Raw genomic sequence first — 56,770 nt, forward strand, 5'->3', positions numbered from 1 at the left:
AGCTGGTATTATGGCAGCTTGTACTGTTGATGGTGTACTTGAAATTAGTGCAGGTAACTTCGACGGTAAGTTAGGTGCTTACATCATGAAATTACACGACTTATTCGAATAAGTCTGTAGCTTATTAAATTTAATTTAATTAGTACATTAGTTTAAGATGGTGTATTAATATTTTGAGATAATTTCATTATCTCACTCTTTTTCTTTTTTTATTATTATCTATTTATATCTATTTTTAACAAATTTTTTTTTGCATTGCATTTTAATTTTTTAGTTGGGGGAATGGTCGAATGAATGAATATTTGATTGAGACAAAAAGCATTGATTATATGAATCCACATATTCAAGAAAAGGTTCAGAAATTAAAAGATCAATCATGTGATGATGCAGATTATATTAAAAGAGCTTATATCTTTGTCAGAGATGAAATTCCACACTCCTGGGATATACAAACAAGTATAGTTTCAAGGACAGCCAGTGATGTATTAATAAATAAGACTGGGATATGCTGGACAAAATCATGTCTTCTTGCAGCACTTCTTAGAGCAAATGGAATTCCATCTGGAATCAGCTATCAACTCCTTACATTAGCTGAAGATGATAGTTTAGGTCATATGGTCCATGCATTGAATACAGTCTATATTGAAGATTTAAATAAGTGGATTAGACTTGATGCTCGTGGAAATGTCGGAAATGCTAATGATGAGTTTAGTTTAGAAAAAGATTGCTTGGCTTTCTCACCACGAAAGGAATTTGGAGAAATCGATTATAATGACAACAATCCTGATTTAGAGGAAAGACTAGTTAATAAACTTGAAGAAACTGAGAATCTAATGGAAATGAAAATAGATTTTGAGTTTTAATTCCTTGAGATTATAAAAAAAGAGTTAAGAGTTTACTCTTTAAATTGTTTAGTAAACTCATTTATTTCATCCTTGAGATTATTAAAAAAGAGTTAAGAGTTTACTCTTTAAATTGTTTAGTAAACTCATTTATTTCATCAAAGCTTAAATTAACTCCCAAAACAATTCCTTCTTTTTTAAGCTCTTCAATAGCCTTATCTAAATAGGATTTATCTGGACCTGATAGCCAATGGGAATGAACTTCGTTTACAGTGCTGTAAATGGTTTCCAATGATTCCCTAACATTCTTATTGGTATTGATTTTTTCAATGAAACTGTCCTCTTCGCTTTCATCCATAACTCCAATGGTTCTTGAAACAGGAGTTTTGATACCATGGAAATGATATTCTATATTCTCAAGATGGCAATTGTATTTTCTAAGAATTTCCATTTCCTTTCCAATGTAATCCACACCATGCTTTTCGGTGATGTGGACTAAATTAGGCTCTACAGCAGCGAAGTAAATATCTGTTCCACCACTTGCTTCAGGGGAAATTACCTTATTTGCACCTGCATGCTTTAATCTGTTAACGTTTTCCTTTTTGCTTGCCCTTGAAATAATCCAAGAATCATTATACAATTCCCTTGTTGTAAGGACAATGAATAAGTTGTCAACATCACTTCCAGTTGTTACAATCACTCCTAAGGACTTGTCAATATTGAGCTTTTTAAGGGTTTTGTCCTCTGTTGCATTTCTATGAAGTGCAATTACATTGCCATTATCTTCAATATCCTCTAGTTTCTCTTCGTTTTTTTCAATGATAATTACCTTTTGGTTTCTTTTCATTAATTCTTCGTAAACTGCGACACCTACTCTTCCAAAACCGCATAATATATAATGATTTTCCATTTCAGCTAATTTCCTTTCCATAATTCTTCCACTCCTAATGTCCTGTAGGTTTTCTGTAACTGAACTAATGATGTATGTAAAAATATATGCTATGATTCCTACTCCAGAGAGGGCAACTGTTACACTAAAAATCTTTTGTAATGGAGTAATAGGAATAATGTCTCCGTATCCTACAGTAGCAATAGTAATTATGGTGTAATATATTGAATCGTATATGTTCAGCTTCATGATATAAATGGATCCTAAAATACCATATAATAAAAATATAACAATTATGAGGACGCCAATAATTCCTCTTTTGTCTTTTTTAATACTCTTCAATAAGATTTCCAGGTATTTCATTTTATGCCTCATTGGAGTTTAATTTCCCTTTTTCTCAAATTTAAATTTTTAAAAATTTTCTCATCTTCAGTTTTATTGTCCTTATATTTAATTATTAGTATGATTATATAATATAATGTTTATTATTAATTTAATTCATTTTTAAGAATGTAATTTTTTAAATGTTTATTATTAATTTAATTCATTTTTAAGAATGTAATTTTTTAAAAATAGTCATTTCAATAATTTAATTCGAAGGTGTAATAATGGATCCAATAGATATGATGACAACAGATTATAATTGTGAGTATTTAGGCCTTTCTCGATTGTGTTTGATGGAGAATGCAGGTAAATCATTATCAGATGAGGTAGCAACCCTTTCAACTTTCAAGTTTTCAAAGCCTGTAAAAATCCTGATCTTTACAGGTTCTGGTGGAAATGGTGGAGATGGTTTTGTTGCAGCAAGACATTTATTGAATAGAGGCTTTGAAGTGGAAGTTTATTACTTGAATTCCTTAGATGAGATCAAGTCTGATGATGCATTGGTAAATCTTGAAATATTGATGAATATGGAACCAAGAATTTCACGTTTGTCTGTTGATTTCATTAAGGATTCATCTGATTTGGACAAGCTTGATTTTGATTCCAATAGCGAATATATTGTCCTTGACTGCTTGCTTGGAACTGGAATTAAGGGAAGGCTAAGGACTAAGGTCAGAAAAACAGTGGAATTGATTAATGAGATAGAAGGTATAAAGATAGCGGTGGATGCTCCTTCAGGTTTGGATCCATTAACTGGGGAAATATCAGACATTGCTGTAGATGCAGATTACACTGTAAGCTTTCACAAAATCAAAACTGGTGTCAAATTGGCTGGTGAGGAAAAGACTGGAGGAGTAATCACCTGTGATATTGGAATTCCTCTTGAAGCTGAATTGTTTGTTGAAGGTGGAGATTTACTCAGATTAAAGAATAGAAAAAATGATTCTCACAAAGGAAACAATGGCAAAGTCTTGATTGTTGGAGGAAGCAAGGATTATTATGGTGCACCAGCTATTTCTGCAAAGGCAGCTATTGCAACTGGTGTTGACTTGACTTACATTTACACTCCAAAGAATGCAGCTATTCCTATCAAGTCATTTTCTGAAGACTTTATTGTAACTGAAGCAAAAGGAGATTATCTATCTCTTGAGGATTTAGAAGATATTTTAGAACTTGCATCTAAGGTTGATGCCGTTTTATTAGGTCCGGGTTCCAGTCAAATGGAAGAAACAGCTAAATTATTCAATGTTTTGGCAATGAAAATTGACAAGCCATTGGTTTTAGATGCTGATGCCTTAAAATTAGTGGATTTATCCCTTGTTTCCAAAAGGGAAGATTTGATTATCACACCACATGCCTCTGAATTCAAGTCCTTCTTTAAATCACTTATTTCAAATGAGGATATGGATGATTTTGAAAAGGCATTGAATTTAAATGACAAAGAACATTTGGACTTTAGAAAAGTCAATGACAAGATTGATGCAATCCATAAAATTACAAAAAACATCAATGGTTCTGTCATCTTAAAGGGAAAATACGATTTTGTATTTAATGGAAATAGGTTGAAGATTAACAGAACTGGAAATCCTGGAATGACTGTCGGAGGTACAGGAGATGCATTGGCAGGAATTTGCTTAAGTTTGCTCTCTCAAGGATTAAATAGTTTTGATGCAGCATTGCTTGCCCCTTATCTCAATGGCAGAGCAGGGGATTTAGCTTATGAATCTCAAGGATATGGATTTGGGGCACAGGACTTGACCCAGTACTTAGGTGCAGTGATGAGTGGTTTGATTGATTAATTTATTTAAAAGAAATTATTATTTTTGATATTTGAGTGATTTAATTGACTGATTTGGTTAAGGCAATATTTAGGAATAGGGCAAATCGATTTATTGCAGAAGTGGAAATTGATGGAGAGATAGTAAAGGCACACTTGCCAAATACTGGCAGATGCAAAGAGCTGTTAATTGATGGAACAACAGTTTATCTTAAGCCAAGCGATAATCCTAATAGGAAAACCAAATATTCCTTGTATTTGGTTGAGAATAAAGGGGCGCTTGTAGCTATGTTTTCCCAACAGGCAAATAAGATTGTCTTTGATGCAATTAAAAAAGGAAAGATAAAAGAGCTTTCAGGATATTCCATTTTAGAATCTGAAAAGACAATAGGCAATTCAAGAATTGACATTTATTTAGCTAATTCTGACCATGATGCTCCTATTGATGAAACATATGTTGAAGTAAAGTCCGTTACTTTAATCAAGGATGGAATTGCACAATTTCCAGATGCTCCTACTGAAAGGGGCAGAAAACATTTGGAAGAGCTTATTTCTCTAAAAAAGCAAGGAATCAGATCAGTGGTATTCTTCTTGATTGAGCACCCAAATGGAAATAGTTTTAGACCTAATTGGGAAAATGATCCTAAATTTTCCGAGACTTTAAAAAAAGCATATTCTGAAGGTGTGGAAATACTTGTCTATAAAACAGAAAACACATTGGAACATATTGAATTGGTTGGAAGTTCTTTAGACTTTGATTTAGAAAAGTAGTTTTTTTTTTTAAATTTTAATATTTCCCATATCTTATTTTTAAATTATTATTTTATTCCCATGTCTTTTTTTTAAATTTTTATGTTTATTCAAAAATTTTTTTAATTTTTTTATCAATCGTTTTTTCATTCCTAATTTTGCGAACAAAATATTAATTAAGTTAAGTATAACTTTTTAAAAAAGATTTAAATAGTAAATAAACTCTTAAAATTAAAATTAATCAAAAATAGTTTAAAGAAAGCGAGAATAATATGCAAAGGTTTAATTTTTAAAAAAAACATATGTAAAGGGGTGATATGTAATTGAGTACATATTATTCTCGGATTATATTATATTTTTTCATATTAATAAAGTTTTTGTCTATACATACTATTTTTTTAGCTTTAATGAATTTTTTCATAATAAATATTTTTAAATTTATTTAATTAAGATTTAAACTAGTTATTAGAAATAAGTTAAATTTTTTGTATTTTTATAATTTTTTTAATTAAGTTTAAAACTAGTTATTAGAGTTAATTTAATTTTTTTTATAATTTTTTTAATTAAGTTTAAAACTAGTTACAGAAAAAAGTTAAAATCTCATTTATAATTGGAAAAATTATAATAAATGATAAAATTTGATAAAAAAAGAAATAAAAATAGATAAAATTAATTATCTATTTAATTTTTGATAGTTAGCAGCTTGGAGACCGTGGTATTTAATCATACCTTCGATTTCACTTTGATCGGTTTCTTTGTCTTCAAAGGTGATTTGTTCAATGCTGTGTAAGCTGAAAGGTGATTTTCTGCTTAATGGTTGAATGGAACCTTTGAATAATTTCATTACAACTTCTCCGCTAACTCTTCTTTGCATATGGTCGAAAGCTTGGTCTAAGTCTTCTCTTAAAGGTTCTTGCCATAATGCTTCGTAAACTAAATCCGCATATAAAGTGCTCATGTAATCTGCAAATCTTAATTCATCTACAGTTAAGACCAATTGTTCTAATGCCTTGTGGGCTGCAATCAATAATTTAGCACCTGGCACTTCATAGGTTTCTCTGCTTTTAAGACCAATCATTCTGTTTTCAATGATGTCCACTCTACCGACACCATTTTCACCAGCAATTTCATTTGCCTTGTTGATTAAGTCTACAAGTCCCATCATTTCTCCATCGATAGCTACTGGAACTCCTTCTTCAAATTCAATTCTTACTTTAGTAGGAGTGTCTTTTGCATCTTCAGCAGATTTGGTCCATTCGTAGATTTCTTCAGGTGGCTCATTAGCAGGGTCTTCAAGCACATCCCCTTCAATAGCTCTTCCCCAAAGGTTTTCATCTATACTGTAAATTTTATCATAAGCTAAATTAAGTCCATGCTCTTTTGCATAAGCAACTTCTTCAGTTCTTGTAATGTTCATTTCTCTGATAGGTGCAATGATTTTATAGTCAGACATGGATCTTATGATTGCTTCAAATCTGAATTGGTCGTTTCCTTTACCTGTACATCCGTGTGCAATTGCAGTTGCTCCTTCCTTATCTGCAATTTCAATGATTTTCATTGCAATTAAAGGTCTTGCAAGTGCAGTGCTTAATGGGTAACCTTCATATTCTGCATTTGCTTTGATTCCTCTTGCAATGTATTCATTTGCAAATTCATCTTTAGCATCAATAATGTAGTGTTTTCCAGCATTGATTTTATCTGCAGAATTTTGGGATTTTTGCAATTCTTCTGGTGGTTGACCAACGTCAACACATGCAGTAACGACTTCATAATTATATTTTTCTTCTAATAATTTGACACATACAGTGGTGTCTAACCCTCCACTGAATGCAAGAACGACTTTTTCCATAATATCACTTTTTATATTTTTATAATCAATAAAGTTTATTTAAAATGTCTTTGTTAATTAGTATAACATTATAAGTTATGTTCTTTATTATATATAATTTTAAGTTTAAATAAAAGAAACTATAAAATTATTACTGTAATCTTTATTTTTACATGATTTAAATTATAAGAAACTTATTAAGGTTCTTTATTAATTTGGTATGATTTAAATTATTAGAAACTTTTTTAGGTTTTTTATTAATAATCTGATTAAATTATTAGAAACTTATCAGTGACCTTATTTATTGATATGATTTAAATTATTAGAAACCTATTAGAGTCCTTTAAAGGTGATTTGATGGATGAATTAAACAAGAACAATTTGGAATTGGAATTAATTTCTTATGATGCAGGAGGATTTATCGCTGCAAATAGGAATATCTTTAATAATATTGACTTATCAGACAATTCTAAATTCATTATAAATCAAGCCCTTAAAGGAACTCCAATGATTAAAATGGGAAATGGCTATCCTCAAGTCATGATGGTTGCAGGAGTTCACGGCAATGAATTGGCTCCTCAAATTGCAGCCTTAAGGTTAATTGACAAGCTTTTCCACATGGAATTAAATGGAACTCTATATATAATTCCATTTGCATCTCCAAAAAGCACTATGGATAATTCAAGATACTTTGATGGGATAGACTTAAACAGGTCTTCACATTTGCCTAATACTGTAACAAATCTTATTTTAAACAAGGCAATGGAATTGAATGTTTCTGCCATAGGCGATTTTCATTCATCTGCCCCTAATTCAAATCCTGGAAAAGAAGGTGTATTCTGTACTCAAAATCCATGCAATGCAAGCTTTTACATTGCAGACTTTATTTCAAAAAAGGTAGGTTCTGAAAAGATTATTTATCCTGTTGCAGGAATTCCATTTAAGGGGGCTCTTGAAGATGAATCCAACTTGAAACAGATTCCTTCTGTAACCTGTGAGGTTTTATCTGCAGTTGGATATTCAAATGAGAAAATCTGCAAAAGGTCTTATCTGCAAATGATTGCATTTTTAGAGTATTTTGGCATAATTGATTGATTATGAGTTAATCATCTATTTTTTAGTTTATTTATTATAATTAACTGTTTTATTATGAGTTAATCCTCATTTTTTTATTATAATTTAACAGTTTGATTATGAGCCAATCCTCATTTTTTTATTATAATCGAACTATTTTTATCTATTTTTCTAATATTTTTCATTGTCTCTTTATCGATTTGTCTTTTTTATTGTCTCATTTCAATCTCATTCATTGCTATTTATATATAGTGAACTTTCTATGAATATTAGTTCTCAAATGCTCTCATTTAGTTTATATTGGCAAAAAATAAAATATTAATAAACATATTTTAACTAATCAAATCACACATTTTACATTAGCTTCATTATCGTTTTTTTGAATTTTTTAAAATATGTTTATAAAATAGGATGTGTTAGTATTTCCTCTTATAAAGGCCATACAATATTTGCATTTATTCTTTCTTTAATAATGTTTTATGATCCTTTGGCTATTGCATTAGCGGTAATCTCTGCAAACATTCCCGATTTCGACCATGAGTTTAAAAGAAATCATGTCATAACAATCATTGCTCTTGGAGCAATAGTTTCTCTGTTTCTTTATTGCATGGGATTGCCATATTACTTAGGTTTGGTCATAATTTTTTTAGGAGGCATATTTCTGCTTTCTAACCATAGGGGATTTACTCATTCTATTTTAGGAGCATTTCTAATAACTCTTTTCCTATCACTATTCTTATTCTTTGGAATAGGATTGTCCTCTTATGATTTGGATTTCAACAATCCAAGAAACATGATGATTCTATTGATATTGATTATAACTTTGGGTTTATTGTTTCTTAATAAAAGATTATATCCGATTTTCTTAGTGGCAATTGCCTTGATTGTTGTATCTGTCCATATGGGATTCATTTCCCCATTGAAAATAAATTTGACTCTTCTTGTATTTTCAATCTTTTTTGGATTGGCCAGCCACATATCATTAGATTCCTTCACTCCTGCTGGAGTTAAGGCATTCAGTTCCTTTAGCGATAGGGAATATCATAAGAAATTTGGCATTTCATTGCTTATTGCATTGTTTGTGATGTTTGTTTTATTGTTTCCAAACAAACTCTTGTTTTACTTTTATTTTTTAGCTAATCTCCTCTAATTTTTACTAATTTTTTAATATTTTTCATAAATTTAGTATTACATTTGATTTATATAGTGTCAATTTCATGTAAAATATAAAAAGATTTATAATAAATAATCATGATAAATAATAGTGTTTATAATATAATAAAAAATTGGATTTTTTACTATATTTATATATAAATATATGTGCTCTTTTTCAATATTTTTTAAAGAGGATTTTGTAAAAAGGAGTATTATGAATATTTATGATAATTTATCATGATTTGTTATGGTCTGTAGAAATTTTTTCATTGATTTTTTTTTAGATTATCATTCAGTTTTTCTAAAGTTTATCAATGATTTTATTGTTCTATCTGACTAATTAGAATTCTTTATTATTATAAATATGTAATTTAAAACATTATGGGGTTATTTTAATGTTTTTAAGTAGAATTTATTATGCGATTGCTTATTTGGTGGTTCTTATTTTAGAAATTATCAAATCCACAATAGACATGTGCTTAAGAATAGTCAAAGCTAATTCTTTTGATCCTATTGTGATTGATATTGATACTGAATTGAAAAGACCAATATCCCAAACAATATTGGCTAACAGTATTACTTTAACTCCAGGAACTTTATCTGTAGACTTGGATAGTGAAAATCAAGTCATTAAGGTTGCAGTTATTGCTCCAAGAGATGTTAAAGACATCATTCCTTTTGAACCTTACATAAAAGGAATGCTAGAATAATTTTCTTTAATTTTAATCTTAATTTATAAGCGATTGATTAATTTCATAATTTAATGATTTCAACATTTTGTATACAATTTGTATTTATGTTTATTGGTGATTTAATATATCATAGAATGTGATGATAATGGATATTTTATTGTTTGGTGAGTATTTTTTAATAATTGCATTGATTGTATTTTCATTTGCAACTTTGAGGATTATTACATATAAATCTACATCCATGGGACTTATAGGTACTTCTTCATTTACTTTAGCACTTACTTTACTACTCCTTACAGTAGGCACAATCCATAATATCGGATTTTTTAAGGATATTGCTTTAGCATTGCTTTTATTAGGTATTGTTGGAACAATAGCTTATGCAGCAGTTATGAGGAGGGCTAAATGATGTTTGGGATTGATAGTGGTATAATCATTTTAATTCAATCAATTTTACTGATCATTTCTGCGCTTTTAATAATAATTGCATCAGTAGGTGTTTTAAGAATTGATGGAAACTTAGATAATGTAGTCTATGCTAGAATTCATATTTTAGGGATTGTTGATGTAGCAGGCATTATTGCATTCCTTGCTTTAGGACAGCCTTTATTTGCTCTTATTTATTTATTCTTAGCTCCATTATTAGCTCATGCATTAGCTAATGCTTATTTCCATGGAGAAGATACTCATAATAATCCTGTACTTAATCCAAATATTGAAGAGACCATTCTTGAAGATGCTTTAGATGAGGATGAAGCATTTGAACTGATCTCTGAAGAAGTTCCTATTGGGGATGAAGCTGATTCTCAAGAGGATTTGGATTCAAGTGAAGATTCAAGTATTGATGAAAGTTTAGAGGAAAGTGGGGATGATGGCAATGATTGAATTGGTAATAATTATTGTTGCAGTTGTAAGCGCTATTATCGCACTTTTACAAAATGATTTGCTTAAAGCAGCTATTTTAACTGGTATTTCTGGATTTTGTATAGCGATTTTATTCCAGTTTTTGCTTGCTCCAGATGTAGCTTTGACTCAAGCTATTGTAGAAGGGGCCATTGTACCGGTATTTATCGCATTGGCTGTTTTAAAAACTAGAAGGGAGGGAGCATAGTATGGATCTTCAAATGGCTTCTTTATTCGCTTCTGGTGCTTTTATAATTATTGGACTATTTGCAGCGATTTTCATTGATAATCTAATTAAGAAGATTATCGGTATTGCTTTTATTGAGGAAGGAGTAAACCTATTCCTAATCTGCTTAGGATATAAGGCAGGTGGCGTAGTGCCTATCTTCTTGCCTGGCATGACTGCTGATTGGTTTGCAGCAAATTCAGCTTATCCTTTGCCTCAAGCATTAGTTCTTACAAGTATTGTAATTGGTGCAAGTACTTTAGCAGTGATGTTGGCTTTAGCTATGGTTTTATATAGAAAGCATGGAACCTTAAGCGTATCTGAAATGATGGGGGATAAAAAATGAATTATCTAATTCCTTTAATGGTCGTTATTCCAATTTTAGCTGCTTTGATTGTTAATATTTTTGGCGGAAAGGACAAGGCTGTAAAGGCAATATCCATAGTGGTGGCTATTGTCATTCCACTGATTGCCATTCTTGCAGCTGTCGGTGTCCAATATTTCGGTGGACATAACCCATCACTATTGGCAAGCTCACTTCCATCCAATTTGCTAGGCACTCTTGCAGCAAGCTACAATACAGGTATTGTTTATATATTTGGAAACATTGAAAGAATCTTAATATTCCTGATGGGCATTGTTGCATTCTTAGCTGTGCTTGCATACTTCGGTGAGAAAAAGAACGTATCTGGACCATACTTATATCTAATATTCATGGGTATTGCCTCTGTTACTGCATTGATGCTTTCAAACGATATTTTCAATATGTATGTTTTCTTTGAAATCACTGCTTTGACTCAAGTAGGTATCATTGTAGCTTCAAGCACTGAAGATAATTATGAAATTGCAATGAAGTACATGATTTTAGGTGCTATTGGAGGACCAATGCTCCTATTAGGTATTGGATTCATCCTTGGTACAATCGGTTCAGTAAACATCAATGATATAATTTATGCAATAAGCAATAATTTCGTAAATCCATATTCTCCAAGCTTGGTGATTGGTTTTGCATTGATATTGTTTGGATGGCTATATTCAGCAGGATTGCCTCCATTCCATACCATCAAATCTGCAGTTTACTCAAAAGCAAGACCAAATGGATCTGCGATATTGCAAGGTTTCTCAGTTTTATGCATGCTTGCCTTTGGACTTGCAATGTATAAGATATTTGCTTATATCCCTTATTTCAATACAGCTTTAATCGTCTTTGCTATTCTTGCGATGGTTTTAAGCATAGCAATGTCTGCAATGGAGGTAGACTTTAGACGAATGATAGCATTTTTAGCTGTAGGCGAATTAGGTTTCATTGCTTTAGGTTTTGGTATAGGCACACAGAATTCCATTGCAGCAGCATTGTTCCAAGCAACAAATGAGATTGTGATAACTGCTTTGCTATTCATAGGTTTTGGTACTGTATACTACCTTACAAAAACTTCCGATACAAGAAAATTAGGCGGTTTGATTGCTGTAGATTCAAAGATGGCAGTAATGGTATTGCTTGGCGGATTTGCATTGGCAGGTGTTCCTCCATTTAATGGATTCCAAAGCAAATTGATGCTTGTGCAGGCAGCATTGGATGCAGGATATGTTGAACTTGCAATCTTGGCTATTATTGTAAGTGTTGTAATATTCTTCACCTTTGTAAAGGCTTTCCATACAGTATTCTTGCAGCCAAAACCAAAAGAATTGAAATTTGCTCATGATAAATTTCCAAAGGTTACTGTATTTTCTGTTGCAGTATTGCTTTTAATCTGCCTAATCTTAGGTATTTTCCCAAATATAGTAACTGATGTATTCATTCCATTTGCAGGAGGATTGATCTAATGGCTTTATATGAAAAATTCTTAGATTCAATTAAAGGCTTAAAATCCAGTCTTTCTAAAGACCCTACAACTATGGACAATGTTTCAGGTGCATTAGCTGCTGAATTCCTGATATTTGTTTCATTAATTCTTGCAGCATTATTCCTGATGCATATCAGCGTAATCGCATCTGTTGTTGTAGTGATTCTTGTTGCAGTTTTATTCTTTACTAACATGCCTCTTGCAGGTAAAATTAAAACCGAACAGTCAGATTCCTTGGAGAAAATGACATTCTATGTTATTGTAACTCTTGGAATTCTAATTGCAGTAATCTATTGGGGGTTAAAATATGTCTGATAAAATTGCTAGTGTCAGATCTTTAATCATGCTTTTTGCAGCAATTATCTTTGCATCCACATTATTTGATGCAATTTACGGATTCAAGAATCTGATACAACCTGGAATAAGTTTAGTTTATAATGCTATTGGAACTCAGCTAGCTCCAAACATGGTTACATTAGTGGTTTTTGATTGGAGAGGTTTTGATACATTGGGAGAATCTTTAATTCTTGTTACTGCAGTACTTGTTGTATTGCTTATCTTTGGAAAAGGAAAGATTTTAGATAAGAACATTAATGCAGACATTGATTCTGTCAATGATAATGAAGGAGATGATGAATAATGGCAGAAGGTAAAAAATCTCCAAACTGGAATAAGGATGACAGCAGCCCTATATTGAAAATCATGACTCTCCCTATAGCATTCATTATGATTGCTTTAGGAATCATGACCATTTTAGGAGGTCACATAACTCCTGGTGGAGGTTTCCAAGGTGGAGCTATGATTGCGGGAGGAATCATATTCTGTGTTATAGTTTATGGCGTTGATGACACTCCATTGAAATTGTCTCATAGATTTATTTCCACTTTAGAATCTCTTGTTGCTTTAGCTTATGTATTGCTCGGTTTGGCAGGGCTTGCATTAACCGGTTCATTCCTATACAATATCGGTGGAAATCTTTATGGTGCAGTTCCTCAAGCTATTGCAGCAATATTTTCATATCCTGATGTAACTCATGCAGGTATTGTTCCTTATTTGAACATTGCAGTTGGACTTAAGGTTCTTGTAGGATTAAGTGCTATCGTTATTGCATTTTCCAAATTCAAGAAATTAGCGGAGGAGGAATAATGGTGGCTTTAGTGTTAGGTCCAATAGTTATTGCTGTCATATTTGGATTTATTGTAGGTACTAGAATCCATTTAAACTTAGAAAATAGCTTTAAGTTTACAATAAGCGGAATAATTGCTCTTATCATTGGCGCTATTCTAATGGCATATGGCATAGGCCAATTCCCTGTTTATAATGATTTGGCAATAGCCGCCACATTCTTAGGAGCGATATTCGGTCTTTTGATTGGTAGTGCATTGTTAGGAGGACGAGCGAAAGGAGATCATTAATAATCCTGGGATTGATTGATTATTATTGATACTTATAATTAAGGAGAAGAATCATGTATTTAACAACTAATAAGTGTGATGGACAAGGAGATTGTATAAGGAATTGTCCTAGTGAAGCAATACGCTTTGTTGATAACAAGGCTTTTAGCTGTATGTGTTGTGGTGCTTGCTTCGAAGCTTGTCCAAATCATGCGATATTTGAAAATAAATACGGAGGATATGTTGTAGATAGGGCAAAATGTAATGGTTGTGGAGTTTGTGAATTCACTTGCCCTATAGAAAGCATTCATCTTGACAATGGAATTGTAAAGGGTATCTGTTCACGTTGTGGAGTTTGTGAAGATGTTTGTACTAAAAAGGCAAGGGTCGATACAGACCATATGGTTTTAGACAAGCAAATGATATTGCTCAATTCATTGAAAATGGTTGCAAATACAGTAGGATATCGTGCTGGAGTTAAAAAGATAGAAACCATGAAGCTTCCTGTAAAATCTGATAAGGTAGAAAGGATTTGTGTAGCGACAGATGCAGAAAAATGTGTAAAATGTGGAAGATGTGCATATTACTGTCCTACAAGAGCGATAGAAGTGATCATTCAGGATGATGGATACTGTGTAGGATGTAAGGTATGTGAAGATGTCTGCCCTACAGGTGCTCTAAAAGATGGCCTCTATGACAAAAGCCTTTGTACATTATGTTTAGCTTGTGTTGAGAATTGTGTAAATGAAGCATTGTCTGTTGAAGACTTTAAGATCATACGCAGCACAAAAGGTGACACATTATATTCAAATGAAGATGGAACAATTGTCTGCTGTCTAAACTGTGGATTATGTAAGGAAACATTTGACAGCAAGGCATTGATAAGGCAGGAAAATGCTTTAAGATATGACCCATCACTTGATGAGGACACTGAAGAGAATAAGGAGAAACGTCTTGAAGCAATATACAAATGTCCAGTTTCAACTTTAACCGAAAGTGAAGACAATAAATTATTTGGATACTGTGTATCTTGTGGAAAATGTGTAAACGTTTGTAAAGAGGATGCAAGAAACTTCCAGCCAATCTCTTGGGATGGTGAAGTCAGTGATGACTGCATTTCCTGTGGAGTCTGTGTTGAACTGTGTCCTGTAGATGCAATCAGTCTTAAAAGAGGTTCAATCAATGTTGACTTGGATAAGTGTATCATGTGTGAGACTTGTGGAATGCACTGTCCTAAAGATGCAATACCTAAGACATCAAGCGTAAAGTATGAGATTTCTGGCGGATTCAATTACATTGATGAAAACTTATGTGTAAAATGTGGATTATGTAAGGATATCTGTCCGGAAGAAGCAATCTATACAGTTGACATTTCAAATGAAGAAATAAATCTCGGAACAAAGAATAAGAATCTGAGATTTGTTGTCGATGATGATAAATGTATTTATTGTGGAGCATGTATGAACGTTTGCCCTTCCAAATCATTTATTTTCGAAAGAGAATTTAATAGGGTGAATTAGGAGTTTGATATAAATGAAAGATGTATTGAAAATAATGCTTAATGGAGCTTATACAAATTTTAAAAGAATTCTTTTCGCATCTGATAGAGTAACAGATATGGAACTCCGTAATGCAATCTTGACTGGAACTGTTGAGCCAGACAAAAAGGTGGATGAGGCTGCTTGCATAGGCTGTGGAGGTTGTGCAAATGTTTGTCCAACTGGTGCAGTTACAATGAAGCCTTTGAAAAGTCCTGTTAAAATCAAGGAAGGATGGGTTAAAACCGAAGTTCCAGAATTAGACCCTTTAAAATGTGTTGTATGTTACTGGTGTCATGATTTCTGTCCGATTTACTCATTCTTTGAAGAGGCTGGAACCATTCACCCTGGAAATGTCGGTGAAATCCATATTGACACTGTTGAATTATTCGAAGAGCCTATTAAAATATCTCAAGATAAGATATCCTTCATTGCCCAATACCTGCAGGACAAATCACTATTGTCTGAAAATATTGTGCATGATGCAGATGAAATTGAAAATGTTGGAGTAGCTCTTGAAAGGGTATCTAAGATTAAGGACATACAGGATAATATAAATGAAAAGTATGAGAAAGATGCTAAAAGAAGTGCTGAAATTAATGAGAATGCTTCAGTTGAAGCTGATTCAACCGCTGAAGAAAGTTCAGATGAGGGGGATGAATAAATGAGTTTAAAAACACTTGCAAGATCAAAGGCCATTCACATCATGCTGGTTTATACTGGAGGATGCAATGGCTGTGATATTGAAATCGTAAATGCTGTTTTATCTCCTAAGTTTGATATGGAACAATATGGTGTTTTCTTGACATGGAACCCTCGTGAAGCGGATATTCTTGTTGTTACAGGACCTGTTACCCATGACAATAAAAAGCCATTGGAAGACATTTACAATGCCATTCCAAATTCAAAGCTTGTTGTTGCAGCAGGTGCATGTGCAGTGATGGGTGGTGTTTATAAGAATTGTTATGGTGACATTCCTTCAGAAGAGATTGAAGGCCCAGTTGATAATGTCATACCTGTTGATGCAAAAGTCCCAGGTTGTGCTGTAAGGCCTCAAGATGTTTTAGCAGGAGTAGTTGCAGCTTTGCCACATTTGTTAAATGCTGATTAATCATTATATTAAAGAGAGGATAGAATGGAAGAGAAAAAAGCTAAAAAGCAGGAAATTATAGAAACTGAAATCCAGATGGGTACAGTTCACCCTGCTGCTTTAGAACCTTATAGGGTTAGATTTTTCGTAGAAGATGAAATCATTAAGGATGCGGAAATCACAATAGGTGTAAACCACAGAGGTATTGAACGTATCATGGAAGGTCTTCCAGTGGAAAAAGCCAATATGCTTACAGAAAAGATTTGTGGTATCTGTTCCAATTCACATACATGGAATTCTGTAAGAACTGCTGAGAAAGGCCTTGGAGTTGAAGTCCCTGATAGAGCTGTTTACATTCGTGTAATCGTTGGTGAACTGGAAAGGTTGCACAGTCACTTATTGTATTTAGGCCACGGTTGTGAAACTTTAGCTCATGAAACATTCTCCATGAGAGTGTTCTTCATTAGGGAAACCATAATGGGCCTTTTAGGAATGATTGGAGGAAACCGTGTTCAATACGGCTGTTCCATTATTGGCGGTGTAAGGCCAAGATGTGAATTGGATGACAATAGAATCCGCAGAATATTAGATGGTATGGATTTGGTTGAAAAGAATGTTGCAGACTTTGCAGACAGATTCGTTCATGATTCAATAGTTTTATCAAGGATTACCGGAACTGGTATCATTCCACAGGAACAGGCTCTTAAATTGGCTGTTAGTGGTCCTACATTACGTGCTACTGGTGTAAAAAGAGATTTAAGAACTGACATGTATGAATATGATAACTTTGATTATGATATCATCACTCAAGACACCTGTGATGTAAAGGCACAGCTTCTTATGAGGGTATTTGAAATATTTGAAGCTATCAAGATTGTTCGCCAAGCCATAAGAGACTTGCCTGAAGGCAAAATCACTGACAGGTCTTGGGAAATGGTTGACACTGGCATGATTGAAAGCTATATTGAAGTTCCAAGAGGAACATTGTATCATTCCTATGCAATTGAAGATGGAAGGGTTCGCCACTCAATCATTAGAACTCCTTCAATGACTAATATTGGAGCTATGCAATATGCAGCTATTGGCAATCACATCACTGATGGTCAATTATGCATTGTGCAATGCGATCCATGCTTTACCTGTTCAGACAGGGCAATAGAGGTTTATGATACAAACAATAACAAATTGGATAAATCAATTTTAAAGTCTAATATTCATTAGATAAAATGATTTGAATTTTTTACTTTTCAAATCTTTTTATTCATTAAATTTGTTTGATTTGAATTTTTTACTTTTCAAATCTTTTATTCATTAAATGGAAATATTTAATTAATTCATTATGTTTATATTATAATAAAAAATATTTATGAGGAAGGAAAATGGCTTATGAAATATCACTTATTTCAATTTTAGAAGTTATATTAACACTTATAATAGCATTATTTATAGGTGTTTTAATTCCTGGAATTGAGAGAAAATATGTTCATGCAAGGATTCAGCAAAGAATCGGGCCTCCAGTTACAAGTCCGGGGCTATGGGCATCTATAAAATTCCTATATAAGGAGAATGTCAGCCCAAACTCTCCAGCTCCTGGATTATACAAGGCAATGCCTATTCTTTGTTTTATTGTAGTATTAGCTGTATTCTTAGCTTTAATGCCACAAAACTATCAGTTCATGGCATTAGCTAGTTTAATAGCTATTGTTGGATTTTTAAAAGTTGAAGAAATTGCTTATGTTTTAATGGGTTCCTTATCAAAATCAGTTATGAGTATTAACTTAAGATTCCCAGACCATGCAAAAGGTGCTGCAAGAACAGATTTGCTTGTATCCTCTATAGAGGATATCAGTTCAAACAGATCCCTTAGGATGATTATATTTGGTTCATTCCCATTGTATTTGGCTTTATTCATACCTGCTGCCTTATCCAAAAGCATTTACTTATCTGAAATTGTTGCATATCAACATGCTCACGGACCAGTATTGTTTACTTTAGCAGGTATTATAGGAACATTGGTGTTCTTTATTGGATATATGATTTTATTAAACGAATATCCATTTTCATATATCAAAGCCAAATCTGATGTAATTGAAGGACCATATATGGAAATTGCTTCTAAATATCGTACCTTTGTTTATGTGACCAGAGGATTTTTAATATTTACTTTAGGTTTAATGTACTGTGTACTATTCTTGGGAGTTGCCCCAGAATTGTTCTCACTTAAATTCATTGTATGTATTATTGTATCCTTATTGCTTCCAGTTATCATGGCAATAGTAAGTGCATTCTCCCCAATATTCACTAACAAGCAGTTATATCCTACTGTCTTAATCAGTTCTGCACTTGGAGTTTTAGCTATTGTTATTGCATTGTTCTAATATAAGTTCAGTGTATTTATGGCTATGCATTTATATTAAATCTATTGCTATTATTGCATTCTGGAATTAAAATTATAAAATTTGATTTGGTAGTTTATTGAACTCTATTAATTTAAGTGGTGATTTGATGAAATTTGTAATCAGACCTTACCATATGATGAGTCTTGGAGGATATATTGTAGAATATGATTTCCCTTATAGGGATTTAATCATTGTAAATGAAACCTCAGAAGACATTAAATTTGAGATTCCAGTATCTGATGGATCTTATATTGAAGAGTATGAAAAATTAGGTCTTAAAGTTATTCCTGTCAGTGAACATGACAGCTATTTAAATTTATATAAAAAAGCACATGCCGAGTTAGATGCTTTGAAAGCGAAATTAGATTAGTTGGGGATAATCAACATTGTTTTCCTCATAAATATAAAAAAATCGATTATCTTCAATTAATCTATTTCCTTTTTGTTTTTTATGATTAATGAAAAAATAATATTTTTATGCAGATTTTTTTTAATATGATATTTTTATTTTTGGCAATATTATGAAGGTAATGTTATGAACAGTATTTCTTTAACACTTACAACTAAAGAAGATAAAGGAGTTTTAGATGAGATAACTGATGTCCTTTCAAACCATGGGATAAATATCTCTTATGTTCATCTTTATGTAAAGGATGATGTTGGAACTTTGAATCTTGAACTTGATAACGTGAATCAGCTTGATGAGCTTATAGATGATTTAAAATCTAAGGACTTTATTTTAGATATTGAAATCCATGGTTCCTTAAATGATATTTTCGGTAAAAGGATTCTTATATTTGGTGGCGGAGCCCAAGTATCTCAAGTTGCAGTTGGAGCTATTACAGAAGCTGATAGGCACAATATACGTGGAGAGCGTATTAGTGTAGATACAATTCCTTTAGTTGGTGAGAAGAATATTGCTGAAGCGGTTGATGCTGTTAACAGATTGCCTCGTGTAAATGCTCTTGTCCTTGCAGGATCTTTGATGGGTGGAAGCATAACAGAAACCGTCAGAAAACTTAAGGAAAAGCATAAGGAATTAATTGTAATTACATTAAACATGCCTGGAAGCGTTACAACTGAGGCAGATTTGATTGTCACTGATCCTATTCAAGTTGGGGTTATGGCTGTGATGGCAGTAGCAAGCACTGCTGTTTTCGATATAAAAAGATTGAAGGGCAATAATAAATTTTAGTCCTTTGATATGCAAATCAATAGGGATAATGGTTTTGCCCTTTGATATGCAAATCAATAGGGAGTAATGGTTTTACCTTTTATATACAAATCAATAGATGTAATAGTTTTACTTGCTTGATGATATATCAATTGCAATAAAATTTCCATTTATATTTTTGAATTTTTATTTCTTAACTTATTTTACATAAAATTTATTAGTATATATAACTAATATTATTTTATACTTCTATTTTTTGATATTTTTTATCAAAGATTTTTATTTCATTATTTTTATTTTATGGATGTGTTTTAAATTACTAGAAAAGAAAAGTTTGTCAATGGATTGAAGTTAGGTATACCAATTACATGTGGATATGTTCCAATGGGTATTGGATATGCCGCTTTAGCAATCAAGGCAGGTTTGACTCCATTTCAAACAGTCATAATGTCTGTTCTCATCTATGCTGGAGCTGGACAAATCATGATTGCAACCATGTTGGCTCAAGGAGCAACTCTTTTTGCAATTGTTCTCACATCTTTTGTGCTTAATTTAAGATACTTCGTAATGAATGCATGTATTTTCAATAAGGTTGAAGATGCACCCCTCCCCGTAAGGATATTGTCTTCACATCTTGCTGTAGATGAATCCTTTGCAATGTTCATGCTAATGGAGGAGTCTTCCATTTGGACTTATATTGGCCTTGCTGGATTTGCATGGGTGTCCTGGATTTTTGGAGCTATAATTGGTGTTTTAATACTTAACTTGCTTCCTGTCATTGTTGCAAACAGTTTTAACATTTCATTATATGCTTTATTTGTAGCTCTATTGGTTCCAGCAGTTAAAGAAAGTAAGGATTTAGTCATATTGGTTATTTTAACAGCTATTTTAAACTTTATTCTACAATTATTCATTGGAAATTGGTCTTTGATAGTAGCCACTATCTTAGGTGCAGTTGCTGGTATGTATATTGTAGATGATGAAACCATATTAGGGGAATCATATAATAAAGATGATGATTCCAAGAGCAATAGCTGCAAAACTAAGGAGGTGCAATAATGGATATCAATCTAATGATTATTCTTTGTGCACTTGTCACTTTCATTCCAATGGTAATTCCTGCAATCTTTGTGGAAAGACTTAACTTCTCAACAAAGGTTGAGAAATTCTTAAATCTTATTCCATACACTGCACTTGCTGCATTGATCTGTCCTGGAGTTCTTACTGTAGACCCTAATTTATGGTACATTGGATTGATTGGTGCTATAATTGCAGGAGGATTAGCTTGGAAAAAGGTGCATCTTGGAGCTATTGTTATTTTAACTGTAATTGTTTTGATTGCAGTTTATTCAATTGTGCCTATGTTTCCAATTTAATGATTTTTTAATTTTTTTGCTTTACTTTAGAATTTATCTAAGATAAATTCTTGTTTCTTATTTTAATTATTCTTGTTTTCCCTATTTTTATTCAACCTATTCTTATTTTACTTATTCTTCTTTTGCCTATTCTTTTTTTAGCTATTGTCACACAGCTCTTTGTATTCACAGTTTTTACATTTCTTTAAGTTGGTTTTAACATTAGGAATCTCACCATCTTCAATGATTTTGTTGATATGTGTTAGGACCTTAAAAAAGCTTTTTTCTTGCATCTGTATCTATTATCACTGCCCTACGTTCATTGATTTTTAGGTAATCCACATATCCAACTGTAACATATGTATTGAATTCCTGTTCTATTAGCAATCCATTTGCAATAACTTCCATTAGATCTCCATCCCATACTCCCTTAATTGGGGGATTTGATGGCTTTAGGGATATTGGGAAATAATTGCCGTTTTCCACTTCTATCTTATCTATGACTCCAATGAGGTCAAGTCCTAAATCCCTTATCAGATAATTATACATGCAGCTTGGGAAAAACAGTCCCTGCACTTCATCTCCATTCTTATCAAGAATTTTCATTGCTTGTGAAACTTTTAGAGAAAGTATCTTCAGATTAAGGTTTATTTCATTAATCAATTCCCTTTTCAATTCATCTATTTTCTCATCTTCATCTTCATCTTCTTCATTGCTTTCTTCTTTGAGCTCTTTTTCCTTAAGCTTGCTTATTTTTTCCTGGTCAATAAATTCTATCTCATCATCGCTTTTAAGATTATTGGATTCCTCATTTTCTTCTTTAATTTCCTCTTCCTCATTTTTCTTATTCTTTTTCTTTTCGTTTATCTCTTCAATAATGTCAAAGGTTGTTTTTATCTGATTGTTTATTCCTATTGCAAGTCTTTTTTTAACTTCTCCTTCATTCATGTCCTTTTTGATATGCCTAAGGTTTTTATGAAGAAGGTCTTGAATATCTAATCTAAGGTCTTTCAAGGTTTTTGATACAAAGTAATCCTCTTCAGTCTCTTCATCGATATTGCTTTGGAAATATAATTTCAAAGGACAAAACATATAGCTTTTGATTGTTGATACGCTTATCATTTTTTTAACTCCTGCTATTTTTAAAATTTCTCTCATCATTGAAAATAAATTTTTTTAAAAATAATTTATTTTTAATCAGTAATTATTCTTTATTTTTCATATAATAAATAGTATGCAGTTATTTTTAATTATAATTTATTTAAATAATTTTATTTTCTAATTTAATTAATAATTATCAGTTTTTTTGAATATCACTGATTTATATGAATTTTATGATTGCCTTGTAAAAGTGATTTTATTTTGAAATTTTAAAAAGATTCTGTAAAAAGAGTAAATTGATTTTTGACTAAAAAAATTCATATGGTTTTCTTCAAAAAACACTTGATTAAAATGGTATTTTTTAGTTTTTCTTTCATTATTTTAATCAAATTTTTAAAATTAGGAAAGATTTGTTAAAAAAATAATTTTTACTATAAGCGAATTAATTAAAAATAGTAAACTATTGTTTTTATAATATTGAAAATCAAAAGAGGGGGGATTGTTTATTGGCCTAATTGCAAGGAAATTTTTAAAAAATTGAAAAAAAAAGAAAATTATAAAATCCAGTTATATTGGACTTTCTCTTTTTCTATTATTTATGAATTACTGTAAAATTAGTCAATCCATAATTATGTATATGTGAATACTTTAGAAATATTATTGGTTTTTCTTATTAATCACTAAGCTTTTTTGATTATCTTAAAATCACAGTTGTGTTTTTGTACAATTTCGCATTATGAAAATCTTTTTAATTTTTGAAATTTAACTATCTATTGTAAAAATAATCAGTGATTTTATGGATATTGAATATATTAAGGAGAATTATCGATTCGAAACACTTGGTCTGAAACATGATTTATCTGATTTTAAGTGTGCATCAGATGATTTAAATGATTTCTTAAAAAAATGATGCATTATCCCAGCAAAATAGCAAATTAAACATAACAAAACTAGTAATGTGTGATGATGAAGTTGTGGCTTATGTTTCTCTATTAACAGACACTATACTTTTAAAGGATATTCGTGATGAAGATATTAAACAGGATATTAAAGGCCAATTATACTTAAGTTCAAAAAAGAGAAAACTTCCTGCAATTAAAATTGGCCGTTTGGCTGTGGATGAGAGATATTCTGGGAAAGGATTGGGATCAGAAATATTGATGAGTGTCCTATTCAATATTAAAAACATTGCTGAAAATAGTGTGGGATTGAGATTTGTTACAGTGGAGGGTTATGCAACAGCATATAATTTTTATGCAAATCATAATTTCATTAATCTAAAAAAAGATGATGAAAAGTTAAAAGAAAAATTAGATATCATAATAGAACGAAATCCTGAAGAGACATTCTATTTATATTTGGATTTAAGAGTTCTAGAATGATACCTTTCTGGAGGCATCATACCTCTTTTTAAATTCTTTATCTTTTTCGGTAAGAGGTTCAACCATTTTGTTTAAAAAATCAGATGCTTCTTTGCCATATAATGTAGGAGTATCTCCAATTGGTTTTGCCATGTTTTTCACCTCTTTTAATTAGTACAGTTAGTATATCTCTTATTATTTAAATAACTATGGTTTTAATGAGTTATAAGTGGTTTACTATTTATAAAATAATCTATTTCACTTATTCAGTTATTTATAATTTTTTTCTTATGATGTTCTAAATAGGACTTTCTTTTTACTTGTCCTGTTTGTTTTAAACACCTAATATGATGATAAATTAGAAAAATTAATTAAAAATTTCTCATTATTGAAAAATATTGAAAAAGAGGGGATTGTCCTTGGATGAAATAGAATCTTCACTTAAATAGTGACTCTACTTCTATTTTATTGCTACATGTCATAAAATGAAAAAATTCAGGCAATACTTATAATTAGAAGTATTGCAGTTATTTTTCTTTTTTCTCATTGATTTTTGATACTCAAGATTCTCTTAATTTATTTTAATTTTTTACAGGAGATTCTCTTAATTTAATATATTCATTTAAAGATTCTCTTGTAGTTCCAACGAGAATTCTGTATTTTTCAAACTCTCCATTTTTAAGAACCTTTTCTATTTTTCCTCTTGCAACCACTTCTTCTCCATCAACCACTTCTCCAGCATAGGTATGTGTTAATGAAGCGAGCTCTGTGATTTCAATATCTGACCCTTCAAGGATTTCAACATCTTCTATAGTGTATACTGCAGGATTGTCAAAAGCTCCTAAAGCGCTCTTGATTGTACAGTTTACCTTTGCAAATCCTTCTGGTTCGTAGACAGTGTCTCCCCAAGTTCCTTCAATCTCATCATAGTTTCTGGTTGCTAAAATGTCAAATAATGTTTCTCTGATAAGTCCTCTATTGCTTTTACGTTCTTCGTACCAAGCAAATTCCTCTTTTGTCAAGGCGCCATCCTTGATTCTCTTATCATATACGAAGTCCCAAAAATCATCATTGATTCTATTAAGGGTGATTGATTTATTCAATTCGTCAATGAAAACAGGCTTATCTTTGTTGTCTTTGTATGCCTTGATTGCATTTCTATGGTTTTCAAGGCCGTAAACTACAAAGTCAAGATCTGAAGTTCCTGCCTTTTGAAGTCCAGGCAATATGGAACCTGAGATTCCAAGGTCATTGTAGTCAATCCCTGCTACATAATGGAAAAAGTCTGACAAATCAAAGAGTTTGCTTAACAGCTCTTCCTTATAGTCCAATTCTTCTCCAGCAGCTACTTTTTCATTGATTTCTTTGTAATATGTTTCTCTAAGGTCTAATAATCTTTCTTCTGGTTTGATGATTTTTTCAACCTTATCTATAGGAACACCCATCATTTCAACGTTTGTAACGTCACAGAAGTATAAGTAGTCTGGATGGTTTTCTCTTAAATAGGCATAAGCTTCTTCAGATCCTACTTTAGAATATCTGATTCCATCCTTCTGTCTGTCTCCATTTTCATCTGGAATGTATCTTAAAAAGCAGATGATCCTATCTTCAGGATGAATGTAATTGGTTGAAGTAAATAATAATCCATCTGTACTTATAATGAAATCTCTTGTTCTTACGGCTTTTTTAATTTTGTCCATTTGAATCCCTTAATTTATAATGTTTGATAAATTTGATTTAAAAATATTTTTCAAAATCTTAAAGTATATTTATTAATATTTATTAATGCTTTTAATATTAATTATATTTATTATGTAATCTCATTATTAATATAATTTTAATTTTCTAATTTTTCCAATGATTTTAAAGTAGCTTATTTTTTAATTTACTATTTTTTCCAATGATTTTAAAGTTAGCTTATTTTTTAATTTACTATTTTTTGCAATGATTTTAAAAATAACACTTATTTTTTTTTAAAAAAATTTTTAGGTATTTCAAAAATAAATCGATAAGAATATTAACTATCACAACCTAACTTATATTGTAGTTAGTTCTATGTCATTTTTTTAAATTTTTAATTTAAATTTCTAGAGGGTTTTTCTTTATGAAAAGCTTGAATGATAGAATTAATGATATATAAGAACTTCCCACAAATCCATAATTTCAAAAATAAATTATGAATCGATTATTGCTGTAATATCTAAATTATAGGCTTTATTTCTATATTATTGAATTGGATGTGAACCATAGTCCTTTAATTTTATTGAAATCCTATTTTTCAATGAATTGATTAAATGTATGATTTGTCATTTGGTCAATAATATTTCCCAGAGTTCTGTATATGATCATTATGGTAGGATTTGTAATTTAGACCTGGAAGAATTATTAAATCCGGAGGTGTCGATATGAAAGACAAAAACACTAAAAACTTGAGAAAATCTATGAATCGTGGTTCTCAAGTCCATTAAGGAAGCTGCTGAAATGATGATAGAACATGAATTCAGAAGATTACCAGTAACTCATCCTGGCTCAAATAAACTTTTGGGTATTGTAACTGCTATGGATATTCTTGACTTCCTTGGAGGAGGAAGTAAATTTGACATAATAGAAAAGAAACACAATGACAATTTCTTGGCAGCAATCAATGAACCTGTTAAGGAAATCATGACAAGAGATGTATTTTCTATTACTCCTAAATATTCTATTAGAGAAAGTGTCGATTTAATGACCGAAAAAGGTATTGGATCTTTACCTATTGTAGATAAAGAAGAAAAATTAGTGGGAATAGTCACTGAAAGAGATTTCGCTTTAGCACTTGCAGGTTCCTTAACTGATGAAACTGTAGGTGATATCATGATTAAAGACGTTATTACTACCACTCCTGGAACTCCTATTGAAAGCTGTTCCAAAATTATGGTTAGAAATAACTTAAGAAGAATTCCTGTAGTTGAAGAAGAAGAATTAATAGGAATTGTAACTTCAACTGATATCTTAAGATTCTTTGGTGATAAAGAAATGTTTGCTTCTATGACCTCTAATAGTGGTTTAGATGTTTTAAAAAGAAAAATTTCTGAAGTGTTCCTGTAGTTGATGATGGTCAACTTGTAGGAATTGTCACTGAAAGGGATATTTTAAATATTGTACTTAAACTTTAAGTCTTTTAAGATTTGATTTTTAAGGATTTAAGATTAATTTTTTAATTAATCTTTTTATTATTGATTCCCTATTTCAGGGAATCTGGTAGCTATTGTTGAACTTTAAGAGATAGCTATTGGTAGGTAAATAGTTTATTCTGTGATAGATACGCTATAAGATAAATCTGATTATCTGATTGGTTTCAATCGAATCTGATTGGATGATTAATTAATTTAATTCTAATAGCTATTTCATTGTATTTTATCGTTGGTGAAAGTATGAAAATTAAAAATATAATGTCAGAAAATGTGGTATCTATTGATAAGAATTTAAACATATGTGATTGTCTTAGGATGATGTATAAGGATAACTTATCCAGGATACCAGTAACTAGTACCAATGAAGATAATAAAAAAGTTTTAGTTGGAATTATCTCAGAAAAAGACATAGCTGATAAATTAGGATCTGCTAAATATGGTAATATGGCTCCTTCCCATTTCCATGTATCAACTGTAATGGTTAAAGACTTGATTACAGTAGATGAAAACGATCAATTGACTGATGTTGCAAAAACTTTGATTGTAAAGAACATCGGTGCTCTTCCAGTTTTATCTGATGGTGAAATGGTTGGAATCGTAACTAAATCTGATTTCATATATTTATGTAAAGCAAAAGCATATGAGAAGATTTCAGTTAAAGATATTATGACTAGAGATATTATTTCAATATCTGCTGATGATCGTTTAATTCATGCAAGAAAAGTAATAATGGACTCAAAAGTAGGACGTTTGTTATTGACTGAAGACAATGAGCTTGCAGGAATTATAACTTCAAAAGACATTGCAAAAGCATTTGTTTCATTTAGAAAACACACTCCTGACAAGTATCAAGCTTCTCAGATTAAGGAATTGACTGTAGGGGAATTCATGTCTACAAATGTTCAGACAATTTCCCAAGATGCAACAATTCCAGAGCTTGCTGATGCAATGTTGGAAACTGGTTATAATGGTTACCCTGTAGTTGATGATGAGGATCAAATTATAGGTATTGTAACTCAATCAGATTTACTAAAATTAATTTATGAGTTAGAAAATCAATAATTAAGTTTAGTTTTAAGCATAAGACTTTCTTATGCTTTATTTTTCTTTTTTCTTGTTTTTACTATTTTTAAATATTAATATTTCATGGCTTTTTTTGATATTTTTAGATTTTATTTTAGATTAGTTTTTATTAATGTTAGTTAATTTTAGTTTAATTTTGGATAGTTTTGATTAGTTTTGATTAGTTTTGATTAATTTTAGAATAATTTTAGTTTAATTTGGATAGTTTTAGATTTTATTTTTAATAATTTCTTTAAAATAATTTAATATAGTCATTTCATTGCTTATTTTTCCTTATTTGCTTATTTACTTAATTTATTTAAGTTTTTTACCTTTTTATACTATGAAAAATATATAAAAGATAGTAAATTTTAAGATAAGATTTCTTAATGATTTTTAGATTTAAATAAATTTTTTTAAAATGAGGAGTTTAATAATGATTAAAGATAAAGTCGCATTTTTAGGGCCTCAAGGAACATTTTCTCATGAAGCTGCATCATTAGTTTCAGATAATTTGATTTCATATTGTTCAATTCAATCAGTAATGGGTGCTGTTGAAAGCGGAGAATGTGTATGTGGTGTTGTTCCTATAGAAAACTCAATTGAAGGTCCAGTTAGTCTAACTTTAGATTCTCTGATTCACAACTTTGATTTAAAGATTAAAAATGAAATTGTCATTCCAATCAATCATAATCTTTTGGCTGCAACTGAAATGACTGTAGATGAAGTTGAAAATGTTTATTCCCATTCACAGGCTTTAGGGCAATGTCAACCTTATTTGGAAAGACATGGAATAACTGCACATTATACATTAAGCACTGCAGCTGCTGCAAAAAGAGTTGCAGAAACCGGAGAAGGTGCAGCTATCGGAACTTTAAAGGCAGCTGAATTGTATGGGTTGAAAGTCATTGATACAAATATTCAAGAGAATTTCAATAATGAAACCCGTTTTGTTGTTTTAGATCATCAAGATTCTCAAATAACAGGCAATGATAAGACTTCCATTTCATTTTCATTGTTTGAAGATAAGCCTGGTGGATTGTATGAGCTATTGGCCCTATTTGCTGAGAATGATGTTAACTTGACTAAAATTGAGTCAAGACCTTCTAAGGAAGGATTAGGACATTATATATTCTTTATAGACCTTGAAGGACATAGGTTAGATGAGGGCATAAATGAAATCTTAAAAGATTTGGAAGACAATACCTCATTCTTTAAGATTTTAGGTTCTTACCCTATCTTTTCAAAGGATTCTTTTAATATTTAGAAAAAAATAATAGAGAATTTGATTTTTTATTTTAATTTTAGTTTTAATTATAGTTTTAATTTTTATTTTAATTTTAAATCTAATTCTTATTCTCATTTTTTATTTTTATTTTAATTCTTTTTCTTTATTCTAATTTTATTTTTTTTAAATTTTTCACAATTTTTAGTCTATGGTTTTGCATTATTTTTTTTAAAAAACTTTTAAATTTTTTTCATTATAAAATTCTTTCCATTTTTTTTAAAACATTCACTTTAAAATTTAGTAGTATTTATAAAATATAAAAATTATATATTAAATATAATATAAATTATATTTTAATAAATAGTTTAATAGACATTTAAAAAATATTTTTATTTTATATTAATAATTAATAAGTTGCTTAATGATTTTTATATTAAGCTTATTCTTTTATCAATTGATTATAGGAGGAGAAGTATGAACCCAGATAGGAAAAAACTTATGCAGATTTTAAAGAATCTTGAAGAAGATTATCAAGCTGGTTTGATTTCCGAAGAGAAATACCATTATTTGGTTGACCAGTATAGGCATAAGATAGAAACTATTGAAGTCAGTGATAGAATTCGTGCGATGCAAGGAAAAGAAGAAACTCCTTCTTCATTAAATTCTAGGGATGATATTTCTGATAAATATCGTGAAGAGAAAGAACAATTGGTTCGTAAATATATTCATAACCCTGAGTCTTATAGCGTATCAAAAAAACCCAAGGAATCTACACTTACTAGCCCATGGTTTGTGGCTTTAGCTGTAATATTCTTGCTTATAGCTTTTGGTGCAGGAATTACCTTTGGAATGACCAACATCAGTTTGGATGGAGATGTAACTCATATGCTTTCAGGTAGTGCAACCATTAATGACACTGCATTTCCTGAAGTTGAAGTAAACAAAACTTACACTAGCAATTATACAAAATCTTATTCAAACACCACCTATGGATCATATTCAGATGATTCAAGTTCATATTCCAGTTCTAGTGGAAGCTATTCTGGAGGTAGTTCCTATGATGGCGGTTCATCTAGTGGTGGCAGTTCTTCTGGTGGAGGCTCTTATGATGGTGGTTCCTCTGGTGGAGGTGGCTCTTCTGGTGGAGGTTCTAGTGATGGTGGTTCCTCTGATGGGGGCGGCTCTTCTGGTGGAGGTTCCGATGAATAATTTTTAATGGTTTTTCCATTAATTATTATTTTTTTATTAAAAGATGGTTATCCATTAAAAATAATGATTTTAAGAGATTTGGTGGATTTCCATTAGTTTTTTATTATTTTGATTAATGATTTTTCATAAATTTTTTGGAGATATGATATGAAAAAGATTATTGGTATAGGACTAATATTGGTTATATTGATTGTAGGAGGATCTTTCCTTATAAATAATCTTATGAAGTCTACTGATGGAAATAATTCACAGCAATCTGTAGAATATTCTAAAAATGGCATTAGTTTATCAATGCCGGGAGATTGGGTTTCTGCAGATTCTCAATCCAACGAATCTATTTTAGCGATTGCAGACCCAAATTCAAAAGATTCTTCAGGCTTTAATGACATTAATGTAAATATTGAAAAGAAATCTGATGTTCGTTCTCTTGAATCTGAGTTCAATTCAAACTATAACACTTTAGCCCGTAACTCTGATTTCAATATCTTATTTGAAGGTAATGCTTCATTTAATGGTGAACCGGCTATGGAAGCGGATTACACCTCTGAGTCTGGAGGAGATAAAAAGCAGCATAAGGCTATTTGGATTCAAAAGGATTCAGATATTTATGTTATCTTATGTTCTGCACCTGAATCTAAATTTGAAGGGGAATTAAGCACTTTTGATTTTATCATCAATAGTGTTAAATTGTAGAGCAAGCAGATTATTTTAGTTTAATGTTTGGCACCAAATTTATTATTTTTTTTATGATTTATAGATGTGGTTTTAATGGAAATTGTTTTATGTGTTACAGGAAGCATAGCAGCTACTGAAACTATTAAATTAGCAAGGGAATTTAGAAGACAAGAGCATTCTGTAAAGGCCTTTATGACAAATGAGGCAACTAAGATCATTCATCCTAATGCTTTAGAGTTTGCAACAGGTCAAGAGGTTGTTTTAGAATTGACTGGAAAGATTGAACATGTGAAATATTCTCAAGTTGATTTGGTTTTAGTCGCTCCCGCTACTGCAAACACAATCAGCAAATTGGCATATAAGATTTCTGATAATCCAGTAAACACTCTTTTAATCACTGCCTATGGTCATGACACTCCTATTGTTTTCGTACCTTCAATGCATGATTCCATGTATGATGCAGTTAGTGAAAATGTGGAAAAGCTAAAGGATGAAGGGATTAAATTTGTCAATCCTCGTATTGATGAGGGAAAAGCCAAGTTTCCAGCTATTGAAGACATTGTTCTTGAATCAGTAAGGGCGGTGAATTTAGATAAGGTAAATAAGGGCCTTGTAGAAAATAATATTGCTGGAAAAAACATTTTGATTAGTTTAGGTGGAACCTTTGAAGCAATAGACCCTATAAGAGGTATTTCCAATAGGTCTTCTGGAAAAATGGGATTGGAATTAGCTAAAGAGGCATTTAAGAGAGGAGCTAATGTAACAATCTTAGCTGCTCACCATAGTGTTTCCATTCCAAAGGTATTAGATGTAATCGATACTGAATCAAGCGTTTTGATGACTCAAAAGGTAGAAGAATTAGTTCCTGATTTTGATGTTTATATTGCAACTGCTGCTGTTTCTGATTTTACTCCAATCAGTAAGGAAGACTCTAAGATATCTTCATCCTATAATTTGTCTTTGGAATTTGAACCTATTGCTAAGATAATTCAAAAGATTAAAAAGATTAATGAAGATATATTTTTAGTTGGATTTAAGGCAGAATATAATATTTCAGAAGAAAGAATGATTAAATGTGCACAAACTCAAATGAAGGATGCAGGTACAGACTTGGTTGTAGCTAATGATGTGTCTAATGAAGGCTGTGAGTTTGGATCTGAAACCAATGAAGTAATTCTTGTAAGCAATGAGATCAAGAAGGTTTCATTAAGCTCTAAAAAGGAAATTGCAAAATCAGTCTTTGATGAAATTTCTGAAAAGTTAAATTAGATTTTTAACTTTCTTTTCTTTTTTTATCAAAATATTTTATTTTCACTATTTTGCTTAATTTTCTTAATTTTTTTTAATTTTTTTTATTTATTTCAGTAATATTTTTATTTTTTGCTATTTTTTTTAAAAAAAGTTTAGTTTGCATAAAAAATTTTTCTTTTTTTATTTCCTTATTTTTCAATAAAAATTTTAAATTTTTTCCTTTATTTTTCATAATAGTATTTTATGGTTTATATTTTGATAAAAATTAAAAAAAGTATTACTTTTTTATAAAAATTAGCATTTCTTTCTTATTTTTTAATTTAAAGAAAAATTAGTAATATTTTGTAAAATTTTGAAAAAAATTTATTAAAGAAAGGTTAAAAATAGTTATTTTTGAAAAAAAGTTCAATCCTCTAAGTTATTTAATTATGGAGTGTTTTTATGAGTGAATTAACCTAGAGGATATTTTATGAACTCTTTTTTTATTGCATTAGCAAATATATATTTGTTATTTTCTTATATAAAAAGGTTTTTCTAGTAATACTTTTTTAATACTGTTCGTATAATATCAAAATTTTTATTTTTTCTTATATTTTCCTATAAATAAAGTATTTATTCTTATGTATCATTTTATATATTACTTTAGTTCTATTTCTGAAAATTAATTATTTTTAATCAATTTTTTTAATAAATCTAATGTAAATATTTATTTAAAATCTCATTTTTTCAAAAAAAGTAATACTTATAAAAGAGGGCTTTTACAAGGTTTAAATTGGGATTAAAGATAAATCTAATGTTAAATAATAATGATGGTAATGAATTATATTTTATTTATAAAAACATTATTCTAAAAATAGTGAAAATTAATTTAAATATAAATTCATTTTTATTTGAAATTTTTAATAATAAATTGGTTGGTTTTAGTTGAAATAAGGATTATGTGTAGTTTTTCATAATCCCATTTTTTCAAAAAGGAATATTTAATCTTTTAAAAAGATTTCTCAACTAAAAAAGCGATATGGTCTTTTTCATAGGGTTCTAATTTAATCTTTTCCAAAATAGAATAACCATTTTCTTTTATTTTTTTAGCTTCATCTTTGAAGATTTTTTTAGGTTTTTGAATAACATCTATGCTTCTTGCTTTTATGGTAATAAGCCCGTATCCTTCTTCTTTTAAGAATAAATTCATATTATCCATAAAGAGTTCGCTTTGCTTTTCCTGTGCTACATCACAGTAAACCAAATCAACTTTTTCAACTTTATTCAAGTAATATTTTGGCTTAGTGGCATCAGCAAGTATTGGAGCAATGTTATTTCTTTTTTGGCTTAGTCTAATCAGCTTTTTCATGCTGACAGGTGAAAATTCCACTGCATAGATCAATCCTTCATCACAGATGTCAGATATATGTGAAACTGTTGTACCAGTTGATGCACCTAAATATAATACTTTAGAATCATTTTTTAAATTAAGTCCTTCCAATCCATTCAATAATGCTGCAGCTAACTTAGACCGTCTAGGATTCCAAATACGATATTCTTCTATTGGCTCTTCTTCTCCATCTCTTAAAAGCTTCTCATCATAAACTTTAATACCAGGAGTTAAATTACGAGTAGCTATTTCCCCATCTTTGTAAAATATATTCATTTTTTCACTCTTTTTAAGGAATTTTAATTTTGATAATTCGTATGATTATTATAAGATTATTTTAAATTTTTAAAAATTCATTCTATTAGGTTGATTAGTTTATTTTAATATTTTGAAAATTCATTCTATTAGGTTGATTAGTTTATTTTAATATTTTGAGAGTTCTTTCTATTAGGTTGATTAGTTTATTTTAATTTTTTGAAAGTTCAATCAATTAAATTAAACTAAAAAATTTAATCAACCAAAAATTAAATTAAACAATAAATTTAAGGAATTATTATTTTCTTCTTCTTTTTTTATTTTTCTTACCTTTCTTATTTCCTTTGTATTTGGATTTTCCTTTGGATTTTTCTGATTTCCTTTCATTTGCTCTTTTTCTGCTTGTCTTTTTAGGGAAAGGATTTTCCTTTTCAATCTGTTCCACTTTATTCAAGTAGTCTTCTGCAATGCTTGGATCATATTCTCCTGAGAAAACATCTTTCCTAACAGCCAAAGTGATTTTTAAAGCTAAATTTCTAGCTACTTTTCCTCTATTCCACCATTTTGCACCACGGACACTTGGATGTTGGAATATTAAACCATGCTTTGGTGGGCGTTCTCCAGTTTTCAAATGTCTGAATATTGCCTTTTCTGCACCCATGATTTGTATAACGCTTGCAGGATAAGTGGCTAATCTTTTTATGCTTCCAATATGGGCTATTAATTTTGCACCTAATGATGCGCCAAGCAGATCCCTTAAATTTGGTGCAATGGCTTCCATTTTAGAATCAATATAAACTTCAAGTTCCTTTCTTGATTTTTGAAAAGAGTAAATGGATTCTGCAAAGCTTTTTAGTATAATCAAGTCATCTTCTTCAATATCTGCTCCTGCACTGTCTTCAATGCTTTCTATAAGCTGATCATTAAAGTTTTCAATAATGTCTTCTCTGCTTTCACTTTCGGCAATCAATTTAATGTATGCTTCATTATTGCTTACTGTATCCAGTTCTGGGAAATATATTGTATACCAGTCACGAATACGTTCAACTAATTTGCTGATTGATTCATCTATATCGTCTACAGAGTTTATTGCTTGAATTAAAAGCTTGTCCTCTTCCTGTGATGATTTCTTGATTTGCTGAGGTGCCAGCTTTTCATAGCTTATGATGATTTCATCCTGATTTTGTGAAAATCCAATATCATTTAAAACTTGATTTAAATTATTCCTTAAGTATTCTCCACCTTTATTTGGGGTTTTGATTACAATAGAATCGTAGTTTTCAAGTTCCTTATATTGGGATCTTCTTTTAGTGGTTTCAATGATGATTTTGTTTTCTTCACTTGAGTTTTCAAAAGCTAATTCGTTTATCAGCTCAATTTCTTCTTCTAAAATCTCATTCTCTTCTATTTTAATGAGATTTGAAACTATTTCATCATCATTGAATAATTTTTTGTTTACTATTTGAAGATTTTCATCAAATGCAATAAATCCTGCAATACATTGTGTTATATAAAATTCCATAATTTTATTTTAATTTTTTTATCTAATATATTTTACATTATTTTTTCTGTTTACTTTAGTCTAATTTCTAGAAATTTTCATTTTCATTATTTTTCTTATCATTTTTTTAATTTTTATTTTTGCTTGTGTTGAAATCCTGTTTTTGTTTTTAAGTACTTTAATTTTTATTTGGTTGTGTTGAAATCTTGTTTTTGTTTTTTAAGTACTTTAATTTTTATTTTGGTTGTGTTGAAATCCTATTTTTTATTTAAACTACTTTCAATATCCTCAAGTAAGTATTTTAAAGCCAACTTATCTGGATTAGGTTCTAGTCTTAAGTCAAAATATTCATTTTTTAATACATTAGGAATCAATAATGAATTTTGTGGTTGCATAAAGTATTTATCAATGGATATTTTAATATTTTCAATTGTCAACAATTCATTCAACTCATTAACAAAACTCTCACAAATTGAGGTATAGTTAGCATTTTCAGATTGTACCTCTTTTATTTTTTCAAAATATCGATCTCTTAATACACTAATATTGTGTTTCAGGTCATCATAATGGAATAATAAAGAAAGCTCACCTCCTTCATTTTTTAGATTATCAAGGCCCTTCACAAACTCTTCAATTTTGTTTTCGGATTGTCCATAATAAAATTTTATATGCCTGTTAGCTTCATTATCATCATCCTCTTTGATAAGTTTAACTTTTTTAATAAACTCTGCTGTTTTTAATTGGTCATCATTCCAATATTGTCGACATTAGGATCGGATTTGAAAAATATGAGATTGCCTTCTTTATCATACATAACACCATCAACAATTTTAATATCATCTATCCCTACTTTTCCTTTATAGTTATAGAAGACTTTATCTCTATAGTTTGGATTGCGCCTAATGTTAATCCTATTCTTTTTTTCATAGGCTGAAAATTTATATTTTTCCCCTCTATCGTTTGAGTAAAGATGGCGACCATATTTGTCATAAGCATAACCGTTATTGTTTTTGACTTCAGATTTGGGAACTTTTTGCCCTGTTTTATAATAATAATCACAGTCTTCCTCATATTCTATGCGTATTGAATCTAAACTTGAATGAATTGGGAGGTAATTTGTGCTAATATAATGATAATCCTCAATATCTCTAACTAAATAAAGAACTCCCTTATCATCCATGGCCAATACATTAGTCTTCCTAAAGTCATCACCCATTATATATTCATGTCCATTGCTATCAAAGATGGTATCCCCTTCCTTAATAATCTGACCATTAACTGTATGCAATTTCTGATTTTTTAAGGCTTCACTAATATCTTCTTTCTTTTGTATTTCAATGTTCATTCCTTGATAATCCTTAATTTTATTGTATGCCTCTTTACTTTCAAGTACTTCGGTTTGGATTCTAATCTCTTCAGATTCTTGTGCTGCCTTTACAAACAATTCATTTAATTCCAAAATAAACAATTGATAGATAAATCTGTATTCAAAATTGTTTTTTAGTAGTTTATAATACTTATCATATAGTTCATCAATTTGTTTATTTAATATTTCATTTAAATGCTTATTATTTGTTTTAATATCTTTAATATGATCTTTTGCAGTGTTAACTGCTTTTTCCATGCTATCCTCAAAATCGTCAAAATCATCGCTTTCAATCTTTTCTCTTTTGATTACAAATCTTCCATCATTTTGACCAGGCTCCTTATTGCCAAAAATCTTTTTATATGAATCTCTAATTAACTGATTTAAACCATCGACTAAAGAATTATGAGCGATTTCATAACTGGTTACCCTATTATTAACATCGCCAAGATACTTTTCATTTAATGCGTAGGATTTATCTATTATATCTTGATATAATTGATGATTATATTTGCCTATATTTTCTTTAGCAAATTTTTCAACAACACCTCTAGCATTATTCATTGCTTTCATGAATTGTTCAAAGTTTTTATTCTTGATTAGAGTTTTGAAATTCTTTGAGGATTCTTTTTCAATAATCCAGTTGTCAATTTCAATATCCTCAATGTAATCCCTTGCATTTAAATCCTTAAATAATTTATTCAATGAGTCGATAAACCCATTATATTTAGAGACATAATCATCATTTTCACCTAAAGGTAAAGATTTTTCATAACATGTGTCAATGGATTGATTTAACTTTTTAGCTAAACCCACATCCTTCTTTTGTATTGCTTCAATATAATCCTTAGCTATATTCATTGCTTCTTCCAATTTTATTCCCATCCTTGTTGGATTATTTTTGCACTTGCTAATGTCTACTTTAGGAATTACGAACAGTCCATTTTTTTGATTTTGCTTAGGATTGACATTATTGCTTAATATGTTATTTTTAATGTATTCAATGATTTTTTGCCGTGTATTATAATCTCCATACTTTTCCCAATCATTATATAATTCATTCATGCTATTGCCATATAGGTCTATTAAAACCTTTTCAGCAATATCCTGATATTCTTTTTGGAGTTTATTGAAAGACGCTTTGAATACAAGATATTCCTCTGGTTCATTGGTTATCAGGTTTATAGGCTTATATGGGATTTTTTCTTCCATAATCTCTTTAATACGGTTGAATTTTTCAGAATCTGATCCTTGTTTTTCAGCACTGGATTTGAGGGATTTGACTTGTTTTATTATGTCTAAAAGGCTATTTTTAAATTGATTTATCTCAGATTCATAATCTTTTTCAGAGATTTTAGCTTTTTTCATTAATGATCGGAATTGCTTGTATGCCATGTATATCTGTGATACATCATTACAAAGGGACTCTTTTAATTTTCCATCAAGATTTGAGTCTAAAAGAATCATATTTGTAGCATATTCATATATTTCATAAATTTTGCAGTCTGAAATTTCCTTGCCATTGATCTTTTCTGAATTGTCTTCAGCAATATCCTCTTTTTTGTAGAAGTTGTCACGGATAAAGTCAATGATGTTTTGGCGAATGACTTTATATCCGTTTGATGGATCTCCTTCGAAGACAGCATAATCTAACAAATCTTTATGATTTCCGAATAAGAAAGTTTTAACCTTTTCTGCAATTTTAGGATATTTCTCTTCAATCAAATCCCATGATCCGTATAATTTCCAGAGTGAGTCTGAAACCACACGATGTTTTTTTGTAGGGTTGATTGTGTTGTCTTTCATGATTTTTTTGATTTCGATGTATTGGGCAACTGTTAAAATGATTTCTCCATCATCCTTTTCTACAGGGTCCAGTTTCAAATTTTCTAAACACTTAAAAATCTTCTCACGAGCGACATCTAAATTATTATTATTTTCACGTAAATAGTCTACTATATCTTTAATATTAAGATTTTCACTAACCTTTTCAAAGATTATATGGTATTTTTTTTTAAATTCTTCCCAAGCCCCTATAAATGGGTTTAAATCACCTGTTTCATCCATGATGATCTGGTGGCCTACATATTCTTCACTATTAAGAATCTCTTTAATCTTACTTATTACATCTTGGATTATAACTGGTTTCACATCATCTTTATTTATTGGCGGTTTCACTTCCCCATTATTGTAAGTCTTTTCTAAATAGCCAATAATCTCCTTGCGCATTTCATCGAAATTGTTATTATGATTTTTTATATATTCCTCCATGTTCTTTATGACATTGTCAAAAATATTTTTATAAGCTTCAGGATATGTCTCGTTAAGTTTATTTAAAGCCCCATGGAAACGACTTTCATTCTTACTGTATGTATTAATGCTATTTTGTTCCTTATATTTGTATTTACTGATGATAATCTCTTTCATCTTCTCTAAATCTGTGTTCCTGTTGCGTATTGTGTTATACAATTCGATAATTTCGTTTTTGTCTTTAATATTATTGATGTATTTCTCGTATCCTTTGAATCTCATAACGCCTATGTGGTTCTTGATAATGTCCATAACATCACTAAATCTATTTTGAGAATGGTATGCTCTGTAAAGATTATTGAGGAATAAGTCTTTTACTTGAGCAATGCTTAATGCATTGAAATCTACATCGTCATCAAATACATGGTATGTTGCAAGTCCCATTATTTCAGAATACCTATTAAAAATGTCACTAAGGGGCTTATCCAATAAATCAATGGACAGTTTACCTTTAGGATTTAAATAATTTATATTCCTTTGTTGGATGTCTTTATCATGATACAACTCCCAGAAATAGATAAAGTATAATAAATAACTGCGTATTTCCTCTTTCATTTCTTCATTTGAGCCTTCAGTAATAACCTCTAGGAAGTCTGCTATTTTCACTCCACTAATTTTTTCGAAATATATAATATTATATTTGTCTAGTTGGTTAATTATTACATTGACTTCATTTTCCAATACTTTTGAAGAATCTCTATATTCTTTTAATTTATCAAAAATAGCCTCATATTTTGACAAAATGACATCATACTCGAGCAAATTGTCTTGTTCACCGAGCCAAGCATCGTAATTTTGGGCATGATTAAAAACCTCATTCATTATAGAATCATATAAAGTTTCATTAATGATTTTTAAATATTCTAAATCATATCTCATTTCATTAGATATAGAATGCGCACTGTTTTTATAAATTCCCGTATAATTATCTTGACCAGTAAAATCCATTATAGTATGGTCATTAACAAGATTTTTAAAATACTGTAATTTGTTAAAAATGTTATTATACGGATTTTCTTCATCTACAATTCTGCTGATGGTGTAGTTAACATTTTTAAAAATGATGTTATTGGATTTGTCAACAACACCTAACTTTTTCATGATATCTTCCATTTGATCTATCATAATATTACAGAAGTCATAATATGTTACTAAATTTCCATCCTTATTCGCAATGCAATATTCACCAATGTCCATATTAAAATTCCATTTGGTCGCTGATATCAAAGGATAATTGTAGTTTTCCTTACAGTATTCCATTAAGATCCAATACCCTACGGGACATGCATTTTCAAATAATTTCAATCTCTTCTTTAATGCGGCAACATCAATCCGGTCAAAAGTTATGTCGTTTGCAGGATTTATATTCCTTTCTTGGAGCTTAATGTCCTCTCTATCATCCATATCTTTTGTGATATTATAGTAGATTTCACTGCCATAGTTAATATTTACTCTAATCTTATCGTTGCCTTCAATTAAAAACAAGTCCTTTAGGGTAATGTTTAATTGAGTCATATCATTAATTTTCAGGTATTGGTTGTAAGAGAGTATATACAAAAGCATTTCGATATATGCCTTTTCTTTTTTAATCTCATGAATATCTTTATCTATGACCACATTTTTATAAAACATATCTTCAATTTTTTTCATATCAAAAATATTATACTGCACATTTCTAGCATCATAATACTTAATTACTCTATTGGTGAGATAATTGGTCCTTTCACCAGAAGATAATTGGCTTAATGTAAATTGCTTGATTAATTCTGGATCTATAGGTAGGCTATGTGCAAAGCTATATTCTAATTTATTGTATATTTCGTATTGTTCTCTGAAATAAACATATCTTTTATGTATTGCAGTTAAATTGTTAATAAATTTTCCATTGCCAAAATAAATTATTTTTGCAAATAATGAAAAATAACTCTCTTTAATTGAATCTGGACTAAATAGATCAAGCTCATGATTTATTAAGTTGAATTGTGGTATGTTTTTCAGTAATATATCTGCAATTTCTTTTTCTTTTAAATTGGAGATATCCCCACTGAAAAGATTTTGAATATCTCGTCCAGTCATCAGTATGGAATAAATATTGGTTAATTTTTTAAAATGGTCTTCGGAGATGTCTTTAATGTTCCTTAAATCATATAAGTCATCCGTTAAATCTACAATGCCCTTTTTCCATTGAATGTTTTTATTAGTTCGTTGCATTCTTCATATAAATATTTATTTACCATTGCTTTATCTTCATCATTAAGGGCATTATAGGCATCTTCATATGAGTTTAATAGGTATTTAATTTGATAAAAATTAATGTTGCATTCATTTATTCCTGGATCCCTATATTTTGATAATATGTCATGAATTTCTTTATATTTGCTATTTAAAGTTGAATGCATTATCTTATCGTCTTCAATAGTTTCCTCGATTCCCTTAATCCAAGCTTCAAACTCTTTGTTATCAAAGTTTTTCTTTATGATTTCATCATATAATGTAGAGTTAACTAATTTTAATATATTTAGGTTCTGTTTGATTTCCCATTTAATTTTCAATTCTTCCAGTGATTTTATGTATTCTGGGCTGTTGAATATTGCATTGTATATGTTCTTATTAATTAATTCTATGTAATCAAAGGATGCCATTTGCTTGTAGGTTTCATTGTTGAAGTCTATTGTGTTGTTTATGTCGAGTAATGTGTTGTAAATATGCCATAGGAAGTCTATGTTTTCATTTTTCTTTTCTTTTTCGAAGGCTTCTATTGTTGATGAATATTTATTGTAGTTTGGATTGTTTTTTGTCATTTTGGGTTTTAAGTCTTTTATGATTAGTTTTAATTTGGTTTGAATGACTGTTGTTGCATTATCTTTAGAATCTTTTAGGTGATCTGCCTCTATTTGGCTTCTGGCTGTGATTTTATTGAACTCCTCTATGAGTTGTTCAAGAACTTGTTCTTGTAGGCTTAGAGTTGTTACTGAGTTCCAATTAAAGAGTCTAGTAATGGTTCTGGAATTCATAAAACGGCTGTCATGTATTGATCTATGTAATGATTGGAGGTCCCAATTTAGTTGGTCGTTTAAGTTGTGAAATCCAAAGCGTTGTGTGCGATGATATAAATCCCATGCTTTAGTTAGTAATCTTAAAACTCTATCAACGTGGCTTTGATTGTTTTCTGCATTTTGGTATGTTTCTGTAGGTATTAGTTTTATTAGATATTGTAGGTATGGATTTTTATTAATCTGGATCCATAGGTAATTTGATGTCATGAAGTTAGTTATTAGTTGGTTGCCGAGAGGTTATTTTCAGATGGGTTTTCTCCCCAATTGAGGATATTAGATCCATATGGGTTTTGTTGTAAGTTTTGATTGTTTTGATTGTTTTCATTGTTTATGTTGTCTGTGTTGATTTCGTTTAAGTTATTGTTTATTCTGTTGGCAATATTTATTACATTGTTTTGTTGTTGGTTTTGGTGCATTAGGATTTGTGCGGATATTATGAAGTTAATTGTGGTCATAAGATTTAGGACATCTGTAAGGCTTGTTTGTGGGTTGGCGCCCATTTGGATTAGGATTTTGCTGTAGTAGTTTATGAGGTTGCTGTATTCTCCAATGTTTTGTATGTTTTGTATGTTTTGCAGTTGTTGTTGGAGGTAGTTTATGGTATCTTGGACTAGTGGGCTTTGGTTTGGATTGTTTATGTTTGGGTTTGGGTTTTGGTTTGAGTTTTGGTTTGGTATGTTTTGTGGGTTTCCGCCATCTGCTCCGTTTTGGTTGTCTGGTTGTAGGATTCTTTTGACTATTTGGGATCCACTGGTCCAACCTAGGCGGCCCCAGCTGAATCCGAGGTAGGTGAATGATAGTACATTGTTCCATAGGTTGCTGTAGTCATGGTATGCTCTGCCTTCAAGGTATCCGTAGAGCATTCCTGCTGTAAAGCCGATTCCTGCGCCGGCTATGGATGCTCCGATGAATCCGAGGACTGTTGGGGCTGCGACTCCGATACCATAGCCTGCTCCGAAGGATAGGAAGGCTGTTCCTGCGATGAATGCGGTTTTTATCATGTCTGTTTTGAAGTTGGACCATGGTTTGTCGAATTTTACTTTTGTTAGGTTGTTGTCGTATCCTATTATTGCGCAGTTTCCTGTTGCGAAATTATAGATTTGGCAACCTTTTGTCTCGTTGAAAGTGGAGTTTAAGCATGTGACGGATCTTCCATTGTTGTGGATGAGTCCTTTGTCGTCGTAATCGAATGAGTTGTTCCAGAATCTGCTGTTGTAGATGGCTAGTGTACCTAGGTTGTATATGATTTCGTTATTGCATTTGTTGTTATATATGCTGCAGTTTGTTAGACTGAGTGTTCCTTCGTTTCTTATGGCTTGGTCTCCTCCATTTTTGTTGTGGAAGCTGCAGTTGGTGAATGAGCTGGTTCCTTTGTTTTTTATGATTATGTTATTGAATTCGAAGTTTATGAAGTTCATTGTGGTTGATTTTGCAATTTCTAGTTTGTTGAATTGTATGTTGTGTCCGTTGTTTTGGAAGATTATGGTCATTTGGCGTTGGAATTCTTGGGTTATTGTGAAGTTGTAGTTTCCTGTGAAGTTGATGATTATGCAGCTTGCTGTGTGGTTTTTGAGGTAGTTTATTAGTTGGCTGTAGCTTGTGTTGTCGTTGATGTTGAAGGTTTTGTAGTATTCTTCTTCGTTGTTTGTTTCGATTGTTTCTTCGTAGATGCTGTTTCCTTTTAGGCTGATGTTTTTCTTGTCGGTTTGGCTGCATTTGAGGTAGGAGTCTTTCATTTGGCCGGTAGGTCCTGAACAGTTTTTAAACTCTATATATGATGAGCTTTCTGCATAGAAGTCGTCTGCATCGTCATCTCCTTTGTTGCCGGTGAATATGCAGTTGTGGCAGATGACTGTTCCTCCAAGGGATCTGAATGCTCCTCCAAGGTCTCCGTCTAGGGTTGTGTAGTCTATTATGTTGTCTTTGAATGTGGTTTGGTTTGCAAAAACGTTTCCTGTGACCATTAATGCTGTGTTGAAGTTTTTCAGTTCTAGGTTGTTCAGGGTTAGTGAGCCGTATTTTCCTATGTATGCGAAGTGGTAGTCTTGGTCTTTGTCATTGCCTTTGATACTGATTGTTGCGCCGTTTCCGTTGATTGTAATTGGGCAGTATCCTACATCTAGGAGGTAGCGGTCTTGGATGAGGTCAATTGCCATTTCATGGTCATAGTCTTTAGCTCTCCAATTGCAGCCTCTGAGTTTTCCGTAATCCTTGTCGAAGACATATTCTCCTGGTTCCATGTTGATGATGACTTCAGTTGCATTGATGAATGTGTTTAATGTCCATAGTACTTGTTTTAATTGTTCAATGTTGGAGATGTTGGCTACCCATGTTTTGTTGCTTGAGAATATTTCATCATCGACTATGCTGAAGTAGGCGTTCTGTGATATGAAAGAGTCTGATAGTATTTTGTGAACGCTTTTGTAGTCGCTGTCGTAAATGATGGTTGTGGTGTAGCTGTCACAGTAGAATGAGTCTGTGTATATTGTGCCGCTTATGTCTTTGAAGATGTTTAGGGAGTATGGTTCGGCATATAGTATGGATCCGTCCATGTGTGTTTTACCTAGTCCATAGTATTGTGCGTTGTTGTCGTAGAAGCTGCATTCGTCGAAGAATATTGTGTTGTAGTTGTGGATGATGGTTCCTGATCCCCAGAGTTTTACATCGAATTTGTATGCTTCGTTGTTGGTGAATGTGCAGTTTTTGCATTGGAGGGTTCCGTGGTTCATGAAGCAGTGGTCGAAGTTGCTTATGTTTAGGTTGTAGAGGTTGGTGTTTGCTTCAGAGCCTATGTACATGAAGTTTATGTCATGTGATCCTTTGATTGTGGCGCCGTTTCCGTTGATGATTAGTTGTCCGTATGCGAATCTGCTGGCATAGTCCCATTCCTGGTCGCTGTATACATCGTCGTCTAAGGTGTATGTGATGTTGTTTATGAGGTTTAGTTTCACTAGGTCGTATTTGTTTTTTTCTGCTAGTGTTTTGAATTGGTCCATTAGTTCGGTGCTGTTGTGTATTGTGCTTTCGTAGAGCAGGTAGATGTTTCCGTTGTTTTCTATTATCAAGTATGTGTTGTTGCCAATTTCTGCTATGTGTTTTCCTTCTTTGAATGTGAAGTTGTACTTGTTAAATTTGCTGACCATGTGGGATCCAATGCTGTTTTGGTCTAGTGATATCCATGTTCTGGTTCCTATGCTGATTGCTTCGCTAGCTGCTAAGTCATACATTTCTTCATCGGTATATACAGTCCAGACGAGTAGGTTTCCTGTGAAGTTTAAGTCTAGTGGTAGGGTGCAGCTGGCAATTCCTTCTTTTGTTATGTTGCTGAAGAGTATTCTGTCGTATATGATGAAGTATACGTTTCCTTTTTTGATCGGGTTTCCTTTTTTGTCGGTTATTTTGATGTTGTAGGATTCTCCGAGGTCGTATAGCTTTATGTTTTCGAAGTGGATTTGGATGTCACGTTGGTCCATTGGTACTTCCTTGACTTCTATGTTTTGGTGTGCTATTAAGGAGTCTTCCTCTTCTTCGTGGGAGGTGTAGATTGATATTATGTTGTATGTTCCTGGGGTGTTGATTGTTGTGTGTAGGTTGAATGATGCATAGCCTCCGTAGTCGATGTTGGATGTGCTTGCTAGTTCGTGGTTTACGTAGAAGTTTATTTTTCCTATAGTGATTGGGTTTCCGTTTTGGTCTACTACTTTGACTTTGTAAGTGTCATGAAAATCATATTTTGTTATGTTGGATGTGATGATTTCATAGGGTTCTTGGTCTGTGTTGTTTGTTAGGCTGTGTTCTTTGAAGGGGTTGTAGTTGTTTTCGTTCCATTGGTTGAAAAGGGTGTCATCTTCGTCCCATTGGTCGAAAAAGATGTCTTCTTCATCCCATGGGTATGTGTTGTCTTGGTTTCCTTGGTTAAAATAGGTGTTGTTTTGGTTCCTTTGGTTCTCCATCTCAGAGTTGTCTTTTAATTGGTTTTTTAAATAGGAATGTTCTTCATCGTAGGGCATTTCTTTGATGTTTCCTTGTGATTCGATACTCAATTCCTCATAGTTGTTTAATGTATCGACATTAAAATTAGTGTCTTCTACAGTTAAGACATTTGTGTTGTTGCATAGATTCATATCATCAGATGCTGATGCAATTCCTATTCCTAGGATAAATATTAAAAATATGATTAATATTTTATCGATCTTCATGTTTTAACCCCATTTTCAAAAATTTATTTTTTTAATTTCAAATCATTTTTTAGCTTTAGCAGCTAAGCTTTTGGGGAGTATTAAGATAATTCATAAAAACCAATTTAGATAAAATTAGAAAGTATCTCCAAATATTGCCATTAATTAAAATTTGGATATTATATTTAAATTATATCATTAATTTAAAAATATGATAACATCTTTAAATATAAAAAATGTTTTTCATAAAGCATTTTTTGCATTTAAAAATTATATTGTTATTTTTTTAGTTTTTATTCAAATTAGTAATCCCTTTTCAAGACATAAATATGGTCTTAATTATAAATTATTATATCTTGAAGTTTATATAAATGTTTTCGAGTGCAAGTGCTTGCTCACATCGTTTAAATGGACAATAAGGTTTTTTTGAGGATTTGGGAATATATTTTTTCTTTATATGTCTTTTTGGCTTTTCATGGCCTTTACTTTTACATCATTGTTCTATTGGGAATGTTTCAATTCCTTTTTTAAATTCTCAACTTGCTCAACCATAGATGTTATTTGCTTTAGCTCAGATGTAATCATGGTGCTTATTTTATCGTAATTGCTTGCATTGAGGTAAATACATATTTTTTTTATTTATTGGCTATAGCACTTCGCACTATCTCATAATCATCTTCTTGTTTTTATAGATTGTCTTTAGGGAGTATTATTGTTTCGTCTTCTTGTTTTTCTCATTTTCAGGGTTTATGTTGTTGTCATTGTTAGAATTGATATTTTCAAGCAATTCGTTTAATCTCAATATAAATATTTGATACTGTAATCTGTGAGGACAACTTTCAAGGGTTGTCACATATTTATTATATAATGCATCAATTTCTTTATTTAATTTTTCTGGATTGTTTGCTTTAATATTTTTTACATGATCTTTTGCAGTTTTGCCTTTTTCATGCATTGTTCAAAGTCTTTAATATTATCTCCTTCAATATTTTCTCTTTTGATTACGAATTTTTCATTGTTTTGGCTTGGATTAATATTGCCATAAACCAGTTTGTATGAGTCAATAATTAACTGATTTAAATGGTCTACGAGATTATTATAAATAACATCATAATTAGATCCCTTTAAATTGCTATTACTACTATACTTGGAATTTAATTCGTAGGCATACATTTTATTTTTTTCAAATAATTCTTGATTATATTTGCCTATATTATTTGAAAATCTCACTACATTCTCATATGCAGATTCAATTGAATATAGAATCTTGTTGAAGTTTTTTTCTTTATCTTGGCTGTTGAAAGTCCCTAAGGCTTCTTTTTCTATTAGCCAGTTGTCAAGTTCAATATAATCAATGTAATCATTTGGATTTATTTCTTTAAACAAATCATTCAATGAGTCGATTAAATTATTATATTTGGATGCATAATCTTCATTTTCATGTAGCGGTAAAAATGTTCCATTGATTTTATCTACGCTCTCATTTAATCGTTTAGCTAAATTCTCATCCTTCTTTTGTATTGTTTCAATGTATCTCTTTGCATTGGCAATTGCACCCTCCATAACCTTGGTCATAAAAAAGTTGCTATTTTTTTTAGTCCCTATGTCTTCTTTATGAATTTCGAAGAGTCCTCCCTGTTGATTTGGTGCATTATTGTCTTCATTGCTTGAAAAATGATTTTTAATGTAATCAAAAATCTTTTTTCGTGTTTCTTCATCTCCTTTTTTTGAAATCTCTATTTCCAGTTTCTTCATGTCATTTTCATAAAGTTTATTTATAACATCTTTGGCAATCAGTGGATAGGTCTCTTCAATTTTCTTCCAAGACTTTTTAAATGCACGATAATCTGGATTTTCGTTGCTTATAAGGTTAATTTCCTCATCCTCTATGATTTTCTCGTTTAAGATGTTTTCAATGTCTTTTAATATTTGTTTTTCACAGATATCTTTATTTAGATTGGCTTCTTTTAATATATTTAAAAGCCTATTTTTAAAATCATTTACTTTGTCTGCATAATAGTTTTCCCTTATTCCTGCATTTTCCATTAATTTTGAGAATTCTTTGTATGCACAGAAAGTGTCCACTGCATTAGTATAAAGGGTATGTGCTAATACTTCTTCAAGATTTGGCTCTAAAATACTCTTTGTAACAGTTTCGTAGATTTCCTCAACGGTTAATTTATAAATGTATTCTTCTGGGATTTTCTCGCTAATGCCAATATCTTTATCCTCTTTTTTGTAGAAGTTGGCACGGACAAAGTCTATGATGTTTTGACGAATTGTTTCATATCCGTTTTCCGGATCTCCTTCAATGATTGCATATTTTAATAAGTTCTCATGTTTTCCAAATAAGTAGGACTTAATTTCTTTAGCGATATTTGGGTATTTTTCTTCTATTAAATCCCATGATCCATATAATTTCCGGAGTGAGTCTGAGATGACATGATGTTTTTTTGTAGGGTTGATTGTCTTGTTTTTCATGATTTTTTTGATTTCGTTGTATTGGTCATCTGTTAAGATGCCTTCTTCTTCAAGTTTTTCTACATGGTCATTGTTCAATTTCTTTAAGAATTCAAGTATCTCTTTACGTGCAGCCTCTACATCATAATTATGTTTTTTAATGAATGCTGGTATGTCTCCTATAATTAGTGTTTTGTTGACATTTTCATAGATTTTTGGATATTCTATAGCAAATTCTTCCAAAGCAACTATAAATGGGTTTACATCACCATTTTCATCCTGAACTATAATACTTTGTTTTTTGTACTCTTTGCTATTGATAATTTCTTCAATCTTACTCATTTCATCTGAGCTTATAATTGCTTTCATATCATCGTTATTTATTGACGGTTTCACCTCCTCGTTATTGTAAATCTTTTCTAAATAGTCAATAATCTCCTTGCGCATTTCCTCGAAATTGTTATAATGACTTTCTATATATTCATCCATGTTCTTTATGACATTGTCTAAAATATTTTTATAAGCCTCATGATATTCTTCGTTTAGTTTATTCAAAGCCCCTCGGAAATGACTTTCATCCTTATTATATGTATTAATGCTATTTGGTTCTTCATACTGGTAGTTCTCACTGTTGATAATCTCTTTCATCTTCTCTAAATTCTTATTCTGTTCATCTTCTCCCTTATCATTAGGTTTTTCTTTTTTGTATTCGAGGATTTTGTTGTGAATGTCATTGTACAATTTGATTATTGTGTTTTTGTCTTGGATGGAGTTGATGAAGTTTTCATATTCCTTGAAGCTGTTGTAGTGGATCTTCTTTTCTTTTAGGATGTCAAAAACGCAACCGAATCTTTCAGATGAATGGTATGCTCTATAAAGATTATTAAGGAATAGATCTTTCATTTGATTAATGTTTAATGCATTTAAATCAATCTTATCATCAAATACATGGTATATTGCAAGATCCATTATTTCATGATATATTTCAGCAAAATAACCAATCTTATTTTTATATAGTTTCATATTCAATATGTTTGGATTTCTCTTATTGTTATTATAAGTGTCCCAAAAATTGATAAAGTATGCTAATTGACTGTATATTTTAGACTTCATTTCAGCTAAGTCTGCTTGAGTGTCTAAATTATCAATGGTATTCTCGTCTAATTGATTGATTATGACATTAATTTCATTGTCCAATACTATTTGAGAATTCCTATGCTTTCCCAATTGGTCAAAAATATCAGAATATTTCTTTAAAAGAGTGGAATATTCTAATTTTTCTTGCTTTTTAACCCATTCATTGAAATTTTTGGTTTTATCTAAAATGCCATTCATTATATCGTCATATAACTCAGCTTTGATATTTTTCAAGTAAATTAGGTCATGCTCCATTTCTGCAATTATTTGTTCTTTATCCTTTTCATTATCCTTTTTGCCAATATTCATAAAATACTGTTTTTTGTTAAAGATATTATTAAGGAAATTTTCATTATCTATTAATCTGCCAATAGTATAATTAACACTTTCAAATATGATATTATTGTCTTTGTCAAGAATTCCTAACTTTTCCATTATTATTTTCATTGTATTCATTGTCTCATTGCAGAATTCATAATAATATTCATTAATCACACCCTCAATATTGACATATCCGTTATAGTCCTTATCAAATTTCCATTGGCTATCTTGTATGTTTTGAATTCCATATTTTTTTTGGAACCATGTTGTTAAAATATGATGGCCTACTGGACATGCTATTTTAAATAAGTTTATTCTATCTATAAGACCTGTAGCATCAATTTCACTAAAAGTTAGTGTTTTGATAGGATTTAGCTGACCTAATCTATCTAAAACTTCTTCTTTATTAGGTAGTTCTGCTACAATCTTATCGTAGTAATCTTTAGCTGCATAGGACACCTTCACAGTAATGTAACCAGATCCTTCAACTAAAAACATCTCCTTGAAGTTAACATTTGGTTCTGTTATATCTGTATTTATATACTTATTGAAGAGTAATATGAATATGATATTTGAAATATTCATTTTTCTTTTATTTTGTTCATTAGGCATTAACTCATTGTCTAAATTTAATGTTCTCCAAAATATCTCTTCATTCAATTTCATTCCAGGGGTTTGATAAAGTACAGTAAACTTAAGATATAATTTAGTAATTAGTTCTTCATTTGTTAATTGATTGTATGATTCTAGATCTATATGATTTTTATTTTTAATATTATTCTCTATTTTATAGAATATGTCATATTGTTGTCTTAAATAATAATATTGATTATATATTTCAGTTAATTTTTTAAGTTCATTAGTATTGCCATAATGAAGAATTTTTATGAAATAGGTCAAATTGTTTTCATCTTCAAGATTAGGCATATACCTATTAATTAAATAAAATTGTGCCAAGTCCTTAATTAATTTCTCCGCAATCAAATTTGAATCCATTTCAGAGATATCATTGCTGAAAATATTTTGATTATTTTTTGTAGTCATCAGAACTCTATAAATGTCAGTTAGTTGGTTAAACTCTGCTATTGAATAATCCTTAATATTCCTTAGTTGATATAATTTTTCCACATAAGATTCAATAGCTACTCCATTTAATTCAACACCATCAAATGCTTTAATCAATTCATTGCATTGTTCATATAAATATTTATTAACAATTAATTTATCTTTATCATTAAGGGCACAGTAGGCAAGCCTGTAGTTATCTAACAAGTATCTTATTTGATAAAAATAAATGTAGTCTTCGTTTATATCAGATTTCCTATATTCAGATAAATCCTCAGAAATGGATTCATATAAATATTTTAATTTTGTTACCATTAATTTAACTTTGCTAGCCTCATTATATGACTGGCCTAGAAGGTAATATTCCTCATTGAACCATTCGTCAAAGTCTTTGTTTTCAAGATTATCCTCTAGAATTTTTTCATAAAACTCAGTGTCTACCAACTTTAATATATTCAGCTCATATTTTATTTCACTTTTAATTTGTGTTAGTGCATTTTCAGGCATATGAGAAATATATGATTCCCGTTTAAATATGCCGTTGTATATATTTTTTTTAATGGAGTCGGTGTAATTAAATGAGACCATATTATTGTAAGTGTCATAATTGATGTCAATTGTGTTATTTATATCTATTAGTATGTTGTAGCAATACCATAAATAGTCGATGTTGTCTGTTCCTATGTTGTTTTCGTATTCTAAGTTCATTGAAGTGTATTTGTCGTAGTCAGGGTTGTTTTTTGCTATTTTGCTGCCTATGTCCTTGTAAAGCTGTTCGATTTTTTCCTTTATTATGGTTTGTGTATCCTTGTCCTTATTATTCACATCGGTTTTCTTTAGTCCACTATTGCGGAAAGCTTTGGTGAATTCTTCTTCGGCGTTTCGATAGATTCTTTCCCATGTAGTTAATATAATGTTTCCGCTGTCATTAAAAAGTCTGTTGATTGCGTGAGGTGTTGCACGAGGGCCCCAGGTATCATAGAACAGTCGTAATGTGGTTGTAAGTGAGTTGTTCAAGTTGTGGAAGCCATAATTATGTGCGCCGTTGTATAAATCCCAAAAGTCACTGAAGAACCTTAAAACTCTATCTGTATGGGTTATGTTGTTGTCAGCATGACTGTATGTGCTTGAATAAATTCTATCCCTTAAATATCTTAGATTCTCATTGCTATCGATGCTCATCATCAAGTGATTTGATTGGGTTAGGAAATCGCTTATTAAGCCGCTTGATATGCTTATAAATGGATTTGGGTATTCTTGTCCTCCAAAGATTATGTTATTGTTTTCATTGTTGTTTATATTGTTGTTTGCATTGTTGATAATATTGATTGCATTATTTGATTGTAGGTTGTTGTTCATTAGATTATGTGTGGATATGATAAATTGGATTGTGGCTAGGAAGTTTAGCATATCATAGAGGGTTGTATGAATGTTGTTTGCCAGTGAGGTAAATGTTTTTGAATAATAATTGATTAGGCCAGGGTATTGGTTGTTTAGTGCTTCAAGGTTTCTCATTTCTTGTTGTATGTAGTTGTTTAGAGCTTCTCTGTATATCGGGTCTTGGTATAGGTCATTTGGGTTGCCGTTTCTGCCTAAATTCATGTTAGTAAAGTCTTGGGGGTTTTCGCCTCCATTGGCTCCGTTAGGGTTATTGAGGTCTAGCATTTTGTTTCGTATGGATGAGTAGGTGGACCATCCGATATTGCTCATGGAAAGTCCTAATAAAGTGAATGATAATGCATTGTTCCAGAGATTGCTGTAGTCATGGTAGGCTCTGCCTTCTAAGTAGCTGTAGGTGAGTCCACCTGCAAATCCGATTCCCGCACCTGCTATGGCTGCTCCGATGAATCCCATGAATGTTGGAGCAATGTATCCGATTAATGAGCCTGCTCCGTATGATATGATGCAGGTTCCTAGGGTAAATGCGCCTTTTATAAATCCTGTTTTTGCATTGGACCATGGCTTGTCAAATTTGACCTTTGTTGGGTTGTTGTCGTATCCTATTATTGCACAGTCTCCTGTAGCGAAATTATAAATGTGCCAGCCTTCTGTCTCATTGAAAGAGGTGTTTAGGCATGTGACAGATCCGCCATTGTTGTGGATGAGGCCTTTGTCGTCATGGTCAAATGTATTGTTCCAGAATCTGCTGTCATAGGTGGCTAATATGCCAAGATTGTATATGATTTCGTTGTTGCAGTCATTGCTGTATATGCTGCAGTTGATTAGTGTAAGTGATCCTTCGTTTCTTATGGCCTGGTCTTCTCCGTTTTTGTTGTGGAAGCTGCAATTGACGAAAGTGAGGGTTTCCTTGTTTTCGATTTTGGTATTGTTGAAGTCGAAATTCATGAAGTTCATTGTGGTTGCTTGTTTGAATTCCAGTTTATTGAATTTGATTGTGTATCCGTTGTTTTGGAAGATTGTTGTCATTTTGCGTTGGAATTCTTTGGATATTGTGAAGTTGCAGTCTCCTGTGAAGTTGATGAATAAGCATGTTGTTGTATGATTTTTTAAGTAGTTTATTACTTCATTGTAGCTTTTGTTGTCACTGACGTTGAAGATTTTGAAGCATTCCTCTTCAGTGTTTGTTTCGAAGGTTTCTTCGTAGATGCTGTTTCCTTTGAGATTGATGTTTTTCTTGTCTGCTTGACTGCATTTGAGGTGGGAGTCTTTCATTTGGCCGGTAGGTCCAGAGCAGTTTTTAAACTCGATATATGATGAGGATTCTGCGTAGAAGTCATTGGCATCATCATCGCCATCGTTGTCTATGAACTTGCAGTTGTGGCAGATGACTGTGCCTCCGAGGGATCTGATTGCTCCTCCGCGGTCTCCGTCTAGGAATGTGTAGTCTATTATGTTGTCTTTGAATGTGGTTTGGTTTGCGACAACACTTCCTGTGACCATTAATGCTGTGTTGAAGTTTTTCAGTTCTAGGTTATTGAGGGTTAGGTGGCCGTATTTTCCTATGTATGCGAAGTGATAGTCTTGGTCTTTGTCATTGCCTTTGATGCTGATTGTTGCTCCGTTTCCGTTGATTGTGATTGGGCAGTATCCTATGTCTAGGATGTAGCGGTTTTGGATGTAGTCTATTGCCTTTTCATGGTCCTGGTCTTTGGCTCTCCAATTGCATCCTCTGAGTTTTTCAAAATCCTTGTCGAAGACATACTCTCCTGGTTCCATGTTGATGATGACTTCAGTTGCATTGATGAATGTGTTTAATGTCCATAGGACTTGTTTTAATTCTTGAATGTTGGAGACGTTGGCTACCCATGTTTTGTTGCTTGAGTATATTTTGTCATTGACTATGCTGAAGTAGGCGTTCTGTGAGATGAATGAGTCTGATAGTAGTTTGTGGACTTCTTCGTAATTGCTGTCGTAAATTATGGTTGTGGTGTAGTTGTCGCAGTAGAATGAGTCTGTTTTTATTGAGCCTATTATGTCTTTGAAGATGTTTAGGGAGTATGGTTCTGCGTATAATATGGATCCTCCCATTTCTTCCTTGCCGAAGGCTGAAAATTTTGCTTCATTGTCATAAAAGCTACAGCTGTCGAAGAATATTGTGTTGAAGTTATGGATAACTGTTCCAGAGCCCCAAACCTTTACGTCGAATTTGTATGCTTCGTTATCTCTAAAGCTGCAGTTTTTGCTCATGAGGTTTCCGTGGTTTATAAAGCAGTGGTCGAAGTTGCTTATGGTTAGGTTGTAAAAGTTGGTGTTTGCCTCAGTACCGATGTACATGAAGTTTAAGTCGTAGTTTCCTTTTATTGTGGCTCCGTTTCCGTTGATGATTAGTTGGCCACTGGTTATGCTGCTGGTGTAGCCCCATTCTTTATCGTTGAATATTTGTTTGTCTAGTATGTATGTGATGTTGTTTAGAAGGTTTAGTTTCACCACGTCGTATTTGTTTTTTTTTTGGGATAGTGTTTTGAATTGGGACATCAATTCCTCGCTGGAGTTGATTGTGGTTTCATATAGGAGATAGCAGTTCCCGTTGTATTCTATTATTAGGTATGTATTGTTGTCGATTTGGCCTATGTGTTTGCCTTCTTTGAATGTGAAGTTGTACTTGTTTAGGTTGTTGACCATGCGTGATCCGATTGTGGTTTGGTCTAGTGATACCAATGTTTTGGTGCCTATGCTGATTGCTTCGCTAGCTGCTAAATCGTACATTTCTCCATCAGAATATATTGTCCAGACTAGGATGTTTCCTGTGAAGTTCAAGTCTAGTGGTAGGGTGCAGGTGGCGATTCCTGCTTCTGTTATGTTGCTGTAGAATATTCTGTTGTAAATGAGGAAGCAGGCGTACCCTTTTTTGATTGGATTGCCGTTTTTGTCTGTTATTTTGACGTTGTAGGTTTCCCCTAGGTCATATAGTTTTTTGTTTTCGAAGTTGATTATGATGTCACGTTCGTTCATTGGGATTTCTTTGACTTCTACGCTTTGGTGTGCTATTAATGAGTCTTCTTCTTGGGCGGTGTAAATTGAGATTATGTTGTATGTTCCAGCAGTATTGTTGATTGTGTCTAGGTTGAAATATGCGAATCCTCCATTGTCGATGTTGGATGTGCTTGCTAGTTCATGGTTTATGTAAAAGTTTATTTTTCCTGTTGTGATTGGGATTCCGTTTTTGTCTACTACTTTGACTTTGTATGTGTCATGAAAATCGTAACTTGTGATGTTGGCTGTGATGATTTCATAGGCTTCGTTGCTTTTGTTTTTTTTTTTTTTTGGTGGTTTTTGATGAAGCCATAGATGTTTTCATCCATTAGGTCATCTAAGTGGTTGTTGCTTTCGTCCCATTGGTCATTTAAGTCGCTGTTGCTTTCGTACCTTAGGTTGCCTAAGTAGATGTTTTTGTCCCATTGGTTCTCTATTTCGGAGTTGTCTTCATTTTCTTGGTTTTTTAAAGGAGGTCGTTCTCCTTCGTTGTGTGTTTCTTCGATTTTTCCTTGTAATTCGTGGCTTATTTCATGTTGGTCGCTTAAAACATTGACGTTTATATTTGCATCTTCTAAGCTTGTTATGCCTGTGTTGTTGCAAATTGTTTGGTTGTCAGTTGCGGATGCGATCCCCATTCCTAAGATTAAGATAAAAAATATTATAAATAGTTTGTTGATTTTCATGTGCACAACCTTTTTTTATATATATTGGTTATGTAGAAAGCATTATATAAATTATTTCGAGTGTAAGTGCTTGCTTGCATGTCCAAATCTTAAAAAAAGAATGTTTAATGCTTATTTTCATAAAATAATGTTTGAATTGTTTTATTTTTGCTTATATGTTTTTAAAAAATGTTTTTTTCAGTCCTTATTTGAAGATTTTGGAAAATATATTTCATAAAAAAAGATGCATGTAAAAAAAAAAAAAAAAAAAAAAAAAAA

At 31.3% G+C, this 56,770-nt stretch carries 52 protein-coding genes and 1 pseudogene; 37 read left to right on the forward strand and 16 right to left on the reverse strand.

Translation table 11 applies throughout. The features are described from left to right. Window positions 1-10: 10 nt before the first annotated feature. Together QZV12_RS03520 and QZV12_RS03525 are read left to right on the forward strand one after the other, a co-directional pair. The gene (locus QZV12_RS03520; protein WP_394350719.1) at window positions 11-112 is read left to right on the forward strand and encodes a hypothetical protein; all 102 of its coding nucleotides are present in this window, start codon (window positions 11-13) and stop codon (window positions 110-112) included. Window positions 113-290: 178 nt separating this feature from the next. Next, the gene (locus QZV12_RS03525; protein WP_295617290.1) at window positions 291-863 is read left to right on the forward strand and encodes a transglutaminase family protein; all 573 of its coding nucleotides are present in this window, start codon (window positions 291-293) and stop codon (window positions 861-863) included. A 100-nt stretch (window positions 864-963) separates the two neighbouring features. Here QZV12_RS03525 and QZV12_RS03530 read toward each other — a convergent pair whose 3' ends face one another. Next, a complete protein-coding gene (locus tag QZV12_RS03530; protein WP_295617293.1) occupies window positions 964-2,094 on the reverse strand; it encodes an NAD-binding protein in 1,131 nt (376 codons plus the stop codon). Between the two features lie 245 nt (window positions 2,095-2,339). Here QZV12_RS03530 and QZV12_RS03535 point away from each other — a divergent pair, with 245 nt between their 5' ends. Both QZV12_RS03535 and sfsA read left to right on the forward strand, forming a co-directional pair. Then, on the forward strand, window positions 2,340-3,914 hold the full coding sequence (locus QZV12_RS03535) for an NAD(P)H-hydrate dehydratase (protein WP_295617296.1): 1,575 nt from the start codon (window positions 2,340-2,342) through the stop codon (window positions 3,912-3,914). 44 nt (window positions 3,915-3,958) lie between these two features. Continuing rightward, window positions 3,959-4,663: a DNA/RNA nuclease SfsA gene (sfsA, locus tag QZV12_RS03540; RefSeq protein WP_295617299.1), complete on the forward strand. Its 705-nt coding sequence runs from the start codon at window positions 3,959-3,961 to the stop codon at window positions 4,661-4,663. A gap of 652 nt (window positions 4,664-5,315) precedes the next feature. Here sfsA and QZV12_RS03545 read toward each other — a convergent pair. Then, window positions 5,316-6,491 carry an argininosuccinate synthase gene (locus QZV12_RS03545; RefSeq protein ID WP_295617302.1) on the reverse strand — a complete coding sequence of 392 codons (1,176 nt, stop codon included), beginning with the start codon at window positions 6,489-6,491 and terminating at the stop codon, window positions 5,316-5,318. A gap of 336 nt (window positions 6,492-6,827) precedes the next feature. On the opposite strand from QZV12_RS03545, the gene QZV12_RS03550 reads away from it, so the two are divergent. From QZV12_RS03550 to QZV12_RS03650, 21 genes are all read left to right on the forward strand, one after another. Beyond that, window positions 6,828-7,565, forward strand: coding sequence for a succinylglutamate desuccinylase/aspartoacylase family protein (locus tag QZV12_RS03550; RefSeq protein WP_295617306.1), 738 nt, complete (start codon window positions 6,828-6,830; stop codon window positions 7,563-7,565). A 358-nt stretch (window positions 7,566-7,923) separates the two neighbouring features. Beyond that, the gene (locus tag QZV12_RS03555; protein WP_295617309.1) at window positions 7,924-8,694 is read left to right on the forward strand and encodes a metal-dependent hydrolase; all 771 of its coding nucleotides are present in this window, start codon (window positions 7,924-7,926) and stop codon (window positions 8,692-8,694) included. A gap of 400 nt (window positions 8,695-9,094) precedes the next feature. Beyond that, a complete protein-coding gene (locus tag QZV12_RS03560; RefSeq protein ID WP_295617312.1) occupies window positions 9,095-9,409 on the forward strand; it encodes a Na+/H+ antiporter subunit E in 315 nt (104 codons plus the stop codon). 139 nt (window positions 9,410-9,548) lie between these two features. Next, the gene (locus QZV12_RS03565) at window positions 9,549-9,800 is read left to right on the forward strand and encodes a monovalent cation/H+ antiporter complex subunit F (protein WP_295617316.1); all 252 of its coding nucleotides are present in this window, start codon (window positions 9,549-9,551) and stop codon (window positions 9,798-9,800) included. Further along, window positions 9,797-10,276, forward strand: coding sequence for a cation:proton antiporter (locus QZV12_RS03570; protein WP_295617319.1), 480 nt, complete (start codon window positions 9,797-9,799; stop codon window positions 10,274-10,276). The genes QZV12_RS03565 and QZV12_RS03570 overlap by 4 nt, the downstream gene beginning before the upstream one ends. Then, the gene (locus QZV12_RS03575; protein WP_394350717.1) at window positions 10,269-10,502 is read left to right on the forward strand and encodes a DUF4040 domain-containing protein; all 234 of its coding nucleotides are present in this window, start codon (window positions 10,269-10,271) and stop codon (window positions 10,500-10,502) included. Before QZV12_RS03570 ends, QZV12_RS03575 begins: the two co-directional genes overlap by 8 nt. A 1-nt stretch (window position 10,503) precedes the next feature. Further along, window positions 10,504-10,866, forward strand: coding sequence for a cation:proton antiporter subunit C (locus QZV12_RS03580; RefSeq protein ID WP_295617327.1), 363 nt, complete (start codon window positions 10,504-10,506; stop codon window positions 10,864-10,866). Continuing rightward, complete coding sequence (gene ehbF / locus QZV12_RS03585) at window positions 10,863-12,344, forward strand: energy conserving hydrogenase EhbF (RefSeq protein ID WP_295617330.1); 1,482 nt, start codon at window positions 10,863-10,865, stop codon at window positions 12,342-12,344. Before QZV12_RS03580 ends, ehbF begins: the two co-directional genes overlap by 4 nt. Further along, window positions 12,344-12,679, forward strand: coding sequence for an energy-converting hydrogenase B subunit G EhbG (locus QZV12_RS03590; RefSeq protein ID WP_295617333.1), 336 nt, complete (start codon window positions 12,344-12,346; stop codon window positions 12,677-12,679). The genes ehbF and QZV12_RS03590 overlap by 1 nt, the downstream gene beginning before the upstream one ends. After that, window positions 12,672-13,004: an EhbH gene (locus QZV12_RS03595; protein WP_295617335.1), complete on the forward strand. Its 333-nt coding sequence runs from the start codon at window positions 12,672-12,674 to the stop codon at window positions 13,002-13,004. Before QZV12_RS03590 ends, QZV12_RS03595 begins: the two co-directional genes overlap by 8 nt. Next, window positions 13,004-13,510 carry an MnhB domain-containing protein gene (locus tag QZV12_RS03600; protein ID WP_295617338.1) on the forward strand — a complete coding sequence of 169 codons (507 nt, stop codon included), beginning with the start codon at window positions 13,004-13,006 and terminating at the stop codon, window positions 13,508-13,510. The genes QZV12_RS03595 and QZV12_RS03600 overlap by 1 nt, the downstream gene beginning before the upstream one ends. Then, complete coding sequence (locus QZV12_RS03605) at window positions 13,510-13,779, forward strand: energy-converting hydrogenase B subunit J (protein WP_295617341.1); 270 nt, start codon at window positions 13,510-13,512, stop codon at window positions 13,777-13,779. The genes QZV12_RS03600 and QZV12_RS03605 overlap by 1 nt, the downstream gene beginning before the upstream one ends. Window positions 13,780-13,832: 53 nt before the next feature. Next, window positions 13,833-15,278 (forward strand): 4Fe-4S binding protein, encoded by a 1,446-nt coding sequence (locus QZV12_RS03610; protein WP_295617344.1) that lies wholly within the window; start codon window positions 13,833-13,835, stop codon window positions 15,276-15,278. 13 nt (window positions 15,279-15,291) lie between these two features. After that, entirely contained in the window at window positions 15,292-15,960 is a 669-nt protein-coding gene (locus QZV12_RS03615) for a 4Fe-4S binding protein (protein WP_295617347.1), read from the forward strand. Beyond that, entirely contained in the window at window positions 15,961-16,407 is a 447-nt protein-coding gene (locus QZV12_RS03620; protein WP_295617350.1) for an NADH-quinone oxidoreductase subunit B family protein, read from the forward strand. Window positions 16,408-16,431: 24 nt separating this feature from the next. After that, the gene (locus QZV12_RS03625; RefSeq protein ID WP_295617353.1) at window positions 16,432-17,607 is read left to right on the forward strand and encodes a nickel-dependent hydrogenase large subunit; all 1,176 of its coding nucleotides are present in this window, start codon (window positions 16,432-16,434) and stop codon (window positions 17,605-17,607) included. Between the two features lie 158 nt (window positions 17,608-17,765). After that, a complete protein-coding gene (locus tag QZV12_RS03630; RefSeq protein WP_295617356.1) occupies window positions 17,766-18,764 on the forward strand; it encodes a respiratory chain complex I subunit 1 family protein in 999 nt (332 codons plus the stop codon). Window positions 18,765-18,891: 127 nt separating this feature from the next. Beyond that, the gene (ehbP, locus tag QZV12_RS03635) at window positions 18,892-19,155 is read left to right on the forward strand and encodes an energy-converting hydrogenase B subunit EhbP (RefSeq protein ID WP_295617359.1); all 264 of its coding nucleotides are present in this window, start codon (window positions 18,892-18,894) and stop codon (window positions 19,153-19,155) included. A 165-nt stretch (window positions 19,156-19,320) separates the two neighbouring features. Next, a complete protein-coding gene (locus tag QZV12_RS03640; RefSeq protein WP_295617361.1) occupies window positions 19,321-19,980 on the forward strand; it encodes a DUF5612 domain-containing protein in 660 nt (219 codons plus the stop codon). Between the two features lie 324 nt (window positions 19,981-20,304). Further along, window positions 20,305-21,018: an AzlC family ABC transporter permease gene (locus QZV12_RS03645; RefSeq protein ID WP_295617365.1), complete on the forward strand. Its 714-nt coding sequence runs from the start codon at window positions 20,305-20,307 to the stop codon at window positions 21,016-21,018. Then, on the forward strand, window positions 21,018-21,335 hold the full coding sequence (locus QZV12_RS03650) for an AzlD domain-containing protein (protein WP_295617368.1): 318 nt from the start codon (window positions 21,018-21,020) through the stop codon (window positions 21,333-21,335). Before QZV12_RS03645 ends, QZV12_RS03650 begins: the two co-directional genes overlap by 1 nt. A 137-nt stretch (window positions 21,336-21,472) precedes the next feature. On the opposite strand, the gene QZV12_RS03655 is transcribed toward QZV12_RS03650, so the two are convergent. Further along, the gene (locus tag QZV12_RS03655; RefSeq protein ID WP_295617372.1) at window positions 21,473-21,607 is read right to left on the reverse strand and encodes a Dna2/Cas4 domain-containing protein; all 135 of its coding nucleotides are present in this window, start codon (window positions 21,605-21,607) and stop codon (window positions 21,473-21,475) included. After that, window positions 21,585-22,436 (reverse strand): hypothetical protein, encoded by an 852-nt coding sequence (locus tag QZV12_RS03660; RefSeq protein WP_295617374.1) that lies wholly within the window; start codon window positions 22,434-22,436, stop codon window positions 21,585-21,587. The genes QZV12_RS03655 and QZV12_RS03660 overlap by 23 nt, the downstream gene beginning before the upstream one ends. Window positions 22,437-23,371: 935 nt before the next feature. On the opposite strand from QZV12_RS03660, the gene QZV12_RS03665 reads away from it, so the two are divergent. Continuing rightward, window positions 23,372-23,797, forward strand: a complete 426-nt coding sequence (locus QZV12_RS03665; protein ID WP_295617375.1) for a GNAT family N-acetyltransferase — start codon at window positions 23,372-23,374, stop codon at window positions 23,795-23,797. Here QZV12_RS03665 and QZV12_RS03670 read toward each other — a convergent pair. Continuing rightward, the gene (locus QZV12_RS03670; protein ID WP_295617378.1) at window positions 23,789-23,929 is read right to left on the reverse strand and encodes a hypothetical protein; all 141 of its coding nucleotides are present in this window, start codon (window positions 23,927-23,929) and stop codon (window positions 23,789-23,791) included. The two genes, QZV12_RS03665 and QZV12_RS03670, sit on opposite strands and share 9 nt — an antisense overlap. Window positions 23,930-24,357: 428 nt before the next feature. Then, window positions 24,358-25,476, reverse strand: a complete 1,119-nt coding sequence (locus tag QZV12_RS03675; RefSeq protein ID WP_295617381.1) for a DNA polymerase subunit beta — start codon at window positions 25,474-25,476, stop codon at window positions 24,358-24,360. A gap of 748 nt (window positions 25,477-26,224) precedes the next feature. On the opposite strand from QZV12_RS03675, the gene QZV12_RS03680 reads away from it, so the two are divergent. The 7 genes and pseudogenes from QZV12_RS03680 to coaBC all read left to right on the forward strand — a co-directional run bounded on the left by QZV12_RS03680 (window position 26,225) and on the right by coaBC (window position 32,392). Further along, complete coding sequence (locus tag QZV12_RS03680) at window positions 26,225-26,863, forward strand: CBS domain-containing protein (RefSeq protein WP_295617384.1); 639 nt, start codon at window positions 26,225-26,227, stop codon at window positions 26,861-26,863. 20 nt (window positions 26,864-26,883) lie between these two features. Then, window positions 26,884-26,931, forward strand: a pseudogene (locus QZV12_RS03685) (hypothetical protein); the annotation flags it as partial. 258 nt (window positions 26,932-27,189) lie between these two features. Then, complete coding sequence (locus QZV12_RS03690; protein WP_295617388.1) at window positions 27,190-28,011, forward strand: HPP family protein; 822 nt, start codon at window positions 27,190-27,192, stop codon at window positions 28,009-28,011. Window positions 28,012-28,447: 436 nt separating this feature from the next. Continuing rightward, complete coding sequence (pheA, locus tag QZV12_RS03695) at window positions 28,448-29,278, forward strand: prephenate dehydratase (RefSeq protein ID WP_394350718.1); 831 nt, start codon at window positions 28,448-28,450, stop codon at window positions 29,276-29,278. 435 nt (window positions 29,279-29,713) lie between these two features. Then, entirely contained in the window at window positions 29,714-30,448 is a 735-nt protein-coding gene (locus tag QZV12_RS03700) for a hypothetical protein (RefSeq protein ID WP_295617391.1), read from the forward strand. Between the two features lie 147 nt (window positions 30,449-30,595). Beyond that, the gene (locus QZV12_RS03705) at window positions 30,596-31,141 is read left to right on the forward strand and encodes a PsbP-related protein (RefSeq protein ID WP_295617394.1); all 546 of its coding nucleotides are present in this window, start codon (window positions 30,596-30,598) and stop codon (window positions 31,139-31,141) included. 75 nt (window positions 31,142-31,216) lie between these two features. Beyond that, a complete protein-coding gene (gene coaBC, locus QZV12_RS03710; RefSeq protein ID WP_295617397.1) occupies window positions 31,217-32,392 on the forward strand; it encodes a bifunctional phosphopantothenoylcysteine decarboxylase/phosphopantothenate--cysteine ligase CoaBC in 1,176 nt (391 codons plus the stop codon). Window positions 32,393-32,465: 73 nt separating this feature from the next. Here coaBC and QZV12_RS03715 read toward each other — a convergent pair whose 3' ends face one another. From QZV12_RS03715 to QZV12_RS03745, 7 genes are all read right to left on the reverse strand, one after another. Beyond that, on the reverse strand, window positions 32,466-32,606 hold the full coding sequence (locus QZV12_RS03715; RefSeq protein ID WP_295617400.1) for a hypothetical protein: 141 nt from the start codon (window positions 32,604-32,606) through the stop codon (window positions 32,466-32,468). A 756-nt stretch (window positions 32,607-33,362) separates the two neighbouring features. Beyond that, a complete protein-coding gene (locus tag QZV12_RS03720; RefSeq protein WP_295617403.1) occupies window positions 33,363-34,019 on the reverse strand; it encodes a fibrillarin-like rRNA/tRNA 2'-O-methyltransferase in 657 nt (218 codons plus the stop codon). Between the two features lie 277 nt (window positions 34,020-34,296). Further along, complete coding sequence (locus tag QZV12_RS03725; RefSeq protein ID WP_295617406.1) at window positions 34,297-35,520, reverse strand: NOP5/NOP56 family protein; 1,224 nt, start codon at window positions 35,518-35,520, stop codon at window positions 34,297-34,299. Window positions 35,521-35,756: 236 nt separating this feature from the next. Further along, window positions 35,757-36,122, reverse strand: a complete 366-nt coding sequence (locus tag QZV12_RS03730; RefSeq protein WP_295617409.1) for a hypothetical protein — start codon at window positions 36,120-36,122, stop codon at window positions 35,757-35,759. Between the two features lie 113 nt (window positions 36,123-36,235). Continuing rightward, window positions 36,236-41,386, reverse strand: coding sequence for a hypothetical protein (locus QZV12_RS03735; RefSeq protein ID WP_295617412.1), 5,151 nt, complete (start codon window positions 41,384-41,386; stop codon window positions 36,236-36,238). Further along, a complete protein-coding gene (locus QZV12_RS03740) occupies window positions 41,341-42,189 on the reverse strand; it encodes a hypothetical protein (RefSeq protein WP_295617414.1) in 849 nt (282 codons plus the stop codon). Before QZV12_RS03740 ends, QZV12_RS03735 begins: the two co-directional genes overlap by 46 nt. A gap of 260 nt (window positions 42,190-42,449) precedes the next feature. After that, window positions 42,450-44,195 (reverse strand): hypothetical protein, encoded by a 1,746-nt coding sequence (locus QZV12_RS03745; protein WP_295617417.1) that lies wholly within the window; start codon window positions 44,193-44,195, stop codon window positions 42,450-42,452. 171 nt (window positions 44,196-44,366) lie between these two features. On the opposite strand from QZV12_RS03745, the gene QZV12_RS03750 reads away from it, so the two are divergent. The 4 genes from QZV12_RS03750 to QZV12_RS03765 all read left to right on the forward strand — a co-directional run bounded on the left by QZV12_RS03750 (window position 44,367) and on the right by QZV12_RS03765 (window position 46,202). Continuing rightward, entirely contained in the window at window positions 44,367-44,510 is a 144-nt protein-coding gene (locus QZV12_RS03750; RefSeq protein WP_295617420.1) for a hypothetical protein, read from the forward strand. Window positions 44,511-45,242: 732 nt separating this feature from the next. Further along, window positions 45,243-45,401, forward strand: a complete 159-nt coding sequence (locus QZV12_RS03755; protein WP_295617423.1) for a hypothetical protein — start codon at window positions 45,243-45,245, stop codon at window positions 45,399-45,401. Between the two features lie 471 nt (window positions 45,402-45,872). Next, the gene (locus QZV12_RS03760) at window positions 45,873-46,019 is read left to right on the forward strand and encodes a hypothetical protein (protein ID WP_295617426.1); all 147 of its coding nucleotides are present in this window, start codon (window positions 45,873-45,875) and stop codon (window positions 46,017-46,019) included. Window positions 46,020-46,022: 3 nt separating this feature from the next. Then, entirely contained in the window at window positions 46,023-46,202 is a 180-nt protein-coding gene (locus QZV12_RS03765; protein WP_295617429.1) for a hypothetical protein, read from the forward strand. A gap of 916 nt (window positions 46,203-47,118) precedes the next feature. Here QZV12_RS03765 and QZV12_RS03770 read toward each other — a convergent pair. From QZV12_RS03770 to QZV12_RS03780, 3 genes are all read right to left on the reverse strand, one after another. Beyond that, a complete protein-coding gene (locus QZV12_RS03770) occupies window positions 47,119-47,364 on the reverse strand; it encodes a hypothetical protein (protein ID WP_295617432.1) in 246 nt (81 codons plus the stop codon). Continuing rightward, the gene (locus tag QZV12_RS03775) at window positions 47,328-55,805 is read right to left on the reverse strand and encodes a hypothetical protein (RefSeq protein WP_295617434.1); all 8,478 of its coding nucleotides are present in this window, start codon (window positions 55,803-55,805) and stop codon (window positions 47,328-47,330) included. Before QZV12_RS03775 ends, QZV12_RS03770 begins: the two co-directional genes overlap by 37 nt. 218 nt (window positions 55,806-56,023) lie before the next feature. Beyond that, entirely contained in the window at window positions 56,024-56,464 is a 441-nt protein-coding gene (locus QZV12_RS03780) for a hypothetical protein (RefSeq protein WP_295617437.1), read from the reverse strand. Window positions 56,465-56,770: the final 306 nt, after the last annotated feature.

The organism is uncultured Methanobrevibacter sp. (assembly GCF_902769175.1).
Lineage (GTDB): Archaea > Methanobacteriota > Methanobacteria > Methanobacteriales > Methanobacteriaceae > Methanobrevibacter.

Excerpts from the sequence above, each read along its gene's own strand:
- QZV12_RS03520 (WP_394350719.1), top strand. The coding sequence starts at position 11 with ATGGCAGCTTGTACTGTTGATGGTGTACTTGAAATTAGTGCAGGTAAC.
- QZV12_RS03525 (WP_295617290.1), top strand. The coding sequence starts at position 291 with ATGAATGAATATTTGATTGAGACAAAAAGCATTGATTATATGAATCCA.
- QZV12_RS03530 (WP_295617293.1), bottom strand. The coding sequence starts at position 2,094 with ATGAAATACCTGGAAATCTTATTGAAGAGTATTAAAAAAGACAAAAGA.
- QZV12_RS03535 (WP_295617296.1), top strand. The coding sequence starts at position 2,340 with ATGGATCCAATAGATATGATGACAACAGATTATAATTGTGAGTATTTA.
- QZV12_RS03545 (WP_295617302.1), bottom strand. The coding sequence starts at position 6,491 with ATGGAAAAAGTCGTTCTTGCATTCAGTGGAGGGTTAGACACCACTGTA.
- QZV12_RS03550 (WP_295617306.1), top strand. The coding sequence starts at position 6,828 with ATGGATGAATTAAACAAGAACAATTTGGAATTGGAATTAATTTCTTAT.
- QZV12_RS03560 (WP_295617312.1), top strand. The coding sequence starts at position 9,095 with ATGTTTTTAAGTAGAATTTATTATGCGATTGCTTATTTGGTGGTTCTT.
- QZV12_RS03570 (WP_295617319.1), top strand. The coding sequence starts at position 9,797 with ATGATGTTTGGGATTGATAGTGGTATAATCATTTTAATTCAATCAATT.
- QZV12_RS03575 (WP_394350717.1), top strand. The coding sequence starts at position 10,269 with ATGATTGAATTGGTAATAATTATTGTTGCAGTTGTAAGCGCTATTATC.
- QZV12_RS03580 (WP_295617327.1), top strand. The coding sequence starts at position 10,504 with ATGGATCTTCAAATGGCTTCTTTATTCGCTTCTGGTGCTTTTATAATT.
- ehbF (WP_295617330.1), top strand. The coding sequence starts at position 10,863 with ATGAATTATCTAATTCCTTTAATGGTCGTTATTCCAATTTTAGCTGCT.
- QZV12_RS03590 (WP_295617333.1), top strand. The coding sequence starts at position 12,344 with ATGGCTTTATATGAAAAATTCTTAGATTCAATTAAAGGCTTAAAATCC.
- QZV12_RS03595 (WP_295617335.1), top strand. The coding sequence starts at position 12,672 with ATGTCTGATAAAATTGCTAGTGTCAGATCTTTAATCATGCTTTTTGCA.
- QZV12_RS03600 (WP_295617338.1), top strand. The coding sequence starts at position 13,004 with ATGGCAGAAGGTAAAAAATCTCCAAACTGGAATAAGGATGACAGCAGC.
- QZV12_RS03605 (WP_295617341.1), top strand. The coding sequence starts at position 13,510 with ATGGTGGCTTTAGTGTTAGGTCCAATAGTTATTGCTGTCATATTTGGA.
- QZV12_RS03610 (WP_295617344.1), top strand. The coding sequence starts at position 13,833 with ATGTATTTAACAACTAATAAGTGTGATGGACAAGGAGATTGTATAAGG.
- QZV12_RS03615 (WP_295617347.1), top strand. The coding sequence starts at position 15,292 with ATGAAAGATGTATTGAAAATAATGCTTAATGGAGCTTATACAAATTTT.
- QZV12_RS03620 (WP_295617350.1), top strand. The coding sequence starts at position 15,961 with ATGAGTTTAAAAACACTTGCAAGATCAAAGGCCATTCACATCATGCTG.
- QZV12_RS03625 (WP_295617353.1), top strand. The coding sequence starts at position 16,432 with ATGGAAGAGAAAAAAGCTAAAAAGCAGGAAATTATAGAAACTGAAATC.
- QZV12_RS03630 (WP_295617356.1), top strand. The coding sequence starts at position 17,766 with ATGGCTTATGAAATATCACTTATTTCAATTTTAGAAGTTATATTAACA.
- ehbP (WP_295617359.1), top strand. The coding sequence starts at position 18,892 with ATGAAATTTGTAATCAGACCTTACCATATGATGAGTCTTGGAGGATAT.
- QZV12_RS03640 (WP_295617361.1), top strand. The coding sequence starts at position 19,321 with ATGAACAGTATTTCTTTAACACTTACAACTAAAGAAGATAAAGGAGTT.
- QZV12_RS03650 (WP_295617368.1), top strand. The coding sequence starts at position 21,018 with ATGGATATCAATCTAATGATTATTCTTTGTGCACTTGTCACTTTCATT.
- QZV12_RS03655 (WP_295617372.1), bottom strand. The coding sequence starts at position 21,607 with ATGCAAGAAAAAAGCTTTTTTAAGGTCCTAACACATATCAACAAAATC.
- QZV12_RS03660 (WP_295617374.1), bottom strand. The coding sequence starts at position 22,436 with ATGATAAGCGTATCAACAATCAAAAGCTATATGTTTTGTCCTTTGAAA.
- QZV12_RS03665 (WP_295617375.1), top strand. The coding sequence starts at position 23,372 with ATGTGTGATGATGAAGTTGTGGCTTATGTTTCTCTATTAACAGACACT.
- QZV12_RS03670 (WP_295617378.1), bottom strand. The coding sequence starts at position 23,929 with ATGGCAAAACCAATTGGAGATACTCCTACATTATATGGCAAAGAAGCA.
- QZV12_RS03675 (WP_295617381.1), bottom strand. The coding sequence starts at position 25,476 with ATGGACAAAATTAAAAAAGCCGTAAGAACAAGAGATTTCATTATAAGT.
- QZV12_RS03690 (WP_295617388.1), top strand. The coding sequence starts at position 27,190 with ATGAAAATTAAAAATATAATGTCAGAAAATGTGGTATCTATTGATAAG.
- pheA (WP_394350718.1), top strand. The coding sequence starts at position 28,448 with ATGATTAAAGATAAAGTCGCATTTTTAGGGCCTCAAGGAACATTTTCT.
- QZV12_RS03700 (WP_295617391.1), top strand. The coding sequence starts at position 29,714 with ATGAACCCAGATAGGAAAAAACTTATGCAGATTTTAAAGAATCTTGAA.
- QZV12_RS03705 (WP_295617394.1), top strand. The coding sequence starts at position 30,596 with ATGAAAAAGATTATTGGTATAGGACTAATATTGGTTATATTGATTGTA.
- coaBC (WP_295617397.1), top strand. The coding sequence starts at position 31,217 with ATGGAAATTGTTTTATGTGTTACAGGAAGCATAGCAGCTACTGAAACT.
- QZV12_RS03715 (WP_295617400.1), bottom strand. The coding sequence starts at position 32,606 with ATGAAAAATAAAGGAAAAAATTTAAAATTTTTATTGAAAAATAAGGAA.
- QZV12_RS03720 (WP_295617403.1), bottom strand. The coding sequence starts at position 34,019 with ATGAATATATTTTACAAAGATGGGGAAATAGCTACTCGTAATTTAACT.
- QZV12_RS03725 (WP_295617406.1), bottom strand. The coding sequence starts at position 35,520 with ATGGAATTTTATATAACACAATGTATTGCAGGATTTATTGCATTTGAT.
- QZV12_RS03735 (WP_295617412.1), bottom strand. The coding sequence starts at position 41,386 with ATGCAACGAACTAATAAAAACATTCAATGGAAAAAGGGCATTGTAGAT.
- QZV12_RS03740 (WP_295617414.1), bottom strand. The coding sequence starts at position 42,189 with ATGAATTCCAGAACCATTACTAGACTCTTTAATTGGAACTCAGTAACA.
- QZV12_RS03745 (WP_295617417.1), bottom strand. The coding sequence starts at position 44,195 with ATGGTCACAGGAAACGTTTTTGCAAACCAAACCACATTCAAAGACAAC.
- QZV12_RS03770 (WP_295617432.1), bottom strand. The coding sequence starts at position 47,364 with ATGCATGAAAAAGGCAAAACTGCAAAAGATCATGTAAAAAATATTAAA.
- QZV12_RS03775 (WP_295617434.1), bottom strand. The coding sequence starts at position 55,805 with ATGAACGAACGTGACATCATAATCAACTTCGAAAACAAAAAACTATAT.
- QZV12_RS03780 (WP_295617437.1), bottom strand. The coding sequence starts at position 56,464 with ATGGGGATCGCATCCGCAACTGACAACCAAACAATTTGCAACAACACA.